The sequence below is a fragment of the Neobacillus rhizosphaerae genome (assembly GCF_937468385.1).
GTDB classification, from domain to species: Bacteria; Bacillota; Bacilli; order Bacillales; family Cytobacillaceae; genus Neobacillus; species Neobacillus rhizosphaerae.
Window position 1 is genome coordinate 57,672 of record NZ_CALBWS010000014.1, and the last position, 48,477, is coordinate 106,148.

The 48,477-nt window shown below is 38.5% G+C and carries 51 protein-coding genes, 1 pseudogene and 1 riboswitch (1 of these 53 cut by a window edge); of the genes and pseudogenes, 10 read left to right on the top strand and 42 right to left on the bottom strand.

The features are described 5' to 3' along the window. Window positions 1–109, top strand: partial view of a hypothetical protein gene (locus tag M5A78_RS11975; protein ID WP_248735505.1) — the 3' portion only. It extends 68 nt beyond the left edge of the window; the window shows 109 of its 177 coding nt (coding positions 69–177); the start codon falls outside the window, past its left edge; the stop codon is at window positions 107–109. A gap of 275 nt (window positions 110–384) precedes the next feature. Here the strand turns inward: M5A78_RS11975 and clpP are convergent, their stop codons facing one another. From clpP to M5A78_RS12000, 5 genes are all read right to left on the bottom strand, one after another. Beyond that, window positions 385–966 (bottom strand): ATP-dependent Clp endopeptidase proteolytic subunit ClpP, encoded by a 582-nt coding sequence (gene clpP / locus M5A78_RS11980; RefSeq protein ID WP_248735506.1) that lies wholly within the window; start codon window positions 964–966, stop codon window positions 385–387. Between the two features lie 30 nt (window positions 967–996). Then, window positions 997–1,704: a sigma-70 family RNA polymerase sigma factor gene (locus M5A78_RS11985; protein WP_248735507.1), complete on the bottom strand. Its 708-nt coding sequence runs from the start codon at window positions 1,702–1,704 to the stop codon at window positions 997–999. A gap of 917 nt (window positions 1,705–2,621) precedes the next feature. After that, a complete protein-coding gene (locus M5A78_RS11990) occupies window positions 2,622–3,992 on the bottom strand; it encodes an MATE family efflux transporter (RefSeq protein ID WP_248735508.1) in 1,371 nt (456 codons plus the stop codon). 231 nt (window positions 3,993–4,223) lie between these two features. Beyond that, window positions 4,224–5,063 (bottom strand): hypothetical protein, encoded by an 840-nt coding sequence (locus tag M5A78_RS11995; protein WP_248735509.1) that lies wholly within the window; start codon window positions 5,061–5,063, stop codon window positions 4,224–4,226. 196 nt (window positions 5,064–5,259) lie between these two features. After that, complete coding sequence (locus tag M5A78_RS12000; RefSeq protein ID WP_024027764.1) at window positions 5,260–5,460, bottom strand: cold-shock protein; 201 nt, start codon at window positions 5,458–5,460, stop codon at window positions 5,260–5,262. 531 nt (window positions 5,461–5,991) lie between these two features. Between M5A78_RS12000 and M5A78_RS12005 the strand changes: the two genes are divergently transcribed. From M5A78_RS12005 to M5A78_RS12015, 3 genes and pseudogenes are all read left to right on the top strand, one after another. After that, complete coding sequence (locus M5A78_RS12005; RefSeq protein WP_248735510.1) at window positions 5,992–7,209, top strand: MFS transporter; 1,218 nt, start codon at window positions 5,992–5,994, stop codon at window positions 7,207–7,209. 60 nt (window positions 7,210–7,269) lie between these two features. Beyond that, window positions 7,270–8,001, top strand: a complete 732-nt coding sequence (locus tag M5A78_RS12010; RefSeq protein ID WP_248735511.1) for a protein-glutamine gamma-glutamyltransferase — start codon at window positions 7,270–7,272, stop codon at window positions 7,999–8,001. Between the two features lie 905 nt (window positions 8,002–8,906). Further along, window positions 8,907–9,071, top strand: a pseudogene (locus M5A78_RS12015) (transposase); the annotation flags it as partial. A gap of 342 nt (window positions 9,072–9,413) precedes the next feature. On the opposite strand, the gene M5A78_RS12020 reads toward M5A78_RS12015, so the two are convergent. Genes M5A78_RS12020 through spoIIIAA form a run of 8 tightly spaced genes read right to left on the bottom strand, consistent with a single transcriptional unit; the run spans window position 9,414 to window position 14,555 of the window. Continuing rightward, window positions 9,414–9,965, bottom strand: a complete 552-nt coding sequence (locus M5A78_RS12020) for a SpoIIIAH-like family protein (protein WP_248735512.1) — start codon at window positions 9,963–9,965, stop codon at window positions 9,414–9,416. 16 nt (window positions 9,966–9,981) lie between these two features. Then, window positions 9,982–10,632, bottom strand: coding sequence for a stage III sporulation protein AG (gene spoIIIAG / locus M5A78_RS12025; RefSeq protein WP_248735513.1), 651 nt, complete (start codon window positions 10,630–10,632; stop codon window positions 9,982–9,984). After that, entirely contained in the window at window positions 10,625–11,254 is a 630-nt protein-coding gene (gene spoIIIAF / locus M5A78_RS12030) for a stage III sporulation protein AF (protein ID WP_248735514.1), read from the bottom strand. Before spoIIIAF ends, spoIIIAG begins: the two co-directional genes overlap by 8 nt. 14 nt (window positions 11,255–11,268) lie before the next feature. After that, on the bottom strand, window positions 11,269–12,468 hold the full coding sequence (gene spoIIIAE, locus M5A78_RS12035; protein WP_248735515.1) for a stage III sporulation protein AE: 1,200 nt from the start codon (window positions 12,466–12,468) through the stop codon (window positions 11,269–11,271). A gap of 26 nt (window positions 12,469–12,494) precedes the next feature. Next, on the bottom strand, window positions 12,495–12,944 hold the full coding sequence (gene spoIIIAD / locus M5A78_RS12040; protein WP_248735516.1) for a stage III sporulation protein AD: 450 nt from the start codon (window positions 12,942–12,944) through the stop codon (window positions 12,495–12,497). Next, a complete protein-coding gene (gene spoIIIAC, locus M5A78_RS12045; RefSeq protein WP_007084610.1) occupies window positions 12,901–13,104 on the bottom strand; it encodes a stage III sporulation protein AC in 204 nt (67 codons plus the stop codon). The genes spoIIIAD and spoIIIAC overlap by 44 nt, the downstream gene beginning before the upstream one ends. Window positions 13,105–13,115: 11 nt before the next feature. After that, window positions 13,116–13,631, bottom strand: a complete 516-nt coding sequence (gene spoIIIAB, locus M5A78_RS12050; RefSeq protein WP_248735517.1) for a stage III sporulation protein SpoIIIAB — start codon at window positions 13,629–13,631, stop codon at window positions 13,116–13,118. Further along, window positions 13,632–14,555, bottom strand: a complete 924-nt coding sequence (gene spoIIIAA / locus M5A78_RS12055) for a stage III sporulation protein AA (RefSeq protein WP_248735518.1) — start codon at window positions 14,553–14,555, stop codon at window positions 13,632–13,634. A gap of 223 nt (window positions 14,556–14,778) precedes the next feature. Here spoIIIAA and M5A78_RS12060 point away from each other — a divergent pair, with 223 nt between their 5' ends. Beyond that, window positions 14,779–15,453 (top strand): SIMPL domain-containing protein, encoded by a 675-nt coding sequence (locus tag M5A78_RS12060; protein ID WP_248735519.1) that lies wholly within the window; start codon window positions 14,779–14,781, stop codon window positions 15,451–15,453. 48 nt (window positions 15,454–15,501) lie between these two features. On the opposite strand, the gene M5A78_RS12065 is transcribed toward M5A78_RS12060, so the two are convergent. From M5A78_RS12065 to M5A78_RS12150, 18 genes are all read right to left on the bottom strand, one after another. After that, window positions 15,502–16,011, bottom strand: a complete 510-nt coding sequence (locus tag M5A78_RS12065; protein ID WP_248735520.1) for a TlpA family protein disulfide reductase — start codon at window positions 16,009–16,011, stop codon at window positions 15,502–15,504. Window positions 16,012–16,076: 65 nt separating this feature from the next. Further along, window positions 16,077–16,208 carry a CcmD family protein gene (locus M5A78_RS12070; RefSeq protein ID WP_248735521.1) on the bottom strand — a complete coding sequence of 44 codons (132 nt, stop codon included), beginning with the start codon at window positions 16,206–16,208 and terminating at the stop codon, window positions 16,077–16,079. Between the two features lie 13 nt (window positions 16,209–16,221). After that, complete coding sequence (locus M5A78_RS12075) at window positions 16,222–16,983, bottom strand: cytochrome c biogenesis protein (protein WP_248735522.1); 762 nt, start codon at window positions 16,981–16,983, stop codon at window positions 16,222–16,224. A 3-nt stretch (window positions 16,984–16,986) separates the two neighbouring features. Further along, complete coding sequence (locus M5A78_RS12080) at window positions 16,987–17,667, bottom strand: heme exporter protein CcmB (RefSeq protein WP_248735523.1); 681 nt, start codon at window positions 17,665–17,667, stop codon at window positions 16,987–16,989. Beyond that, the gene (locus M5A78_RS12085; RefSeq protein WP_248735524.1) at window positions 17,664–18,368 is read right to left on the bottom strand and encodes an ABC transporter ATP-binding protein; all 705 of its coding nucleotides are present in this window, start codon (window positions 18,366–18,368) and stop codon (window positions 17,664–17,666) included. Before M5A78_RS12085 ends, M5A78_RS12080 begins: the two co-directional genes overlap by 4 nt. A 20-nt stretch (window positions 18,369–18,388) precedes the next feature. Continuing rightward, a complete protein-coding gene (locus M5A78_RS12090; protein ID WP_248735525.1) occupies window positions 18,389–19,384 on the bottom strand; it encodes a hypothetical protein in 996 nt (331 codons plus the stop codon). After that, window positions 19,381–19,755 (bottom strand): hypothetical protein, encoded by a 375-nt coding sequence (locus tag M5A78_RS12095; RefSeq protein WP_248735526.1) that lies wholly within the window; start codon window positions 19,753–19,755, stop codon window positions 19,381–19,383. Before M5A78_RS12095 ends, M5A78_RS12090 begins: the two co-directional genes overlap by 4 nt. A 13-nt stretch (window positions 19,756–19,768) precedes the next feature. Continuing rightward, window positions 19,769–20,272 (bottom strand): cytochrome c-type biogenesis protein CcmH, encoded by a 504-nt coding sequence (locus M5A78_RS12100; RefSeq protein WP_248735527.1) that lies wholly within the window; start codon window positions 20,270–20,272, stop codon window positions 19,769–19,771. A 1-nt stretch (window position 20,273) separates the two neighbouring features. Beyond that, entirely contained in the window at window positions 20,274–22,256 is a 1,983-nt protein-coding gene (locus tag M5A78_RS12105) for a heme lyase CcmF/NrfE family subunit (protein ID WP_248735528.1), read from the bottom strand. Between the two features lie 25 nt (window positions 22,257–22,281). Further along, a complete protein-coding gene (locus tag M5A78_RS12110; protein ID WP_248735529.1) occupies window positions 22,282–22,734 on the bottom strand; it encodes a cytochrome c maturation protein CcmE in 453 nt (150 codons plus the stop codon). A gap of 13 nt (window positions 22,735–22,747) precedes the next feature. Further along, the gene (locus M5A78_RS12115) at window positions 22,748–23,806 is read right to left on the bottom strand and encodes a hypothetical protein (RefSeq protein WP_248735530.1); all 1,059 of its coding nucleotides are present in this window, start codon (window positions 23,804–23,806) and stop codon (window positions 22,748–22,750) included. A 289-nt stretch (window positions 23,807–24,095) separates the two neighbouring features. After that, a complete protein-coding gene (locus M5A78_RS12120; protein ID WP_248735531.1) occupies window positions 24,096–24,779 on the bottom strand; it encodes a c-type cytochrome in 684 nt (227 codons plus the stop codon). Between the two features lie 10 nt (window positions 24,780–24,789). Then, window positions 24,790–25,236, bottom strand: coding sequence for a PCYCGC motif-containing (lipo)protein (locus M5A78_RS12125; protein ID WP_319942284.1), 447 nt, complete (start codon window positions 25,234–25,236; stop codon window positions 24,790–24,792). Between the two features lie 207 nt (window positions 25,237–25,443). After that, window positions 25,444–25,893: a PCYCGC motif-containing (lipo)protein gene (locus M5A78_RS24730; protein ID WP_319942285.1), complete on the bottom strand. Its 450-nt coding sequence runs from the start codon at window positions 25,891–25,893 to the stop codon at window positions 25,444–25,446. 255 nt (window positions 25,894–26,148) lie between these two features. Next, window positions 26,149–26,646, bottom strand: a complete 498-nt coding sequence (locus tag M5A78_RS12135) for a DUF6803 family protein (RefSeq protein WP_248735532.1) — start codon at window positions 26,644–26,646, stop codon at window positions 26,149–26,151. 150 nt (window positions 26,647–26,796) lie between these two features. Continuing rightward, on the bottom strand, window positions 26,797–27,354 hold the full coding sequence (gene efp, locus M5A78_RS12140) for an elongation factor P (RefSeq protein WP_248735533.1): 558 nt from the start codon (window positions 27,352–27,354) through the stop codon (window positions 26,797–26,799). 20 nt (window positions 27,355–27,374) lie between these two features. Further along, window positions 27,375–28,436 carry a M24 family metallopeptidase gene (locus tag M5A78_RS12145; protein WP_248735534.1) on the bottom strand — a complete coding sequence of 354 codons (1,062 nt, stop codon included), beginning with the start codon at window positions 28,434–28,436 and terminating at the stop codon, window positions 27,375–27,377. 79 nt (window positions 28,437–28,515) lie between these two features. After that, window positions 28,516–29,013: a YqhR family membrane protein gene (locus tag M5A78_RS12150; protein ID WP_248735535.1), complete on the bottom strand. Its 498-nt coding sequence runs from the start codon at window positions 29,011–29,013 to the stop codon at window positions 28,516–28,518. Window positions 29,014–29,283: 270 nt separating this feature from the next. Here M5A78_RS12150 and M5A78_RS12155 point away from each other — a divergent pair, with 270 nt between their 5' ends. Together M5A78_RS12155 and M5A78_RS12160 are read left to right on the top strand one after the other, a co-directional pair. Continuing rightward, the gene (locus M5A78_RS12155) at window positions 29,284–30,228 is read left to right on the top strand and encodes a DUF1385 domain-containing protein (protein ID WP_248735536.1); all 945 of its coding nucleotides are present in this window, start codon (window positions 29,284–29,286) and stop codon (window positions 30,226–30,228) included. Window positions 30,229–30,285: 57 nt separating this feature from the next. Then, window positions 30,286–30,678, top strand: a complete 393-nt coding sequence (locus M5A78_RS12160; protein ID WP_319942286.1) for an SA1362 family protein — start codon at window positions 30,286–30,288, stop codon at window positions 30,676–30,678. A gap of 34 nt (window positions 30,679–30,712) precedes the next feature. On the opposite strand, the gene M5A78_RS12165 is transcribed toward M5A78_RS12160, so the two are convergent. The 8 genes from M5A78_RS12165 to M5A78_RS12200 all read right to left on the bottom strand — a co-directional run bounded on the left by M5A78_RS12165 (window position 30,713) and on the right by M5A78_RS12200 (window position 40,560). After that, window positions 30,713–31,597, bottom strand: a complete 885-nt coding sequence (locus M5A78_RS12165; protein ID WP_248735538.1) for a patatin-like phospholipase family protein — start codon at window positions 31,595–31,597, stop codon at window positions 30,713–30,715. Between the two features lie 140 nt (window positions 31,598–31,737). Further along, a complete protein-coding gene (locus tag M5A78_RS12170; RefSeq protein WP_248735539.1) occupies window positions 31,738–34,152 on the bottom strand; it encodes a heavy metal translocating P-type ATPase in 2,415 nt (804 codons plus the stop codon). Window positions 34,153–34,233: 81 nt separating this feature from the next. Continuing rightward, complete coding sequence (copZ, locus tag M5A78_RS12175; RefSeq protein WP_248735540.1) at window positions 34,234–34,440, bottom strand: copper chaperone CopZ; 207 nt, start codon at window positions 34,438–34,440, stop codon at window positions 34,234–34,236. A 295-nt stretch (window positions 34,441–34,735) separates the two neighbouring features. Continuing rightward, complete coding sequence (locus tag M5A78_RS12180) at window positions 34,736–34,936, bottom strand: hypothetical protein (RefSeq protein ID WP_248735541.1); 201 nt, start codon at window positions 34,934–34,936, stop codon at window positions 34,736–34,738. A 144-nt stretch (window positions 34,937–35,080) separates the two neighbouring features. Beyond that, window positions 35,081–35,815, bottom strand: a complete 735-nt coding sequence (locus tag M5A78_RS12185; RefSeq protein WP_248735542.1) for an urease accessory protein UreH domain-containing protein — start codon at window positions 35,813–35,815, stop codon at window positions 35,081–35,083. 177 nt (window positions 35,816–35,992) lie between these two features. After that, window positions 35,993–36,442 (bottom strand): C40 family peptidase, encoded by a 450-nt coding sequence (locus M5A78_RS12190; RefSeq protein ID WP_248735543.1) that lies wholly within the window; start codon window positions 36,440–36,442, stop codon window positions 35,993–35,995. Between the two features lie 392 nt (window positions 36,443–36,834). Then, entirely contained in the window at window positions 36,835–39,393 is a 2,559-nt protein-coding gene (locus M5A78_RS12195) for a vitamin B12-dependent ribonucleotide reductase (protein WP_248735544.1), read from the bottom strand. 330 nt (window positions 39,394–39,723) lie between these two features. Beyond that, window positions 39,724–40,560: a lipoate--protein ligase family protein gene (locus M5A78_RS12200; RefSeq protein WP_248735545.1), complete on the bottom strand. Its 837-nt coding sequence runs from the start codon at window positions 40,558–40,560 to the stop codon at window positions 39,724–39,726. Window positions 40,561–40,761: 201 nt separating this feature from the next. On the opposite strand from M5A78_RS12200, the gene M5A78_RS12205 reads away from it, so the two are divergent. Beyond that, window positions 40,762–41,145: a rhodanese-like domain-containing protein gene (locus tag M5A78_RS12205; protein ID WP_248735546.1), complete on the top strand. Its 384-nt coding sequence runs from the start codon at window positions 40,762–40,764 to the stop codon at window positions 41,143–41,145. A 265-nt stretch (window positions 41,146–41,410) separates the two neighbouring features. Here M5A78_RS12205 and gcvPB read toward each other — a convergent pair whose 3' ends face one another. Genes gcvPB through gcvT form a run of 3 tightly spaced genes read right to left on the bottom strand, consistent with a single transcriptional unit; the run spans window position 41,411 to window position 45,332 of the window. Beyond that, on the bottom strand, window positions 41,411–42,871 hold the full coding sequence (gene gcvPB, locus M5A78_RS12210; protein WP_248735547.1) for an aminomethyl-transferring glycine dehydrogenase subunit GcvPB: 1,461 nt from the start codon (window positions 42,869–42,871) through the stop codon (window positions 41,411–41,413). Next, a complete protein-coding gene (gcvPA, locus tag M5A78_RS12215; protein WP_248735548.1) occupies window positions 42,864–44,210 on the bottom strand; it encodes an aminomethyl-transferring glycine dehydrogenase subunit GcvPA in 1,347 nt (448 codons plus the stop codon). The genes gcvPB and gcvPA overlap by 8 nt, the downstream gene beginning before the upstream one ends. 18 nt (window positions 44,211–44,228) lie before the next feature. Next, on the bottom strand, window positions 44,229–45,332 hold the full coding sequence (gene gcvT / locus M5A78_RS12220; RefSeq protein WP_248735549.1) for a glycine cleavage system aminomethyltransferase GcvT: 1,104 nt from the start codon (window positions 45,330–45,332) through the stop codon (window positions 44,229–44,231). Window positions 45,333–45,603: 271 nt separating this feature from the next. Then, window positions 45,604–45,692: riboswitch (glycine riboswitch) on the bottom strand. A gap of 153 nt (window positions 45,693–45,845) precedes the next feature. Between gcvT and M5A78_RS12225 the strand changes: the two genes are divergently transcribed. Both M5A78_RS12225 and M5A78_RS12230 read left to right on the top strand, forming a co-directional pair. Next, window positions 45,846–47,516, top strand: a complete 1,671-nt coding sequence (locus M5A78_RS12225) for a DEAD/DEAH box helicase (RefSeq protein WP_248735554.1) — start codon at window positions 45,846–45,848, stop codon at window positions 47,514–47,516. A 121-nt stretch (window positions 47,517–47,637) separates the two neighbouring features. Beyond that, window positions 47,638–48,429: a YqhG family protein gene (locus tag M5A78_RS12230; protein ID WP_248735550.1), complete on the top strand. Its 792-nt coding sequence runs from the start codon at window positions 47,638–47,640 to the stop codon at window positions 48,427–48,429. Window positions 48,430–48,477 lie beyond the last annotated feature (48 nt).

Genomic DNA, 48,477 nt, shown 5'->3' on the forward strand with positions numbered 1-48,477 from the left:
ATTTTTCCCCATTGAAATTGAAATCGAAATTGAAAGAAGAAGACGGATTGAAATAGAGATAGAGCTAGAAAGAAGAAGACGATTTGAATTCGGAAGAAGACGCTTTTAGTATATAAATATCTATAGTTCTTCCTTTGGCCTCCAGGCCTTTTTTTTGAGCCATGAAACAACAATTTATCGTTTTTCCAGAAATATTACTTTCTCTTGTCCCTAGAGGAGCATGTCTTATTAAAATTCAATAAATATATTTTTTTTAAGAAAAAGCATGGCGAACAACAAAAGCAATACGTTTTAGGTTCAATCGTATTGCTTTTGTTGTTGATAGTGGAATGAGTTCGGCAGAATTCTGTATTCCTCACCTGATATAAAAACCCTTTATATTCCTCAATTTGGATAAAGAATCTCATCAATAATTCCGTACTCTTTCGCTTCCTCTGCACTCATGAAGTAATCCCGATCGGTATCCTTAGCCACCTTTTCCACCGGCTGTCCGGTCCGCTCGGAAATAATTTGATTGAGGTGCTCTTTTAGCTTTAAGATCCTTCGCGCCGATATTTCAATTTCTGTTGCCTGCCCTCTTGCTCCACCCAATGGTTGATGGATCATGATTTCACTATTTGGCAGGGCAAAACGTTTTCCCTTCGTCCCGGCTAGGAGTAACATGGCTCCAAATGAGGCTGCCATCCCAGTGCATATCGTTCTTATATCTGGCTTAATGTATTGCATTGTATCAAAAATGGCAAACCCCGATGAAGTTACTCCTCCTGGACTATTGATATAGAGGGATATTTCTTTATCCGGTGCGTCTGCTGCTAAAAATAATAATTGGGCTACAACACTATTAGCCGTGTTATCGTTTATTTCTTCACCAATGATAATAATTCTGTCTTTTAACAACCGTGAATAAATATCATAGGAACGCTCCCCACGATTGGATTGTTCGATCACATATGGGATAGTACTCATTAAAAACTCCTCCTTGAAGCGATTAATTGGCTATGCCGCCATACAGAGAGTGCTTGTAGGAGAAAAAGGTTGAAACGACCGTAATTTCCCTGAGGCGACCTTAATAGGAACGTCTCCAATGCTTGTTATGAAAGGAATGGATTGAATCAGGAAGGCTGGGTCTTGCTTTTTTAATACTTCATAAAAAATGTCCGAAAGCTGCTCTCTTTCTTCCTTGTTCCAAAATGCATCAAAGGAATACGGTTCTTCTTCTTCACTAGCTTTTTCTAAACGCTTTTTCGCACGATGAAGACTAGCCTTAACAGCCATTTCTGTCGTGTTTAACATATCCGCTATTTCCTTCAGCTGATATTGAAACGCCTCTTTTAACATGAAGATAACGGCTTGCTTTGGGGTAAAATGTTTCACCAGCAGGTCTACGGTATTCATCATTTCATCCAGTTGATTCGTTACAGCGTTTTTAACGCTGCTGATATCAGCCTCAATCGTTTCATTTTTTCTTTTTCGAAGAATATCAACCCAATGATGGTAGGCAATTTTGTTTAACAAAGCAGGGCTCATCTGTTGCTGTTGATATTTTAATGCCTTCAGATAAGTTTCTTGGACGATATCGTCTCCATCCCATGAGTTTTGTGCGAGAAAACGGCAATATTGCTGGAGTTTTGGATAATGTTTGATCCAACACCCTTCTTCCTGCTGTAAACTTTCTATGTTGTTAGGACAAAGCTTCTGTGACATGGTTTTCACTCCTTTTTGCACTCTCTACCCTATAAACGTTTCTCGGTGAATAAAAAGATATGGGGTCACAAACTATTTTTAAAAGATAAGAAAGAAATTTTCGACATTGAGAATTGTCCAGCTCCAGCGCCCTAGCGACTAGAGTGCTTCCCTCACCTCCCTACGATAAGTCAACATCGGTTCGCTAACGCTCACCGTGTTTCCTTTATCTCAGTCGGTTCAGTCCAGCCCTTACGTCGCTGACCAGGACGCTTGCGCTTTTCTTATAATATATGCTTTTTATAACAATTATCACATAAAAGCGAGGTAGGCAAATCAGATTCCCTTCATTTCTTAAAAATTTGCACTTCATTTTTTTGAACTTTGCAATTAATGCAGACTGAAGAGTGTAATCGCTTTCAATATTAATATAACTTCGATGATTCATTTAAGATTTTTTGAATAAAGAATTTTGGATGTTTTTGCTGAAAAAAAGTGATGGACTATTTTTTAAAGCCTGATATAATCCATATAGATACTAATCAATATTTTAAAGGTGGGCATTATGGGGAACACTTGTAGGTATGTTGTCAACGCTCTTGGAAAAGGTGGGGAAACATATTATACTCTTTGCAAAGATAAACAAGAATTAAAGAATTGGATTACCAACAATAGAGAGAAAATAATTATGGATGAGATAATGATTACGGATAAACATCAAAGTCTTTTTTCCAAATGGTTCAGCTCTAGAAAACTATATTAAAAATGAGACGCCACTCTGGTAGGAGTGGCGTCATTGTTTATTTATTCGTCTATTTCTCGTATTCTCATACGCAATTCTATCATTACGAATCTTGGATTTCAAAAATAACATATTTATGTTTTCCGAAGTCTTCTAATTCTAAGTGTACAAGTGGCGCCTTGTGTTCATAGGTTTTCTACACCACTTCTTTTATCTCCACGTCCACGAATTTCCGTTTCTGAATATAGATAAGTCTGATGGATAAGGCTATTCCAGCTGCCAACAATCCGACGGTTAAACCAATCCAGTAGCCTCTTGCTCCCAAGCTGGAAAAATTGGCGAGCAGATACCCAACAGGGAGACAAATCATCCAGTATGCGAAGAGGGTCATGATGAAGGAAAGATTCACGTCCTTATAGCCGCGTAATGCTGCCTGAGCTGTTGCCTGAACGGCGTCACAGATTTGAAAAAAGAGCGCAAAGATTAAAAAGTTTGCCGTTAAGTTGATGACGGCTGCTTCATTCGAATAAAAACCGGCAACCTGGTAGCGAAATAAAACTAGTAATATACCGGTAAAAAAAGCGATTAAGATAGCCAGATAAATGCCGAGCCAACTGTATTGTTTCGCATCCTTATAGCGCCGTGCTCCTACCTCATACCCGACAAGAACAGTTTGAGCCATAGAAATACTGATTGGAATCATGTATAGAAAGGATACGATGTTTAAGGCCGATTGATAGGCGGCAATTGTCGTGACGTTAAACTTACTTAACAAGATTGTCACTACGGCAAACATACTAGTCTCAAAAAATGTTGAAAGTCCCATTGGCACACCAATTTTTAAAATTTCTTTACATTTTTCCCACGAAATTCCCTTCATATTGGAGAAGACTTGGTAGGAACAAAATGGATCTTTGGTTTTCACGATGAATATTGTCATGCCCAATATGGCCCAATAGGTAATGGAAGTTGCATATCCCGCCCCTGCTCCACCAAGCTCAGGAAAGCCCCAATTCCCAAAAATCAGGACATAATTCAAGAAGAAATTGAGCGGCAACGCTAAAAGCAGGATAACCATTACGACTCTTGTTTTTCCTAATGCATAGATAAACGAGCGAAGCACGTTAAAAATAAACAAAGGAAGAAGTCCATAACATAAGCCAACCAAATAATCAAAAGCCGTTTCTTGGACACGAATAGGCAGTTTCATTTTATCTAAAATAGGATCTAAAAAGAAAAATCCTAGAATTATGACGACCGCAGCGATGATTACAGATAGGAATACTCCGTGCTTAACTACCGAGGAAACTTCATAGCTCTTCTTCTCCCCGAAGTGTTGCGCTGCAATTGGGGATACAGCAAGTAGGATTCCACTGATTCCCAAAAAAATTGGACTCCAAATCGAGGAGCCAATTGCCACTCCGGCGAGGTCGGATGAATTATATTTACCTGACATAATCGTATTGAAAAAAACCATCGAAAACATGCCAAGCTGTGTGATTAAAATTGGAATTAATAAGACAAAAATTTGCTTTGTCTTTTCTTTGATCGTAAAAGTCTGATTCATAAAAGTATACTCCTTAAGATATTAAAGCTAAAAATTACATTATACCCCATTCCCGAGGATAAATCTTCAAAAAAATTGAAATATCACCTGGTGTCAGGCACCAACTTGATTATTTTTCCAAATAAATCTTCCCTTTGGTGCTGTGATTTTCTAAATTAATCTAATTTTCGGAATGGAAAGGAGCGGTTGGAAATTTATTTTCCTTAAAAATAGGACCCCTATAAGGAAGCCCTATTTCTTTACGATTTTCGATGGATTGTTGATTTTATATAACACCGCAACGTCTACAACGAATTCTTCGGACACATCTTTACCCTTAGCTAATTTTTTGGCCGTTACTTTCCCATCAAATTCAAGTGAATCTCCCTGGGAAAGTTCAAATTTCTTAAGTGTTTTGCTATGACTGCACCAACCAAGCCCAATGTCGATAGGATTTTCCTGGACAATCTGAACATTTTCTAAAACAACCACTTCATCATTTTCTTCATTAAATGGATTGTAGGTTAGCGCAAACTGTTTGACACTGGCCGTAAAATGGACTTTCTCGGCAGGAAGTTCCAACTTTGGAGCTTTCTCTTTCTTCGCCTTCGGTTCCTTTGCTTTAGCGGGCTTAGGAGCTGCTTCCTTTCTCGGAGATTTCATGTCCTTGGTCGTTTCAGTTTCTTCGACCGCAGTTGATTTAGGTTCTAGTGCCGCTGGTTTTTCGCTTGCAGTTGTCAGAGGTTCTTTGTCCTCTACCGTCAACAGGCTTTCTTTTCCGAAACTTGATTGCTGCATTTCTTTCAAATAGGCTGGGTGGATGCAGCTTAAGTTTCCATCTTGGAATTCAATCACAAGCGTATTAATATCCCCTGCACCACCGTACGTTTCGAAACCTTTAATGGTCACATGACGCTGATTATTTCGATCCTTGTACCAGAATTCCTTCTTCGCTTCCTTGGCTGAGGATAGCCCCCATTCCTTCAGCTTTTCTTTATAATGATCCTCATCTCGAAAGGTTTCATAGTCCCCTTTTGGCGGAATATATTGCGTTTTTCCTGTCTGTTCTAGTAGAGCTCGCTGATTAACCATAACTGCACTTCCTTCCTCTATGTATGTGGTTTGATTATATCATTTCATAGAAAAAACATTAACCTTGATGGTTCTTTAAGGAAGGATTCGAATGCAATCTCGTGCCAACAGGAGAGGATGTCTTGTGTACAGCAAGGATTTTAAATACAAAAAAAAGACTCTGCATGAGAGTCTTTTTCATTTATGTTGGATTTAATTATGCTTTGCGAACGTTAGATGCTTGAGGTCCACGTTGACCTTGCTCAACATCAAAAGTAACTGCTTGGCCTTCGTCTAAAGATTTGAAGCCTTCTCCTTGGATTGCTGAGAAGTGTACGAATACATCGTCTCCAGCTTCGCGTTCGATGAATCCAAAACCTTTTTCTGCATTAAACCATTTTACTTTACCTTGTTCCATTTGTATATCCTCCTGCTGTGCGCATTGCACACAATGTATTACTATCCTTGCTCAAATCTTCAAGACAGAAAGCAATTACACTTTTTCTTCTTGGCGACAAACAAAAATAATTCTCCTTTACTATAACAGAAACTATATGATAAAGCAAACCAATAAAAATCGATTTGTAGTAAGTTTTTTTCGATATTGCTTTTTGCGAACTAGTTTAAAAAATATTGCTGCCCAAGAGCATATATTACAACTAAGAATGGAGTAAACTAGCTTAAAAATCCTTTGAAATATAAATTTCCGTTGTCAAAATATCAACATGATATTCAACGGTTATTTAGTTCTAATAAAAAAACGCCTGTCAGAAAATATGGGATAGTTTTTTAGCTATGTAGCAGTATTTTCGGAAAGATTTCTATCAACAGTTATTTACTCAAAATAAAGTTATTGTAAAATATATTTTTTTTGAAAAATTTTGTAGAAATTAATAAATTCGATTGTATAATAGACATTAGAATTTTAACGTGAAAATGGTGATAACACATGCGGGCATATAACGAAAAAATAAGTATCTATCATGGAATGGTATCGACCATCGCTGTGAATCTCGCAAGTAATTTTTTTCCAATTTTTGCGATATCAATTCTTGGGGCAACCAATTATGAAGTGGGGTTTATCAGTTCTCTTCCTCCATTGGTCGCATTGATTATGACGATTCCAGCTGCAATTCTATTAAATCGGTTAGAAGCGCAAAAGAAAACGGTCGCCATGTCAGTTTTAGGGGCGAGGGCGTTATTTTTACTACTAATTGGTGTTATATTTATCCCTTCTGCCTACCAAGCTTGGGCTTTTTTAATTATTATCGCTTTAATGAATGTACCTGGGACGATTTCTAACATTGGCTGGCAGACGCTTATTAGCGGGATGATTAAAGAGGACCGCAGAGGAGCTTTTTTCAGTGACCGAAATCGGCTGTTAACGATTGTTGGGATGATTACAACCTTAATAATCGGTATTGTAATGAAAAAACAAACAGATAATGCCACTGCCTACCAGGGATTATTTTTCCTCGCGTTTGTTTTTGGATTATTAGAAGTGTTTTTCTTAATGAAGCATAAGGAAACCGTACAACCGAAGTCGAAAAAAGAGCAAAAGAACGCGTTGATGGATTGGTCCATATTTAAGGATCAGGGGTACAAGTGGTTTCTGATTACGGCGTTATGCTTTAACTTCTCCTGGCAGATGGCTTGGGGCCTATTCAATATTTACAATGTGAGGTATGCACATGCTACGATTCTTTGGATTAGTATCTTCTCGGTTGCCAATCAGTTGGTGCAAATCTTCACCTTCCCATTATGGAAAAAATGGGCAGAACAAAAATCAAACACGTTAATGCTCGTTTGGGTAGCAGCCGGGATGGCAACTGCTCCATTTTTAACGGTCTTATCTACTAATCTAGTTTATCTTACCTTGGTGCAAATGCAATCGGGCTTTTTTGTGTCAGGGACCACTCTTCTTTTGTTCAACCTATTGTTGGAGCAGTCTCCAAAGGAAAAAAGGACGTACTGTATAACCACCTATAACGTTCTTTTATCCTTTGTCGCCTTTATTGCACCACAAATAGGAATATGGCTACTAGAAGTAACCGGCATCCAGAAAGCAATGGGAATAAGTTCAATATTAAGATTTATTAGTGCCCTAGTTTTCTTGCTCATGTATATCAGATTCATGAAAAACAAAATACAATTGGGAAAATTGTAAATATTACGATGAAACATATCATATTTTAGAAGAAGGTGATGATGGAAACAGGAGGTAAAAATGATTAAAATTAATAATCAGATTGTTCAACCTAATGTGCTCTTTCCTGAGATATCAAGTGCTGAACAGAAAACGATTATAAAAAAAATGGGAGCCTTAAATGAAGGCTATGAATACCATACTGTTAATCAATTAAAATTTGAACTTCTATTTAGAGAAAAAACGATGAAGGCAGCAGAAGAACTTAATAAAAGTGGCGCTAAGTTTACCACGTTTAGTTATGCATTTTGTAATAAAAAGTATTGGTATCGTTTAGGTAATGGCGGCTTCCTTCTTAAAGAAAATTTCAGCCCTTCAACTGCCATACTAGACATCTTAAAAAATGGATCTCTATATGCATTTGAATGCTCCACTGCCATCGCCATTGTATTATATATTGCTACTCTCTATTCAATTGGAAACTCAAGGTTTAATACACTTTTCGACCGACTGTATTTGATGGATTGGCAATTTGATGAGGACCTGCCGATTTTGCAAAAGTATGGGGATGATTATCTCCCTGGCGATGTCCTACACTTTAATAATCCCGATTTTGACCCGAAACAGCCGCATTGGCGCGCTGAAAATGTGATTTACTTCGGTGACGACAAATACTATGGTCATGGAATAGGTATCCGAAATGCTAGTACAATCATTACCTTTCTTAATAAAAAGAGAAAGGATGAACCAAAGAATTCAGCTTATCTCATGAATATGATTACTAGGCCTAAATATCAATCGTTTTCCTACTAAATGAACGTTTCAAGTTGGATGCCTTTGCAAATAAAAACTATCATGAGCCTCAACTCCCAACCCTACCATAGAAATAAATGTAGAGAACAATCCGTAGTCACCTAATAAAGGCGGTGAGAGCAGAGCTAGACTTCACATCTTTCGTCTAGTGAAATGGGTATTTCACTTTAACTGGTTAAAGTGATTCATTTTTGCGGCGCTCCGCCCCTTTTCCACAGAAAACGTAATTGGCGTTACACGCCACCATCTAGCATGGAAATACAATTTGTTCTAAAAACCAAGCTAACTTAATAAAGGCGGTGTGAGCAGAGCAGAACTTCACCTAATTCGAAGTGAAAAATGTATTTATTTCACTCGAATTGGATAAACTAATTCGCTTTTGCGGCGCTCCGCCCCTTTTCCATACAAAAAGGAAAGCACCGCTTCCCTTGGCCGTCGAAAAACTTTCGACAGCCTTTTATTTTATTCACATTCTTTAATAATCCACCGCGTTAATTTGTTATAATATTATTAATATATAGCCTTTCAACATGTCTGTTGATTTGCGCTCCAGGCGCTTCGCTTTCCGCGGGCGTGCCGGGGAGCATCCTCGTCACTTCGCTCCTGCGGGGTCTCCCCAGCCCCGTACTCCCGCAGGAGTCTTCGCGCCTTCCGCTCCAATCAACAGGTGCAAATTTAATAATGTCCACACACAACCAAAAAAATAAAAAAATAAGTGGTGAAATCTATGTTTAAACCAAGAGAATCTTCCCAAATTGAATATGAATTTGTGTCTATTGATGAATTAGTTCCTGATCCCAATTAAAGGTAAATGCAAATAAGCATAAATACACGAGTGAAGAAATTGAAGTAGAAACTCGTGAATACTTTGTTGAATTAAACAAGGCTATTGAAGAGGATAGAATAAATTTAGAAAGGAAAAAATTGAGCTAAGCTTCGCAGACTCAAAAGATTTGCATAGGCTTCGCTACTGCCGGTTACGGGGATTAAAGAATGCAAGTGAACAGGCACTCCTTACAGCAGCCTGCCAAAATATAAAAAAGATTGCAACACACTTAGCCAGCTTATAAAAAGTGTGTTGCAATTCTTTAGGTTGATTTGCCACCCTGTTGATTGGAGCGGAGGGCACTCGACTCCTGCGGGATATAGAGGTCACGGGAGACCCCGCAGGCGCCTATAGCGCCGAGGAGGCTCTCGGACCTCCCCGCGGAAAGCGAGTGCCAGGAGCGGAAATCAACAGGCCAGTTAGCAGGGCCAATCCATTATAAAAAATTGCCGAGAAATATACCCTTTCTCGACAATCTGAGGAAAGCTAGGCTTCCCTTATAAAATAATTCGTATAATCTTTGAACTTCGATAATTGTTTAGCCCCAGCGACTAGTGTACTTCGCTAAACGGGCGCTTCCGCTTTTCTATTTAGACGGTTGATATTCAACTGCTACATAATTTGTTTCATCAATTTCCTTTTTCACTTCCAGCATAATCTTGTTAGCCTCCGTTGCAGAAGGCTTCTTCTTGGCTTTAACCGTAACAATTACCTTTGCCCCATCTGCTCTTACTAGGACATCATCATAGCCCATCGTTTTAATAAATGTTTCAAGCAATTCTTCTTTTTGGGCCGTTTGATTCAATTTATCCATTTGATCTTTCACTTCACTTCGTTTATCTGCAGGAAGATCAGTTGAAGCCAGCTCATTTGTTAAATTTTGTTTTTGTTCACTGCGTGTGTCTTCAAGCTGCATTCGCAGTTCTTCAAACGCTGCATCCCCCGCAACCGAAGAAACTACGGATTTACCATTCTTGGATTCAGTTGTTGTTTTACCCTTATTTTGATCTTTAGCCTTTTGTTGAACTGCTGTAAGTTCATTCGACTTTTGCTCCGGAGAAGTAATATAATAAACCGATAGCACAACTACTAAACTTAACATAGTTAATAACCAAACTGTTTGTTTTTTCAAAAGCATGATAATAATCCCCCTTTTATTTTTTAGGCATGACAGCGACTCGGTGGCTAGGTACTCCTAATGCCCTCGTGACTGCTTCCCTAATCCATTTTTTCACCTCGATATTTTCAGCACCCTTGGCAACCACCAGTACACCGCGAATCTCTGGCTTTTTTGTTTCTACCACAATTGGAACCTCTTTTTCTCCTTCGCGAATAATAACCAATTGTTCATCTGTTGAGGAATCAACAACCTTACGCTGCCCGCCATCGCGGTCTATTTCATCCGTTGTTTGCGATTTCACTGCTCTATTTTTCTCAAGAATTTTCTTATCTGTCGAATCAATATTTACAACGACAGTAACATCATCTTCACCGAGCATATCCTGTAGTGCCTTCTTAAGTTGATTCTCATACTTTTCTTCATACTCGGTTATCGCTTTATTTCCTGAGCCCTTTTTTAGACCAAATGCTGCTACATCTTCAGAACCTGCTTTCTGGCCAGTTGTTACAGGTACCACAGCAGGATTTGTGTCATTTTTAAAAACAATATTTCCCACAAGCATAAACGCTGCACCTATGCAGAGGACAAGGAGCATATACTGATATTTACTAGGTTTCTTTTCGCCCTTTTCATCCAGTTTTAGTATTTTTTTGAGCCATGATAATGGTCCTTGGTTGTTATCCATTTTTCTTTTTGATCCCCCCTTCAATCGAAACTTCAACTGCTTTTTCAGTTACATTCCATTTTTGCGATAGAAATGAGGCTATTTTTTCTGCTTCTTCTGTTGTGGCTTTAGATGGAAGAGGTTTTTCAGTATTTATTTCGATTTGTTTTATTGCTTCGACTGTCTTTACGCTAAGGTCTGGTTGTTTTAGAAGAACCATAACCTTTTGGAGATTTTCAGGGAATGCTTGGTCACTTTTTTCATTTAGGACAAAATCAATTTTTGTTATCTCCAATCCGTATTGTTCCATCAACTCCTCCTTAACGTCCTTTTTCAGCTTGACAGCCAATTCATCTAAAATATATGCATGTTGCGAGGCTTGTATTTCTTTTTTCTTTAAATCTATTAAATTTTTCATATTTTTTTCTCCTGGGGCTTGGTGCGTTGAGATGGAAGCTAATGCTGATTCAAAGTCCTTTGAGATTAATTTAAAGATGGGGGTAAGAATGATGGCAATTAGGAGCAGCCCAGTGACCATCTTGGTATATTTTTGTAGCCCTGAATTCGGTAGGAGCATATCAATAACCGTAGCTAGTAGGATAAAAAGTATTATATTCGTTACCCATTCTTTCAAAAAATCCATTTTTGAGGACCCTCCTATCTCATCATCATCGTCAAATTTCCAGCAGCCACAATAACAGTGATACTTAAAAAGAACATGAGCGACACAATTCCTAGTGCTGCAAAGACATAGATAACACTTTTGCTGATAATATCAAGACATTTTATGACAGGACCACCGCCTAATGGCTGTAGGATAGCAGCAGCCATTTTATAAATAAAAGCAATCATTAAAATTTTTATAGCCGGGAAGGCAACAATAATTAACAGGATGGCTACCCCCGCAATGCCAACTGTATTTTTTAACAGCACGGATGCACTAACAACAGTATCAGTGGCATCGGTAAACATTCTGCCGATGACGGGAATAAAGTTCCCTGTAACGAATTTCGCTGTTCTGATGGTTACTCCATCAGTTACAGCAGCTGATGCCCCCTGGACAGAGATAACCCCTAAAAATACCGTCAAAAACAGGCCCATTAACCCGATACTCCAGTTTCTTAAAAGAGCGGCTAGTTGTGACACTTTATATTGTTCAGACATGGTACTGACAATACTGAGCAAGGTAGCTAAAAAGAGGAGTGGAAGGATAACATATTGCATGAACATTCCGCTCATATTCATTAAAAATAATATAACTGGATGGAAGAAAGCCGCTGATACAAGCCCTCCGGAAGCTGCTATTAATGCAAGCAGCAGGGGAACAAGGGCAAGCACAAAGGAGATCATCGTCCCGATTGCTTCATTTGTGTAGCTGATGGCGATATGAAAACTATTAAGAGCCAGAATGACTAATACCATATAGATAATCGAATAGGCAATTTTACTTATTGCGCTTTTCTCAAAGGCATTTTGCATGGATTGAAGAAACATACTAAAAATGGTTAACATAATCAATGAACCAAGTAATTTTCCATTCGCTACAAACTCTTGAAAGGCATATTTTATGACTCCTTGTCCCCATTGTTTAATAGAGAATTTTTTATCACCTTTAACAAAATCATAAAGGCTTCCTTTTTGGCTTTCTGGGAGGAAACCGCCATATTTATTGGTAATATCTTCCCAAAATTGTTTTATTTCTGTTATATCCAAGGTTTTTAGCTGATTATCTACCAATTCCTGCGGAGATAGCGGGTTAGAGGTGTCTTTGGATTCTTCCGCAGCTTGGACAGTTGGAATAGAGAATAAAAAGAATAAAAGAATCATAATAGGAATCATCTGCAGCCTCTGCTTCATTTTTACACCTCTTCTTTAAGGCCTCATTAGCTCGGAATTAGTTTGATAATAGTTTCAATTAATACGGTTAGAATTGGGATCGCCATGGCTAAAATAATAATTTTTCCTGCTAATTCAATTTTCGAGGCGAGTGCTCCTTGACCAGCATCTTTGGTAATTTGCGCCGCAAATTCGGCAATATAAGCAATTCCAATGATTTTTAAAATGGTTTCTACATAAACCATATTAACTTTTGCATTCACTGCTAACTTTTCTAGCATATGGATAATTTCAAAAATCTTATCCACTAAAAAGAGAAAAATAACACAGCCGACAAAAACGACTAAAAGGAAGGCGAAATTAGGTTTTTGCTCTTTAATGATTAAAGCAAGAAAAGTTGCGATGAGAGCTACACCGACTATTTTGATGATTTCAATAGTAGAGCCCCCCTTTCTATTGAAACAAAAAGACTGATTTAATTTTCTGGAAAAGGTCATCCACTATTGACGCTACCTGAAATAAAATATAGATAAACCCGAAGAGAGTAACCCATTGGGCGTATTCCTTTTTTCCTACTTGGTCAAGAACGGTATGCAGAAAGGCAACGACAATTCCTACACCGGCAATCTTAAAAATAATATCTACTTCTAAACCCATTGCTTTTCCCCCTAAAATAATAAAATTATCAGTAATAATCCCGATAAGAAGCCCAGACTCTTTACCATTTTTTCATATTTTGCCTGCCGGTCGATGGCGTCTGCTTCTTCTCTTTCTAGATGAGAAAGAGTTAGCATAATATGTTTTTGCTGGGAAAAGCGATCATGGCGGCCAAGAGTTTCCCCAAATTGCTTCATAATTTCAAATTCTCCCTGTTTTAAAGCTGTTTTCTTCCACACCTCTTTTAAACTAGTTTCCCAGGCTTCCTTTACCGTTGTCTCTGTATCTGTTAGCTTCTTCCCAAATGCTTCAAAAAATGTTGAAAGTGGCTTTGAGAGCTGAACAGCTAATCTCCGAGCTGCTTCATGCAATGGCGTGTGGCTATACATTATCTCAGCCTCAAGGGATTGCAGGGCCGATCTTAACGCTCTTAGCTGCTTGGGGCGTTCACTAAAATTTCGCGCTGCCTCAAACCCCGTCCAAGTCGTCGCAACAATAATGATGATCGCACCAATTAACTTAATCATTTATGTCACTCTCACTTTTTGCTTCAATTCATGTCCATTTGCATCGAGAATATAGGTTATGGTTCCTGGCCCAGATGCCCTGCTTAGAATCACAAACCGCTCAAAAATTCTTTGGTCAATAATATCTCTTAGGGATGGCCGGTTTCTTATTTCTTCCATGCTCGTCCCATGTGTGGTCATGATTAGTTTTATTCCTGCATGTACAGCCTCTTGGATGGCCTCTGCATCTTCCTTGCGGCCAATTTCGTCGACAATCAAGACATCCGGGCTCATTGAGCGAATCATCATCATCATTCCTTCAGCCTTTGGACAGGCATCCAACACATCCAGCCGATGGCCAAAGGTCAATTGCGGAACCCCATTGACACATCCTGCAATTTCACTCCGTTCGTCAACAATTCCTACTTTCCTTGCCTGAATGCCTTTAACTCGATCCCCGGATGATATGATTCTCGCTATATCACGTAACAGCGTTGTTTTCCCTGTTTGTGGCGGTCCAATAACCATCGTATGCATCCAGTTTTTATGGAAAATATAAGGAATTATTGGTTCGGCAATTCCTACCTTTTCCCTAGCAATCCTTATGTTAAAAGAGGAAATATCCCTAATCGCCTTGACCTTTCCCTCTTCAAGTATGACCTTACCAGCCAGCCCAATACGATGTCCGCCAGAAACGGTAATATATCCGCGTTTGAGCTCTTCCTCAAGCGTATAAATGGAGAAATGGCTTATTTTATTCATTAAATGAAAAGCATCTTCGGGCTGAATAAGATAAGACAAAAATCTTGGTGCTCCTTTTAGCGTCATTTCAATCGGCCGGTTAATGCGGATTCGGATTTCCTCTAATTCTTCTTTTTCGTTAGGAGGGATTTGGCTAATTAGGTCAGTAATTTTTTTGGGTAAAAAGTTAAGAATCGTTTCCACGAGAGCTTCCTCCTTGTTTTTTGCCTTTCTCATTATTTAAAATGTATGCCTGCTTGGACACAATATGACTTTCAAATCTGTTAATTCTTTTAAAAAATATCCTTTCATTCTATTTTTTTGCACTTTTTTACTAGACTACCTAAAAGAATTTTGAAAATGGAACATTTACAGAGGTCTCGCCGTATTTTATAGTGAGCTTGAAGGTTAAGGAGGAAGAAAGAAGATGTATTATAATCAGCCGCCACCTCATAATGGGCTTCAAGGCCAGGATTCCTATTTGATAAAAGTAACCGGGGACGGAGAACTGGCAGTACAACCTGACTCGGCTTCCGTCAACTTAGGGATCATTACTGAAAATAAGGAACTGATAGTGGCTCAGCAGCGAAATTCACAAGAAGCAAAAAAAGTCATCCACTCCCTTTTATCACTTGGGATTCCTCAAAACCATATCCAAACATTCGATTACCGAATTGAATCAGATTACGATTATGAGCAGGGAAAACAAATTTTTCGCGGCTATAAAATAACTCATATTTTACAGATACAATTAGAGGATTTAACTTTGATAGGAAAGGTAGTCGACACTGGGGTTCAAAACGGAGTAAACTATGTATCAAACGTACAATTTAAAGCAAAAAATAAAGACTCCTATTACCGGAAGGCCCTTACTTTAGCAATAAATAATGCGATTGAAAAAGCGAAAACGATTGCGGGTACATTAAATGTGACCTTATTTCCCATTCCTAGTTTAGTCATCGAAGGGGGAGGCGTCGTCCAGCCTTTTTATCATCACCCGGAAACACTTGTAAAGGGGATTAGTTCCACGCAATTTGAACCAGGACAAATACTGGTGAAGGCCAATATTACAGCTGAATTTCATTATAAACCGAAATATTAGAAAAAGGATTGAACCGTAGCTTGATGGTTCAATCCTTTTTGCGGAAAATTATTTATCATATTTCTTTGCCCAATTATAAAGTGTCATTTCAGTGACCGGTCCATTATAGTGTTCTCTAATGATTCCTTGTTTATCAATCACAAAGGTTTCAGGCTGCCCAGTAACATTATACAATTTCGATACCTTGGCATTATAATCGAATAAATAGTTCATTCCTGCCTTATTGTTCTCAGTGACTTTATTAATTTTATCCTTCGTTTCACCGCGATTAATCATTAGGAGAGGATATTTATCACCATATTCCTTTTGAAAGGCTTCCAACTCTGGAAGCTCATCCTTACAAGGGGCACACCATGATGCAAAATAATTCAAAATAACAACCTCTCCCTTATAATCTGAGAGTTTGGTGTTACTTCCAGTTAAATTTGGTAGGTCAAAATTATAAGCCTTATCACCTACATCTGTATGCTTGCCTTTTGATACTAGACTATATCCAAAAAAGCCAAACATTCCTATAATAAGAATCAATACGAGTAATTTGATGACTCGCTGGTTCATCGTATTTCCCCCTGACACCCGTAAGGTTTTCTGCAGAAGGCCTGTTTAATCAACAGGCCAATTTTTCATTTATCAAGCTGCTTTAAAAACTCAATTTCTTTTTTAAGCTTGTTGTGCTTTTTACCGATAATAAACATATAGCCAAAAATAACCACCCATGCCACAGAATAAGCTGCAAACATATATTCATAATTCATGATATGAATCCTCCTATTTCTCTAATTCTTCTCTTAATTTTTCTTTATAGCGGTCCACTTTAATTTTCATATTCTCAAAAGAAACGCCCTTATTAAGAAGGTAAGCATAAAGAATGGTGAAAGCTGTAATCGTGACTAGCAATGCGACAAGCATACTACTTTCAATCCCGCCACCTTGTTGAGATGGTCCGTCACCAAAAACAATTGGGTGAAACTTTGTTTGCCACCAACGAATCGCAAAGAACACAATTGGAACGTCAGCAAACCCGATGATTCCAAAAACAGAAGACAGGCGAGCCTTTTTATCCCAAACTCCATCCATTTGGCGAATCATAATATAGGCAATGTAGATGAAGAAAAGGATTAATGTTGTGATTAGCCGTGGTTCCCACACCCACCAAGTATTCCATGCTGATTTTGCCCAAATCGGACCTGTTGTTAATACAATGATCGTAAACACAATCCCGATTTCTGCTGATACATAAGCATAAGTGTCAAAAATTCGCTTGCGCTTGATTAAAAACAAAATACTGAATACAAAGGTGACAAAAAACGCCATGAAAGCTAGCCAAGCTGAACTTACATGAAAATAGAAGATTTTTTGTGCGGCATGCATCGTTGTTTCTTCCGCAGCAAAGATAAAGATAAAATAAAGAGAAATGAGCATGGAAATGACTGTAGCACCAAACAAAATTTTTGATAAATTTGTTGATTTTACTTCAGACAACTGTGTTCCAGTAAGCACCGCTTTCTCTCGTTCGAGATTCATACTCATCACTTAAACCTCCAGCACATAATCAATTAATAAGAAACAAACAACAAAGAAGATAACATCATAAGCTGTGACCAATTGGATCCAGGCAATTGCACTTGAAAGCTTTTCCATATTCGTTAAAATAATTTTGGTAGCCTGAACCACACCGATTAATATTGGAGTTGTAATCGGGAAAAGCAAAAGCGGCAGCAGCATTTCACTGCTTTTCGAATTTGCAGCTAAAGCCGCTAAGAAGGTTCCGATAGCGATAAATCCAAAGCTTCCCAGGAATATAACTAAAACAAAATATCCAAGGCTGCCGTTAAATTTAAAATCAAATAATAAGAATAAAAACGGAATTGAAACGATTTCAACGACAAGCATCATCGCAAAATTGGCTAAGAATTTCCCTAAATAAATGCTTGAAGACTCCATTGGTGCTACTAGTAAACCTTGCATCGTGTCATTTCGTTGCTCCGAAATGAACGATCGATTCAGACCTAAAATACCAGCAAACACGATAATCACCCAAATGACTCCTGGAATGACAGCCTTTGTTGTATTATTGGCAGGGTCAAAGGCGAAGCTGAAAACAACAATAACAAGTCCAGCGAAGATGATTTGTGTGGTAAGTATTTGTTTCGTTTTTAGCTCCGAATATAAATCCTTTTTGGCTAGAAGAAGGGCTGTTCTGAATAGATTCATGATACTCCCTCCATTTGCAGCCCATATTTTTCGGAAACAAAACCTAAGTTTCGATTTTCTATTTTAAAGTCATCGACAATCCTGCCATTTTTCACAATAATAATTCGGTCACAGATTTCTGCTGCTTGTTTGAAATCGTGGGTAACCATTAACGTTGTCGCACCTTTTTCTTTCATGGAAAGAATTACATTGTTTAAAATTGAAATTGCCCCTTGATCCAAGCCGGTATGTGGTTCGTCTAGTAGCAGAATTTCCGGATCATGGATAATCGCTCGGGCGATGGCAATCCTCTGAATCATACCACGTGAAAAATTCTTAACCGGTTCATTTAAAAAGAATGATAATCCTACTTCCTTTACAAGCTTGCTCGCTTTTTGTTCAACATTATTTACTCCATAAATATTCCCAAAGAATACTAGATTTTCTAATGGTGAATAATGATCGTACAGCAAGCTGGAATGAGGTAAATAACCTAATAATTTTTTTATTTCGATATGATCTTTTTTCAAATCTAAGCCATTTATCTTTATTAATCCTGATGTGGGCTTAATTAATGTTGCCAGCACCTTTAGAAGTGTACTTTTCCCAGCACCGTTTGGACCCAAGATGGCTACCGTTTCGCCTTTTTTTATTGAGAGGTCCACACCACGCAAGATTAGCTTATTATCAGCTTGCTTCGTTAGCTTTTTTATTTCAATCATAAGAGTACCTCCACAAGCAATTACTCAACAAAATTACGTAAATTTAATTTCACCTGGACTAGATGTTGTTTATAAGCTTCAAGCTTTGCATGGTATTCTGCTTCTGTAAGCTTTCCATCACCAAAGGTATCTTCTAATTCTATTATTTTATCCATAATCGCTTTTTGCTTTGCCATTAAGAGCTTGAAGGCTTTCTCTTCCTTATCAGATCCGAGTCTTTCCTCTTCCAACCTTGCTTTTCTTCTAAAATAGACAAAATAGACAATTCCCGCGATGATTATTACCCCAATAATAATCAAAAAAACGTGTGGGTTAAAGCGATGTAAGGGTGACTGTGCCCACATCCTTAGGTGACCTGCATTATGGAAGGCTGGTGCTGTGTGTGTAACGGAATTATTTTTTCCGTTTTCACTAGTAGTTTGTGACTGTTTTGTTTCACTTGGAGCTGGCTGCACGTCTTTGTTATAAACAAGTGTGAACGTCTGATTTGCTTTAATATTTTCGATACTGTATCCAAAGTAATTTTGATCATCAAATTTGAAGAGGCCTTGACTTGTTGCTACTAAGCCTTTCACTTCGATGCTCCCTCTACCTTCGGGAACAAGAATTTGCATCATTTGAACCGGATAATCTACTGTTAGATTAATTTCCGTGCCCTTGGCCATTCGATAGCTGTACGGTAGGACAACCGTTTGATTTGCTGGGACTGGTGTTGTTGTGATAAAGCCTTTGTCAACCTGTTTAAAGGCAATTTTGTTATCTAAAAAATTAAGATCCTTTGCACCCTCTGGAAGGGCAACCTTTAAGACTGCCTCATCCTTGCCATCACCCTTAAATTCCTCAGTTGAGGTATTGGAATAGTTCACCATATTCATCATATTGGTTGAACCATCTTCAGCGGGGCTCAAAACGATGTAGTGCATATCAACTGTAATCTTTGAATCTGATGCCGCTAAACCGTGAAACGGGATTAACAGCATCAGTCCAAGGAAGAAGACGGTGATTTTCTTGATCACTTTCCTTCCCCCTTTTTCGTCTTGTAGCTTTTCATTTGAGCTTCGATTTCTTTCTCCACTTCTGCCATTAAATCTTGGTCAACTTGAGAATCAGTCATTTGTTCTTCTTCCTTCATTATCTTGGCAACTTCTGATTCATATTGTCGCTTTAAATTTTTATAATCAGCATGGGAGATTTTATCCATTTTATATTCAAACTCTATTTCATTAAGTGTTGTCAAGAGAGCTTCTTTCGATGTTGCTAAATCCTGACCATTTGCACTTACCTGTAAATAATTATCCCACTTAAATAGGGGTGATATTATAAGAAATAGACAAGTGAGCGCCAAGGCTGCTGTAAAAATCATCGATATGATTGAGATATCATGCATTTTGTTTCACATCCTAAAGATACTTTTTGCGTTCTTCATCGATCATGGAAGAGAGGATTTCCCCTTCTACTTCATCTTCGGTGTTTTGATATTCAATGACAGGTTCTTCTGTTCTTTTTTTCTTGACCCATTTACGGATAATGATAAACAATGCAAGTGCAGCTGCTCCTAAAACAACAAAGGGAAGAACCCAAGCAGTTAAGCTAAAACCGCTTTTTTCTGGGGAAGTCAAGATTTCCTCACCATAAATATTGACATAGTATTTACGGATTTTATCCTTATCCCACCCTTTATTCATCATATCAACTAAATCTGCTTTAAACTCAGTCGTTAAATTGCATGTATTTGGGTCGCATTCATAGTGATCTTGACCACAACCGCAGGTACAGGCGAACTGCGAGGCAACTGCTTTAAATTCAGGTGATTTATAGTCGAACTGTTTTGCTTCCACACGTAAGAACGAACCTTGAAAGATAAATGCAATGATAAGGAGCCCTAGACAAAATTTACTTTTCATATTAAGACACCTCTTTGCGTACTCCAGTGTATCTTGGAGTAACATTTCCATATTTCCCGTTCCAGACCGCGAACAGAGCACCGATAACAATCATAAAAGAACCAAACCATAACCAGTTCATCATTGGATTAATTTTTACAACAAAGGTTGCTTTACCGTCATCTTCCCAAGCACTAAGGACAATGTAGAGGTCTTCCTTAACCGAGGAAATGATGGCAACCTCGGATGATGGCTGGTCCCAGTTACCATAAAAGACCTTTTCCGGCTGGAAGGTACCTAGTCTTTTACCATTCTTAAAAACTGTTATGTCTGCATATACAATATCGTTGATTCCTTCTTTTTTCTGGTCAAGACGCTCGTAATTGAGACGATAATCTTTTAATTCAATGGATTGTCCTAATGCTACCGTTTTCATTGTTTCTACATCATAGTTTTGTGAACCAATAATCCCCATAGTGATAAAGGCAATTCCAAGATGAACAATATATCCGCCGTATCTGCGGCGATTTCGAATCATTAATCGGTAAAGGGCAACTAGAGGTTTTTCGTTTGTCATCTTTCTTCTTGCTTTGACTCCTCGATAAAACTCTAAGTAGTGTGTGATCAATAATAGAATGATAACCCCGTAACCGATGACTGCCCATGCTTTTTGAATGCCTAAAACGACCATTAGGATCATGCCGACGACAGCTAGAATTGCCGGAATCATGAAGTTTTTCCTGAGATTTTTTACTGTTGACCTTTGCCAGGCCAGCATCGGACAAACGGCCATAACAAACATCATCGATAATAGAATCGGTGCTTCTACTTTATTAAAGAATGGGAGCCCAACCGTTACTTTCGTCCCGCGAACCGCTTCAGATACCAACGGGAAAATCGTTCCCCAGAATACCGCAAATGCAGCGCCTACAAGTAATAGGTTGTTAACTAAGAAACTGCTTTCTTTTGAAACAAAGGATTGGAATTCCCCTGCACTCCGTTTTAGTAGATTATAACGGCTCATTAACACGTATAATGCAAGGATTACTGCAACGCCCATGAAGATCAAGAAATATAATCCTAGATTTGAATTTGCGAAGGCATGAACAGATGTCAGAACGCCGCTTCGTACTAGGAAAGTACCGAATAATGTTAGTGCATAAGAAACGATAATTAAACTGATATTCCATATTTTCAGCATGTTTTTCCGTTCTTGAATCATAACGGAATGCAAGAAAGCGGTTGCTGTTAACCAAGGCATAAATGATGCATTTTCAACTGGATCCCATGCCCAGTAGCCGCCCCAGCCAAGCTCAACATAGGCCCATTGTCCGCCAAAGATATTTCCAAGGCTCAAGAAAAGCCAAGCAATAATCGTCCAGCGTCTTGTCATTTTAATCCAGAAATCATCGACATTTTTCAAGATTAATGCTGCCATTGCAAAGGCAAATGGGATGGCAAGGCCGACATACCCAAGGTAAAGTGTCACTGGATGAATGATCATTCCGGGGTTTTGGAGCATTGGATTTAAGCCTTTACCTTCTAGTGGAACGGTATCTAATAGAAGGAATGGTTTTGCCACAAAACCAAGGATGAAAAAGAAGAAAACCGCGTTAGCTAGTAGGATGGCTGAAATATACGGAACCATCGGGTTTCCTTTCATCTTTCTTGAAAAAGCAATCATAATTGTGTAAAGGGTTAAGAAGAAAGTCCACAATAACAATGAACCCGCATTACCAGCCCATAGGGCGGTAAGTTTATAAATGATTGGAAGCTCACTACTTGTATAATCACTTACGTATTGATATTGGAATTGCGATGTTCCTAAAAGGTAGAACAAGGAAATCATCGCAAGGGCCGCACAAACAAATAATGCGATTAATCCCCCTTTACCACTGTTAATAAGCTTTTGATTTTTTGTGCTAATCCCCAAAGTGGTAATTAGAAGTGCATAAATCGCAATGGCTAATCCTATATAAATGGTTGCGTTAGCAAATAAAAACATTTCATCACCTTCTTATGTGTGCCTGTTATTTTTCTTTCGGTGGTTGATTTAACTTATCTTTATGTGTTTCAGGGTCATATTCTTTGATGTCTTTTCCTTCATACTTAGATGGACATCTTGTTTTTACTGACTCGGCTTCAAAAGTATCCTTTTTTGTTGGAGATCCTTGAAGTATAGTAATAACACCTTCAGAGAAGTTATCTGGTTTTGGACCGTTATGAATCACATGCATGACATGACCTTCGTTATCTTTTACATCAAATTTCAACTCAATTTTGTCAGGATTCCATTTAATAGAGTCTTCAATTAATAATCCTTCTACGGTAACGAAATCGTCTTTATGCTGATCTTGGGTAGCCATCAGTTGTTTTAGCGTCAATTCCACTCCACTTGACCCTGGAGTTGCTGCCATAAGTAGGAAAACAATAGCTCCAGCAATAATAAAACCACCAAGCATGACAATCGTATTCTTTTTCATTTTTCTCACCCCATTAAAGTAATTTTTTCATTTCTTCTTCATACATTTCTTGGTCTATCTTTCCGGTTAAAAGTTTCTTGCGCAATTCCTTTTTTTCTTCAGCATTTGAAACCTTATTGTCTTTTTTGGCAGTTGACTTCTTTGGCTGATTTTTATTATGTTTTGTTCCCTTTGCTGTTGTATGAGAGGATTGAGCGTTCCCTTTCAATCCTAAGTAAACGAAAAGACCTGCAATGATAAGAGCGATCCCGATAATTGATGCCCCGCCAACTCCGATAATTGGACTTGAAGAGCTACCTTTCCCACCTTTTACAACCTGATCAGTTGCCGTACCATTATTTACTCCTGTATGGTTTTCATCCTTTGGCGGCTGTGCCTTGTTTATGACCTCCATTGTTGATTCAGTGCCATCTTTCTTATAGGAGAAGGAATACTTCAAGTTTTCTCCAGCTTTTACCTTGTTGTATTGGTAGTAATAGAGTTCTTCCCCATATTCATTTTTGGAATTGTTTGAAGCTTTAGGCTCTATCTTAATCTCCTTAGCATTCATAGGGGCATAAAAGATAACATCAAGTAGTTCTATATCACTATTATTAATGAGTTCATATGTAAAGCTCTTTTTATCTTTAACATCAATATTTTTCGTGTAGTATTCGATAACAAATTTGTATGTCTCGTTATTTTTTATCGGTTTTGCTGGTTTCCAGCTAATCATTCCCTTTTCTTTATCTACATCATATGGACGCTGTACTTCCGGTTTATTTTCTTCAGGAAATTCTGCAACTAATGCAGCCTCAAAGCCTTTTTCATTTGAAGGAACTGAAATTTCTACTTTCCCGTTATAATCCTGACCACTTTTGTTGGTAATTGTTCCATATTGTCCCACTAGAAGTGAAGGGATATCTCTTGACCAGCCCTCTGGATAATCGAATTCTGGCATGACTTGAACCTGCATTTCCTTAATCGGAAATTTCTCTGCCTGAAAGGCTGTTTCAGCATTAGCCTTCGGTATGATAAAACTAGATAAAAATGATGCAATCACGAAAAATGCCAACCACTTTTTCTTAAGCATATTAATCCTCCTTGACTTGGAAAACTCATCACTAGGAAGAACTATTTTCCACTATAGTCCTCTTTGAAATAAATATAATCGTTATCTACCACTATTTGGTGATTAACTCTTGAACATTTTGTTAAAGGATTAAAAACGTTCCTGTTTCGTCAATAAACCACCACAAAATGTTCACAATTCAAAAAGCTCCAGCCCATTTAGCGGCGAATGGACTGGAGCTAGTCGGTTATCAAAGTTCAAAGTATAGAAATTTTGAAAGCAAAAAAAAACCCGAACCCAATCGGTAGGTTCAAGGTGTAAGATAATCATTTATTTTTTCATTTTTGGGCTTTACTGTGCGAAGATAGCTAATGATGTCGGTTATATCCTTTTTACTTAACTGACGAGCACCTTCAAGGCCTTTTAATGACGGACCCATGCGAGTCTCTTCACGTCCATAAGCAATGCCAATCCACATCTGCTTATCAGTTGTATACTGCAAGTACTGGGGATTAGAGAGAACTGTTCCCATTTTTAATTTGCCTGCACCTGCTTCACCATGACAGTTAAGACAATACAAATTGTACTTCTTTAAACCACGCTCAGGATCACCGGAAATCGTTTTTGGAACATCAAAATCTATCTCTTTTGTTTGCCAATTTCTCATAAACGCTGTAAGATTATTCAAATCTTTTTCCTGTAATCTTGGTCCATAAGCAGGCATAGCAGTACCTTCTCTGCCATATTTCACGTAATTATATAAATCTTTGTCAGATACAGCGCTTAAAAAATGCTGATTATTAATGGCTGTCCCAGAGTTTGACCCTTCTCCTTTACCGGTTTCACCGTGACAGACTAGACAATTATTGATATAGACCTTTTCCCCAGCAGCAATAGCTTTTTCATTCTTGCTGTCAAAAATACCACTTTTTCCGATTCCGAAAATAACGACAATAATAATCAAAATATAGCTTCCGATTAATATTTTTTTCATGGGTTACTCCTTAATTGGGCTCAGGTGTTGGAGTCGGCTCCCCAAAATTTTTATATTTTCCAGTAATTAGTTGATAAATTTTCTTAGGACTTTTACCATCAAGATGCATTTCTATCGCCTCCCGGGCGATATCGATACAGACGTCTCACGATATACTCATCGAATCCCATTCTTCTACAGCATTATTAGGACCCATTTTATTAATATAGCAATCAAGATTACTTTTATGACCATCCTGGGCGAAGCATCCGCAATAGCAAGGAACTTGTGCTATTACTTCTGGATATGTTGATGCTAGGATATAAGTCTCTTGAATTTTTTCAGAAGAATTCAAAACATAATCAGGCAGTGGTTTATGCTTTTTATCAAGGGTCACATCTTTAATTTTTGAGCTGCATCCTGCAGCCACAATAGCAATTAATATACCAAGGAACAAGAGAGATGTGATTCGTTTCATATTTTGTGTCACCCCTTTCCTTTATTTATATACTAGTTCATCTTAACAAAAAGGTCTTAACCATATGGCTGCAAATTCTTACTAATTAGTGAAGTTTTTTAGATAATGAAATTATTAATAATATTTTTTCTTTAAGCTTTTGCCTTTTGCAAAAATGAAAAACCACTGGAAATTTAATTAAAATCCCAATGGCTCTTTTTACATATCCTACTTAGGTTCAGGCGTTGGAGTTGGATCCCCAAGATTTTTATATTTTCCCGTAATTAAGTGATAAATTTCCTTGGAATCTTTACCGCTAAGATGCATATCTATCGCCTCCCGGGCGATATTGATACATGTATCTCACGCTATACCATGTGAATCCCATTCCTCAACTGCATTATTTGGTCCCATATTATGAATAAAGCAATCAAGGTTGCTCTTATGGCCATCAGCCTTACAACCACAATAGCAAGGAACTTGAGCGATAACCTCTGGATATGTAGATGCCATAATATATGTTTCTTGAATTTTATTGGAAGTATTTAAAACATAATCAGGTAATGGCTGGTGTTTTTTATCAAGCTTCCAACTCTCGTCATCGAGTTTGGAGCCGCATCCTGCAGCCACTATAGCGATTAACGTCAACAGGAATAAAAGAGATGTGATTCGTTTCATACTCTGCTTCACCCCTTTCTATTTTATTTTTACTAGTTCATTTATGTTCCTAATAATAATGCTTAAATGTGCAGAATCTATCGAGGAAAAAGTAATAATTTATGACTATAGAAAACTATAATAATTTCCCAAGATTTAAAGGCCAATAACACATGCATCGGTGAACGATCCTACGTTTATTGGAAATGGCGTTATACAATTTTATTAAACAAAAAAAATGCAGGAGATTCTCCATCGAACCTCCTGCATTTTCAATTACATATTCATCATGTCATGACCGCTTGATGCACCTGAACCTAACGTTGGATCAACCATTCCAAAAATCATTGCCACGTGTGCAACCACTAAGAAAATACTTACAAAGATGGCGTGAATTTTCAGTTTTTCTTCGACTGTCTTTTTCCTAAAAATAATTCCTAAATCAAGCAAAGCCATGCCAAGAAATGGAACAATTCCAAGCAGATAGAAAGTAACCGCTACAACATCAATCCAGCCTTTCCATTCTCCGTTTACTGTTAGTGGTATGTATGCTGTTTTCATTAAGTAAATAAAAATTCCAGTAAAATATAACCCTGCAAATATACCGACTACTTTATTCACTTTTCTTAAGGTACCGTCTAGATTTCTCGTAAATAATATTGCAAACTCCGAAATCGCCAGAGTTTCAGCACAAATCACTGGAATCGCCATAAAAATAATTAAGTTCCATGGTTGATTGTCAGCAAGCAGTCCCATATAATGCGTCATATTCATGTTCATCTTCTCCTTTATTATTATTGCACATTTAATATAATGAAAAAGTGTGCAGAAACTTAGGAGAAACTATGGATAAATTATGTTAAGTGAAGGGTACAAAAAAAGCCTTAGTTCCGTTAATAACGGCCTAAGGCTTTTAATTGAAAATTATGCTCTTGATACGTAAGATGAATCAGTTGTATTGATAATTAACTTATCCCCTTGATTAATGAAGAAAGGAACCTGAACAGAAAGACCAGTTTCAAGGGTAGCAGACTTGGTTCCACCTGAAGAAGTATCACCCTTAATTCCCGGTTCCGTTTCGGCAACTTCTAAAACAACATTGTTTGGCAATTCCACGCCAAGGGTTTCATAATTAAACATCATAATATGTACTTCCATGTTTTCTTTTAAAAACTTTAATTCATATTCAATGTTTGTAGCAGGAAGTTCCACCTGTTCGTAGGATTCCATATCCATAAATACATGAGCATCACCACTAGCATACAAATATTGCATTTTTCGGTTATCGATTTGTGCTTTTTCTACTTTCTCACCAGCACGGAAGGTTTTTTCTTGAATTGCTCCATTACGAAGGTTACGTAGCTTAGAACGAACAAAAGCTGCTCCCTTACCTGGCTTTACGTGCTGGAAATCCAAAACACGCCATAGACCGCCATCCACTTCAATTGTTAATCCTGTTTTAAAATCGTTAACAGAAATCATCTTTAAATCCTCCTATGGTCTTACAATATAATTAGTTCTTTTGTTGAATGAGTAAGTGCCTCATTACCATCTTTGGTTATATGAGTGTCATCTTCAATCCGAACGCCGCCAAGTCCTGGGATGTAGATACCTGGTTCACATGTTACCACCATTCCAGGTTCTAAAATGATATCGGACTTCATGGATAAACTAGGACCTTCGTGAACCTCAAGGCCAATTCCGTGCCCAGTTGAATGTCCAAAGTATTCCCCATAACCTTTTTCTGTGATGTAGTCTCTCGTTAAAGCATCTGCTTCCCTGCCTGTCATCCCTGGTTTGAAACCGTCCATCCCTCGCAATTGTGCGTCCAGAACAATATCGTAAATTTCTTTCAACTTCGCATCAGGCTCGCCAACAGCAACCGTCCGAGTAATATCAGAGACATATCCATTATAGTAGGCACCATAATCCATTGTGACAATATCTCCAGCTTCGATCACTTTGTCACTGGCAACACCGTGCGGAAGTGCAGAACGGTGCCCAGAAGCAACAATCGTAGCAAAGGAAGAAGATGTAGCACCGGCTCTTCTCATAAAGAACTCTAATTCATTCGATACCTCTAATTCCGTTTTCCCAGGACGAATAAAATCTAAGATATGTTTAAATGCAGCATCAGCAATATCTGCCGCTACCTTTAATATCTTAATCTCTGCTTCCGTCTTAATCAAGCGTAACTTTTCAATTACACCCGAAATAGGAACAAGTTCAGCTTCAACTTCTTTGTCATACAATTTAAAGGAAGAGTAGCTTAAATAATCCTCTTCAAATCCAAGCTTTTGAATTCCTAATTTTTTTACTTGCTCCGCAACTTCTTCGGGAATGGAATTAGAAAATTTTATAATTTCGAAATCTTGACATTGCTTTCTTGCTTGTTCAATATAGCGGAAATCGGTAATAAACTGAGCCTTTTCAGCACTAATTAATACAACTCCTGCAGAGCCTGTAAAGTTAGAGATGTAGCGGCGGTTAAATGGGCTAGTTATCAGAATCCCATCAATTCCTTGTTCCGAAAAATCCGATCTCAATTTATCTATTTTTTCCATTAGTCTCCACTCTCCATTTCTAATTCACTTAAGGACAAAAATATTTTATCACAACCTGACAATTCCGACTAATCCGAACTTAGGTTGAAGACTCTTTCACTTGTACATTATTAATTTGATACTCATAATTAATGGAATAACCAATGAAAATTCCATATACGATATATAAACAAATCGAAGTAATAATCGTATCCCTGTTTAAATCAGTCAACGGTTTTATTCCGGAAAACAGAGGATTGAGAATAAAAAACACCAATAAGAATAGGATGATTCCAAATCCTAATCCAAACCAAAAACCTTTGAATTTTCTAAAAACCGCATAATAAACAAACGCAACGATGATAGATAACACACCAATTAATATAATTGATAGAACGATTCCCGGCCACCCTTTTTTCCAATCACCCAGCTGCCATGGTTCTAGTATGACATTAGGGCGAATTTCTGTAAAATTAAAATAGTAGGCCAAAAAGCCAAGAATTCCCCAAAAAACCCCTCCAAATAAACCTGTCCAAAAAACCATAACAGAAAAAGACATGGGCTTCGGATAATTTGTTGGTTTCTGTTCGTATGACATATAAACAACCTCCGTATTCTCTATTTGTACTTATCATATCCCTGGCTTTTTCATTCTTTTCATCTAAAAAGGAAATCACTATAGCAAATTCCATCCTATTATGCCCTTAGAAGTTCAATTCTTACATATAAAAAAAAATTATTATTTAAATGGAATTATTATGTCATTCCTAGAGGTTTTTTCATTTTTCTAGTAGAATACATGTAAGTACAAACAGATTTTATCATTTTCTGCTATTGTGCAACTTTTGATTAGGCTGGTGTAAAAAATATGTCCAATTCTCAAAAACCCGTTTATGGTGGCCAAGCGGTCGTTGAAGGAGTTATGTTTGGTGGCAAACATCATTATGTGACTGCGGTTCGTAGAAAAGATCGCTCTGTTGAATACTTTCATCTGCCCCGTAAGACTAATCCTTATTTTACTATCTTGAAAAAAATTCCGTTTATTCGCGGAATTATTGCGATTATTGAAGCAAGTGCAAATGGGTCCAAACATTTAAATTTTTCCACAGAAAGATTTGATGTTGATCCAAAAGATGATGAAACGATAAAAGAAAAAGAAGTCTCCAAGTTGACCATGTACTTAGGAGTAGCTGTGATTGGGGTAATTTCCTTCTTATTTGGAAAATTTGCGTTCACGTTAATTCCAGTTTTCTTAGCAGTGCTAACAAAACCAATTTTCCCATCGGATTTTGCTCAGGTTTTAGTGGAAGGCTTCTTTAAACTTCTGCTTCTCCTATGTTATATCTACTTTGTCTCACTTACCCCGCTTATAAAGAAAGTGTTTCAATATCACGGTGCTGAGCATAAAGTAATAAATACCTTTGAAGCTGGAGTTGAATTGACCGTTGAAAATGTTCAAGCCCATTCCCGCCTGCATTATCGCTGTGGAAGTAGTTTCATCCTATTTACAGTCATCGTTGGTGTTTTTGTCTATTTTCTAGTACCAACAACTCCCCTTTGGTTAAGGGTCGTAGATCGTCTTCTATTAATACCGGTTGTGTTAGGAATTGCTTTTGAAGTCCTGCAAATTACGAATAAGCTCAGAGATATTCCCGTGTTAAAGTATTTTGGGCTTCCTGGACTTTGGCTGCAGCTATTAACGACGAAAGAGCCTAATAACGACCAAGTAGAAGTGGCTATTCTTTCCTTTAATGAATTGTTAAAAAGGGAAAAACAAACGGAGTACGGAATGGATAATGAAGAAATTGTTTAAATCTTTGTTTGTCAGTGTTTAAAAGATAATAAAAATGCTTAAGATGCTCTTAGGGAGGTGGCTTTCTTGAAAAATCGGACATCCGTTTTTGTTGTCTGGGGACTTATTATTCTAGCCCTTATTGGCCTTTTTAGTCAATTTACAGATAATCCTGCCGGTTTCATTCAGAAATTAGCAGTCATCGCAATAATCGGCTTCGCCATTTATTTCCTTGTTCGGAAGTTTTTATATTCCAGCCCTCAAAGAAAAGAGCAACGGGCATTTCTTAAAGCAGCAAAAAAGTCAAAAAAACGATTGCAGCAAAAGAGTGGAGATACTACTGTTAAAAGCTCCTCTCTTGGGACGTTAACAACATTAAAGAAAAGCAGCAAGACAAAAAAGAAATCTCCCGCTCACTTAAAAGTAATTGACGGCAAAAAGGGCAAAAAGAAAAATCGAGCGTCCTTTTAGACTCTCGATTTTTTTATGTTTTTTTCCTTTTTCATTAATAACTCCAGTTCTGCAAAAACTTTTTCGCTTGAGCTCTGCCTACCTCAAAAAGTTTTTTCTTCTTTTCTTCTGTTAAATGAAATTCGGTTGTTAGCACACCTTCCGCAGGGATAAAGATGATGTTCTTTACATGCCTTTTGGATATATACCTTGAGTCATGGGCATCCTTCATCGTCTCAAACAAGGCAGCAAATAATTGAATAGCATTTTTTATTTTATGTTTTTCATGTTCATACTCACTTGAGCTTAATTTGATGCCAAGTACGGGTCTTTCCTTTTGAACATTTTCCGTATCAAAAAGCCACATCGGGAAATTACTTAGAACCCCGCCGTCCACTATGATGTTCAATCCATCCATTGATCGGATTTTAACTGGTTCAAAAAAATAAGGTATACTGCAACTCATCCTGATTGCCTTTGCAATCGGAAAGGAACCAGGTGAGATTCCATATTTTCGTAAATCATCAGGTAGAACGATCATTTGTCCATTAGAAAGGTCTGAAGCAATCACTCGTAGTGTTTGGGGAGGCAAATCTGAGAAGGTTCTTAAGCCCTTTGCTTCGAGCTTCTCCTTAATCCATTTTTCAAGTTCATTTCCTTTATATAGTCCCAGCTTCCAATAAACAAACAGCCATTTGGCAATCGGAAAAGGAATGACTGTTTTACGGGCATCAAGCAATTTTGAAAGATCAAGCTCATCGACCAGTTGAAAAATTTCTCTACTCGTGTAACCAGCAGCAATTAACGCGGCAACGATTGAACCTGCACTTGTTCCAGCGACCCTTACAAACTGTAACCCCCTGCTTTCAATTTCTTCGTAGGCTCCGATTAGGGCAATGCCCTTTACTCCTCCTCCAGAAAAAACGCCGTCTATTTTCATGGCAGACTCTCCTTAAGATGAACTCATTGTTACATCTTTAAGCAGCTTATTGCGAAAATAGTACGGCGGACAGGAATTAAATTTTTAATTAGATTGATTGCTTAGGAGAAGGAAATTTCCAATCCTCGTTGTTAACCAAATTACAATTTTACTTTTTGTAGTCGCAATGCATTAAGGACAACAGATACAGAACTGAACGCCATTGCAGCACCGGCAAGCCATGGGGCAAGTAATCCGAGGGCTGCGACTGGAATACCAAGCGAATTATACGCTAGAGCCCAGAAAAGATTCTGCTTAATATTTGTAATCGTTCTTTTACTCATGAAAATAGCATCGGCAATACTATTCAAGTCCCCACGAATAAGCGTTATATCGGCTGCTTCCATTGCAACATCGGTTCCAGTACCAATCGCCATTCCAATATCTGCCACAGCAAGTGCTGGGGCATCGTTAATTCCATCACCGACCATAGCAACTTTTTTTCCTTCAGCTTGCAGTTTTCTGATTTCATCGGCCTTTCCTTCAGGAAGAACCTCCGCTATTACTTGTTCAATCCCTGCTTGTACTGCAATGGCCTTCGCCGTTTGTTGATTATCCCCTGTGATCATTATGACATCTAATCCCATTTTTTTCAGACGTCTTATCGCCATTTTTGACGTTCCTTTAATGGTATCGGCAACTGCTACCGTACCAGCGTACTGACCATTTATTGCAGCAAGCATAGCTGTTTTTCCTACCGTTTCTAATTCAACCATTTTTTGCAGGGCAGTCGCAACACCCACGTTATACATGTTCATTAATTTTTTGGTACCGACTAAAACTTCATTTTCATCAATAACTGCTTTTATTCCGTAGCCAGGTATGGCTTCAAATTCTGAAACATCCTTCATTGGAATCCCTTTTTCTTTAATGCCTTTAACAATTGCCTCTGCAAGCGGGTGTTCCGATTGCTTTTCGGCAGAACCTACTAATGCTAAAAATTCTTCCTCTGACCATGAGTTGGCTGGGAAAATATCTGTTAAAACAGGTGTTCCGTTGGTAACCGTACCTGTTTTATCGAGTACAATTGTGGTGATTCGGTGGGTCATCTCCAAATGCTCTCCACCTTTAAACAAGATTCCATATTCGGCTGCACGACCGGAACCGGCCATAATGGAAGTTGGCGTCGCTAAACCTAAGGCACACGGACAGGCAATGACAAGGACAGCAATCATTTTTTCTAGTGCCCCTGCGAAATTTCCAGGAGCTGCCCAAACATACCAAATGATAAAAACAATAACAGCAAGAGCTACCACGATTGGGACAAATACACCAGAAATTTTATCAGCAAGACGTTGAATAGGAGCCTTGGAGCCTTGTGCTTCTTCTACTACTTTAATGATCTGTGCTAAAGCAGTATCCCTGCCGACTTTTGTTGCTTGGACTTTTAGGAAACCATTTTTATTAAGGGTTGCACCGATCACGTCATCCGCAATTTTTTTATCTACTGGGACACTTTCACCGGTTAACATGGATTCATCAATAGCTGATTGGCCTTCAATAATTATTCCGTCAACTGGAATCTTTTCACCAGGTTTAATATGAAGGATATCGCCAACGACTACTTCCTCAAGTGGAATTTCCTGTTCTATACCTCCACGTTCCACCGTTGCAGTCTTAGCTTGTAGACCCATCAATTTTTTGATTGCTTCTGAAGAACGCCCTTTTGCTTTCGCTTCAAAAAGCTTTCCTAAAATAATCAAGGTAATAAGAACAGCACTTGTCTCATAGTAGAGATCAACTTTTGGAGCACTTTCACTTAGGGTCATCATGGATAAATATAGGCTGTAAAAATAGGCTGCTGAGGTACCTAAAGCTACGAGTACATCCATATTGGCACTCTTATTTTTAAGTGCTTTATAGGCACCAATATAAAACTGGCCGCCAATTATAACCTGAACGGGAGTAGCCAAAAGTAACTGAAACCAAGGATTCATAAATATTTCAGGGACCCAAATAAAAGAGGTAAACGAAAAATGGCCAACCATCGCCCATAGCAGGGGAAAGGACAGAATCGCCGAAAAAATAAACTTTTTCGTTTGTTTGGCAATTTCTTTTTGCCGATGGTCGCTCGTATCTTTCGAATCTTCTTTAATTCGTGCACCATAACCAAGGCCTTCTACTTTTTTAATAACTTCAGAAGTCGTGAGCATGGAGCCGTTAAACTCGACTGTTGCTTTTTCAAGTGCCAAATTCACATTTGCCTTGACTACGCCATCTAACTTATTTAGTCCTTTTTCAATTCTTGCTGAACAGGCAGCACAAGTCATTCCGGTAATATCAAACTCTGCCTTTTCTGTGACAACATCATATCCTAAATCCTTGATTTTTTGTTCGATTTCCTCCGCATTTATTTTTTCCGAATCGTACTTGATTGCGGATTTTTCCAATGCAAGATTTACCGTTGCTGACTCTACACCTGTAAGTTTATTAAGACCTTTTTCAATTCTTGTCGCACATGCTGCGCAAGTCATTCCAGATATTTGCAAATTCGTCTCTTTTAAGCTTTGACTCATAAAAGCCAACTCCTTATACCCCATATAGGTATATATTATTGTAAAAAGAACGTGCTAGCAATTAGCACGTCTTTTACCTATTTATTTCACGTCGAAACCTTGGTCATCTATCGTTTCTTTTATTTTTTCCAATGAAACCTGTTGAGGATTAAATTCGACATCAACAGTAGCAGCTTTTAGATTTACTTTAACAGTATGAATACCGGTTAGTCCACCTACACTTCCTTCTACCGCATTCACACAATGATTGCAAGACATTCCTTGTACGTTTAGCGTTACCTTTTCCATAAATAAACACCCTTTCAACATAAAATTTGATTCTATTGTAATAGTGGTATGCTTTTTCATATTTATTTTACTATACCCCCCTACCCTATGTAAAGAGGTCATTTTTATTATTTACAATTATTTTTTCCGTTTTCCAATTTTGTTCACAAGTTAACCTTAAATAGGTACAACGTTTGCATCCGATTCCAATGCCAAAGGCAAAGAAAGCACTGATAAGTCAGTACTTTCTTTACTATATTTCAGTAGTTTTATTTTTGTGATAAGGAATATCCTATTCCTTTTTTGTTGGCATTTGTCAGCCGCCTTCTACACAAGTAGCAGTGGAACTACCAACAATGGTATTTAATTCTTTAAGCAGCGTTGCAAGGAGATCAGCTTCAACTAATGTTTCTAATATTCCTTCCGTAAGTGGCACTTTATGCTTATTAAAAATATCTACTGTGTTTTCCCAAACTTCAACTATAGCTTTTGGCGACATATTGGATTGAATGACCATATTAACCCCCCCTTCATTTATTTGATTGGTGCAATCCACATCATTAAAATGCCAACTAAGCAATTTCAAGGTCTTAAATACTATGATCTCTTATCCCTTCATGAAGAGATAGGCATGTATGGAGTATGAGTTGTACATATTCAATCATAGAGACCAATATGTTAATGTGTCAAATATTCCTAAGAGTAGCATAAAAATACCAGCTATCCGTTGAACAAAAGTACCAAATTTTCTCCCCTTTTTCATTAACACACCACTCCCACCAAGATACCAAATAATAAAAATGATAATTAAAAGTGGTAAGGCCGTTCCAAGAGCAAATATAGATGGGAGTATAAATCCATAGGGGCTTGACAACACGACCGGCATTAATGTGACAAAAAATAGGATAAACATTGTCGGACAAAAAGCTAGAGAAAAACTAAGTCCAAGCATAAAGGAACCAAATCGATTTTCCTGCTTGTAATCCTTGGACCACTTAAATAAATTGACAGTCCCTTTCAATTTTATTAAGCCTAACATATACAATCCCACAAGGATTAAGATGGGACCCATAATCTTCCGCATCCAGGGAAAATATTGCGTTAGATTCTGTTCAATCCCTTTGCCCAATAACAATACTAATCCACCTAATAAAGAGAAGGCAACTACTTTCCCCAACGTGAAACAGAAAACATCCTTCCACACAATTTTCGTTTGAATGGAACTGTTGCCATACAACGTAACTGCGCTGATATTGCCTGTAAGCTGACATGGTGCAAGTGCTCCCACAAGTCCTAATAGTAACGCAAAAATAATAGGCCAGGATTCTAAATTATTGGCCAGATTAAAAAACGGTTTACTTAGGATAGAACTTATTTCACTTAGTAAGCTATACATATAATCACCCAAAACTTTTTATTAATAGAATGACAATAGCATAATAAAATGCAGAAAGTGTGAAGAAATGGGATTGTTCAAATAATAGTCGTTAATTTCCAAAGAACTAGGTCCCATTTTTTGGGGTACAAAAAAAGAGCATCAGCAGGTACTGATACTCTAACGTTAGATTACTTTTTAAATACGTTTTGCGCCAATATATTTTGGCTTCCAGTAGCTGTTAGAAGTGTAGGTAACGATAACACCTTTTGACGATGATGCCATAATCATCTTGCCGGCTCCAATATACATGGCAACATGCGTGGGTTTACTTGCTTTATTTGGTGCAAAGAACATTAAGTCTCCAGCCTGTAATGAATCTACACGATACCCTTTTGTGTAGAACATGTCGGCTGCCGTACGTGGCAATACCTTCCCAGCTTTACCGAATGAATATTTAACAAGACCTGAGCAGTCAAAGCCACTCGGTGTTATTCCGCCCCATCGATATGGAACACCGAGATTTGCTTTTGCTACTGAAATTGCTTTTGTATGATAGTACGCCGCTTCTGCTTTTTCACCCGTAGTGGCAAACACTGAGCTAAGTCCAATTGTGATTGCAAGTGCAAAGATGAATTTTTTTAGCATAATGTTATTCCCCCTTGAAGTGATTTACTTGGATACCCATACTATACAAGGAAAGAATAACAAGGACGTCACAGTAAGATTACAGTTCGATTAAAAAAACTATTTCGATATAGTTCACAGAAGTTGTGACCCATTCTACTTGTCTTTTTTTAAAATGGCTATGTTAAACTTGTCTGTTGATTTCCGCTCCAGGCACTCGCTTTCCGCGGGCGGTCGGGAGCCTCCTCGGCGCTATTCGCGCCTGCGGGGTCTCCCTTGACCTGCTTTTCCCGCAGGAGTCTCGCGCCTTCCGCTCTAATCAACATATTGGCAAAATCAACAATGAACATTAACATAGCCTTTAAAATAGAAAAGAGGATGGAAAAATGAATCTCCATCCCCGTTTATTTCATCTATAAACCACATCTTAATTGGGCACCACAATTTGTACATGTATTACAACCGCCAATTTCTTTTACTTTTCCTTTGCGGCAGACAGGACATGTATTCCCAATCTCAGAGCCAATTGTTACATCGGTTGAACGTAGGTCGCTGATAGTGTCAACTAGGACAACATGTTGCTTTGGTTTTTCCTCAAATATTGATAATTGTTCGTTTGTGTTTTCCTCAGCTTTAAGTGTTAAAACCTGAGTATCACGAGATCCATCTACATAAACAGTACCGCCTTTAGCATTGCCTCGGTATAGACGCTCGTAAACTTTTTCTACCTGTTCGACACTATATCCTTTTGGTGCATTGACGGTTTTACTGATTGAACTGTCAATCCAACGCTGAATCACACATTGAACGTCTGCATGTGCTTCTGGTGCCAGTTCCATTGCTGCAACAAACCAGTTAGGTAGATTGTCTGGATCCGCTTCAGGATGCTGGTCTAAATATTCTTGAACAATATCGGCTTTTACCTCGATAAATTTTCCAAGACGTCCACTACGGAAATAAGAGAATGAGAAATAAGGCTCTAGTCCAGTGGAAACCCCAACCATCGTCCCAGTGGATCCAGTTGGAGCAACAGTTAGCAAATGTGAATTTCTTATTCCATTTTCTAAAATCGCTTGTCGGACATCATCAGGCATTTTTTTCATAAATCCTGTGTCAATGAAAGCTTGTCGCAATCGATTGGTGTCTTCCTGTGATTCTCCAGTTAAGAATGGAAAGCTACCCTTTTCTTTAGCTAATTCGACAGATGTTCTATATGCTGTGGTAGCAATTGTTTCAAATACTTGATCAATTAATTTGTTTCCTTCTGGTGAGCCGTACTCTGTTTCACAATAGATAAGTAAATCGTGAAGACCCATAACTCCGAGCCCCACGCGCCGCTCACCTAGTGCTTGCTTTTTGTTTTCTTCAAGGAAGTATGGTGTAGCGTTGATTACATTATCTTGCATCCTTACTCCTATAGTGACAGTTTGTTTGAGTTTTTCAAAATCAACCGTTTTTGTTTCCTTATCAGCCATCTCCGCGAGATTAACCGCAGCAAGGTTGCACACAGAAAAAGGTGCAAGAGGTTGTTCACCACAAGGGTTTGTCGCAACTACTTGTTGCCCATAAGCTTTGGCATTTGTCATGTCATTGGCGTTATCGATGAAGAATATTCCTGGCTCAGCTGAGTAGGTAGAGCAAATATTGATTAAGTTCCAAAGCTCTTTCGCCTGGAATTTCTTATAAACACGCACTTTGTGACCGCGTTTTTCCCATTCACGGACATCACCGACCTGCTGCCATTCTTCATTATAAATTTTCATTTCCTCTTCATTGTAATGTTCAACATATGGAAACCGAAGTTCATATTCACTATCATTTTCGACAGCTTCCATAAATTCCTTTGTTAAACATACGGAAATGTTTGCGCCAGTGAGGAATTCTGGATTTTGAACAGTGTAGCTACCGCCGGTTAATAATTTTTCTTCAGCATCAGCAATGATAAATTCATCAAATCCACCAAAGCCGGGAATATTTTTGTAATTCACAATTCCCTGGTACATGGCTGTTTCCTGTAAGGATAGCGGTGTGAATTTTAGTTTTTCTTTCGCATGTTTTTTAATCGTTTCATCATTTGTATTTTCAATCAAGAATCGTAAAATTCTAGGATTTTGCATCTTAGAAATAATAAATTCAATAATGTCCGGATGCCAGTCCGCTAACATAATCATTTGAGCCCCACGGCGGGATCCACCTTGCTCAACCAAATGCGTCAATTTTGCGATATCATCCAGCCATGAAACCGAACCAGATGATTTTCCGTTTACGCCTCTTGCTAATGTATTTCGCGGTCTTAATGTCGAACCATTGGTTCCAACACCGCCGCCGCGGCTCATAATCTCCATAACCTGCTTCCGATGATCAGAGATTCCTTCGCGTGAGTCTGGAACAAAAGGCATAACGTAACAATTAAAAAATGTCACATCGGTATTTGCCCCTGCCCCATAAAGAACACGGCCAGCAGGAATAAAATTCAGGGTTACAAGCTCTTGATAAAACTTTTCAAACCACTCGATTCGCTTCTCTTCCGTTTTTTCCACCGATGCAAGACCAGTTGCATTCCGCTTCGCAATTTGCTCGTAGAAAAGCTCTAACGGCTTTTCAATGACATCAAGTGACCGCCAAATATAGCCAGTTCTTGCTTCTTCTGGGTCATCGAGCACAGTTCTAAATTCCTCATCAACCAAAACCTTTGCGTTTTTCTTCTCCCAGTCAATTTCCATGATGGTACCGAGGCCGCGTGCTGGAAATTTTGGATCCTCTTTAATTGTTAAAACAACAAAGTCGCCATTTGTCAGGGTAATTTTTGCCGTATCTTTAAAGGTGTAGCGGTCCAACATAACCAAACGCGAAACACCCTTGTGAGTTATTTTCATATCTGGGGTTACCGGGTGTACCTGGGGGAATAAGTGGATATCCTCATTCAACCTTTCAAAATCAATATTCATTTTTTGTCTAAAAACTACAGACATGAGAACAACTCCTTCAAAAAATAAAATCTCAAGCTTGTGTTTGATCCTAGTAAGTTTTGCTACAACAAGCTGTCTTAATAAACATAAGTTATCATAGATGAACAGGAAAAATCAATATATAGTGTTAGTATTTTTTTCGACACTACTACATATTGTGGTTGAGCAAAAAATATAAGTTTTGTCAAAACTAAAAAAATCTATATTTTGGAGAGAATGATAGCTTTTATACGTTTTTGGCTAAAATATAAGATATTTTAACAAATTTCGCAGGTTGCCTCTTTTTTTAAAAAGTTGTAAAAGCAAAAAAGCGGCAATCACCGCTTTTCCAATTTATCTTTTAAAATTCCACTCATCACTTTCATATCGCTCTTTTGCTAACTTTTGAACGTATTCCAATTCTTCATCTGCTAATTGATAGGGTTCAAGCTCAATATTCAGCCCTTCAGCAAAACCTTTATTGAAAGCCACTTTTGCTTCCTCGAGCGTGATCCGCTTCGTACTAATTGCATTAATGGCGACCGCCTTGTCCTTAAAAGCCTTCTGCATCCGCTCCTTGACCCGCTCATTTGAATATTTGAATAAACTAAACAGCTTGTCTTCATCTAAATCCAATAGAATCGACCCATGCTGGAGAATAACACCTTTTTGTCTCGTCTGAGCACTTCCTGCCACCTTCCGGCCTTCAACCACAAGTTCATACCAGCTCGGAGCATCAAAGCAAACAGCGGAGCGAGGATTTTTCAACGCATCACGTTCTTCTGCAGTTTTTGGTACCGCAAAATACGCCTCAAGTCCTAAATGGTGAAACCCTTTTAGAATCCCTTCAGAAATAACTCTGTAAGCTTCTGTAACTGACTTTGGCATTTCTGGATGCTCTTCCGAAACTATCACACTATAGGTAAGTTCGTGTTCATGGAGGACGCCACGTCCGCCTGTAGGTCTTCTAACAAAGCCAAGTCCGTGAGCCTTAACGGCATCCATATCAATTTCCTTTTCAACCTTTTGGAAATAGCCAACAGATAAAGTAGCTGGATTCCATCCATAAAAGCGAATCACTGGAGGAAACTTTCCCTCACTATGCCAATCAAGTAACGCTTCATCTAACGCCATATTAAAAGATGGTGAACTGTTTCCTGTGTCAATAAAACGCCAAACTTCTTTGTTCATGCAATAACCTCATTCTGATGTAGTTTAATACGATTTTTAGTCTACCAAAATCTAATAGGAATTCAAAACTTGACGTTTCTGGTATAATTTTATTATGCCAAAGATAAAAGATTTTTTGCATTCATCTTTATCTTTATCTTTATGGAAATGGCTTATATAATAAAAACTAGTGCAAGAAAGCTTGAAGGGAGCAAAAAGAAGTTGAGTTCACTTTATTTCTTATTAATTATTATCGCAGCAATTATCATCTACTCCGTTTTCACCTTTTTCTATCAGAAAAGGATTGTTAAAACGGTAGCAGAAGAAGAGTTCCGGGCGGGATACAGAAAGGCACAGCTAATAGATGTTCGAGAAGCGAATGAGTTCGATGGCGGCCATATTTTAGGAGCACGTAATATCCCCATGTCACAAATGAAAATGCGCATGAAGGAAATTCGCAACGATATGCCTGTTTATTTGTATTGCCAAAGCGGGATGCGGAGCGCACGTGCGGCACAATTTTTACACAAAAAAGGCTATAAAGACCTTACCCAGTTGCAAGGCGGTTTCAAGAAGTGGTCAGGTAAAGTAAAAGCAAAGAAATAATAGATAAATTTAAGGTTCCGGGTGCGTTTCGGAGCCTTTTATTGTTGCGAAAAATTCATTTGGCTCAGTTTTCACCTTTAATGGCTCAGTTTTATCGATTTTTGGCTCAGTTTTCGAATGGTTTGGCTCAAAATTTATCATTATTGGCTCATTTTTTTGCAGCATTGGCTTTTTAAACATTTTTTACCAATTATCCAAAAAAACCAAACCACTTCCACAATAGAAAAAGTCAGATTCACACTTCGAATCTGACCTTTTCCATTAATTAAGCCTTTTGATATTTCAAAATTGGTTTCCTTGCTGCAGTTGTTTCATCCAAGCGACCGACAACCGTCGTGTGTGGTGCCTCTTGAACGACCTCAGGATTTTCTTCTGCTTCTTTGGCAATTTGAATCATAATATCGACGAAAGAATCAAGCGTCTCTTTGGATTCTGTTTCTGTCGGCTCAATCATGATGCATTCTTCCACATTTAGTGGGAAGTAAATGGTTGGCGGATGATAGCCGAAGTCAAGCAGACGTTTCGCGATATCCAATGTGCGGACACCTAATTTTTTCTGGCGTTTTCCACTGAGAACAAATTCGTGCTTACAATGTTTATCAAATGGTAAATCGTAATGTTCAGCCAATCTTCTCATCATATAGTTTGCATTTAATACCGCATACTCCGTTACTGCCTTTAGACCATCAGGGCCCATGGAACGGATGTACGTGTAAGCACGGACGTTGATACCAAAGTTTCCATAAAACGGCTTCACACGACCGATTGATTGTGGACGATCATAATCAAGCACAAACTCATCGCCACGCTTCGAAATAATCGGTTTCGGCAGAAAAGGAATAAGGTCAGCCTTAACCCCAACAGGACCTGAACCAGGGCCACCGCCGCCATGAGGGCCAGTAAAGGTTTTATGAAGATTTAAGTGGACCACGTCAAAGCCCATATCACCTGGTCGGGCTTTTGAGAGAACAGCATTTAAGTTCGCTCCATCATAATATATTTTACCACCTGCATCGTGGACTATTTCGGCAATTTCAAGAATATGTTCTTCAAATAATCCAAGTGTATTTGGGTTGGTTAGCATTAGCGCAGCTGTATCCTCACCCACAACTCTTCTTAAATCCTCAAGGTCAACAAGACCTTGGTCTGTTGATTTTACTGTAATTGTATCAAAACCTGCGATCGTAGCAGAGGCAGGGTTTGTTCCGTGGGCAGAATCAGGAACGATGACCTTCGTGCGGTTCAAATCACCGTTTGCCTCATGGAAGGCACGGATTAGCATCAATCCTGTCCATTCCCCGTGTGCGCCTGCTGCTGGCTGTAATGTCACTTCATCCATTCCAGTAATCTCAATTAAATGCTGCTGTAGATCGTATAAAAGCTCAAGAGCGCCTTGAACAGAGCTTTCGTCCTGTAGCGGATGTAAATGGGCAAAGCCATTAAACCGGGCGACATTTTCATTTATTTTCGGATTGTATTTCATCGTACAAGAGCCTAATGGATAAAAACCTGAGTCTAGACCATGGTTTCTTTTAGAAAGAGCAGTATAATGACGCATAATATCAAGTTCAGAAACCTCTGGAAGATTGGCTTCTTCTTCTCGTAAATACCCTTCTGGAAGAAGGCTATGCAAATCTAATTCTTGAACATCCATTTCAGGGAGACTGTATCCAATTCGGTCAGGTGTGCTAGATTCAAAAATGAGTGCTTGGTCTTGATTATGCATGCAAATCCCCCAATTCTTTCACTAAAGTATCGATTTCTTCCTTCGTCCTTTGTTCTGTTACAGCAATCAGCATATGGTTTGACAGTTCTGTATAGTCCCGTCCTAAATCATAGCCCCCGATGATACCTTTTTGTAACAGCTTTTGATTGACTTCTTTCACTGGTTTGTTTAATTTGACAACAAATTCATTGAAAGAATGGCCATCATAAACGACTTCAAAACCGGCTTCTTTAAAAGCAATTTTTGCATAGTGAGCCTTTTGTAAATTGGCGGCAGCCATTTCGCGGACACCTTTTTTACCAAGAGCTGTCATGGCAACGGAAGCTGCAAGGGCATTTAGGGCTTGGTTCGAACAAATGTTTGACGTCGCTTTTTCACGGCGAATATGCTGCTCACGTGCTTGGAGAGTCAAAACAAAACCACGACGTCCTTGATCATCAACAGTCTGGCCGACAAGACGCCCTGGCACCTTCCTCATTAATTTGTTGGTTACTGCAAAATATCCACAGTGAGGACCACCAAATGCAGTCGCAATGCCGAACGGTTGTGCATCCCCAATGACAATATCTGCACCAAATTTTCCTGGAGGTGTTAATAACCCAAGGGATAAAGGATTGCTGCTAACAACAAACATCCCTTTATTGGCATGGATGATTTCCTCAACCTCTCTTAACGGCTCAATTCTTCCGAAGAAGTTTGGATATTGGACAATAACTGCTGCAACATCCTCATTTACTAATCCCTTTAAAACTTCTACATCGGTAATTCCATCTTTTACAGGTACTTCTACTACCTCTAGATATTGTCCTTTTGCATATGTTTTAAGGACATCACGATACTCAGGATGAACAGCACTTGAAACAAGGATTGTTTTCCGTTTTGTATGACCTGCACTTAGCATAGCTGCCTCTGCAAGAGCCGTTCCGCCATCATACATCGATGAGTTAGCAACATCCATTCCTGTTAATTCACAAATCATCGTTTGGAATTCAAAAATCGCTTGTAGCTCACCCTGGGAAATCTCCGGCTGGTACGGCGTGTAGGCTGTATAAAATTCAGAACGTGATATCACATGATCAACGATTACTGGCATGTAATGGTCATAAACACCAGCACCTAGAAAAGATACATTTCTTTTAAGATCGGCATTACGGTCCGCTAATATAAAAAGTTCTTTCATTAACGCCGTTTCGGACTTTGCCGCTTTAATGTTGTAATCACCCTTAAATCTTACTTTCTCAGGGATATCGCTAAACAGTTCATCAATTGAAGAAACACCAATGGTTTCAAGCATAGCCTTCTTATCTTGTTCAGTCATAGGTAAATAGCGATGTTTCATAAACCTAACTCCCTTCTGTTATTTCTTTTCTCTTTTATAAAAAGGTGTTGGAACTATTGCAGCTCTTAAGCGTTTACCACGAATTTCAACTTCCAGCACTGACTCAAGACCAGCGAATTCTGTCTTAACCAGCGCAAGACCGATATTCTTCTTTAAGGTTGGTGACTGTGTTCCGGTGGTAACTTCACCAATAAGTTCTTCACCTTTATAAACTGGGTATCCATGACGAGGGATGCCTCGGTCAATCATTTCAATTCCAACCAATTTCCTTGGCAGCCCGTTTTCTTTTTGCTGTACTAGAGCTTCTTTCCCAATAAAATCAGCTTCCTTATTTAATTTCACCGCAAAACCAATACCTGCTTCAAGTGGTGAAATCTCCGCAGACAATTCCTGACCGTAAAGGGCTAAATTAGCTTCAAAACGAAGGGTGTCGCGTGCCCCTAAGCCAACTGGCACAATGCCTTCTTCTTCTCCTGCCGTTAAAATAGCTTTCCAAAGTTCAACAACATCATTGGTTGCACAATAAACTTCAAAGCCATCTTCACCTGTATATCCCGTTCTAGATACGAGTGTCTTTTTACCATTAATATTTACATCTTGTTGGAATTTGAAAAAGCCGATTCCGCTTAAATCTGTATCTGTAAGCTTTTGTAGAACTTTTTCAGCAAGAGGTCCCTGAATTGCCAGCTGAGCTGTTTTCTCAGATAGGTTTTCGATACTGACGTCACCCGCTAAGTGTTCTTCCAGCCATTTATAATCCTTGTCAATATTAGATGCGTTTACAACCAGCAGATAATGATTATCCTCGATCTTATAAACAAGGAGGTCATCGACTGTCCCACCATTTCCATAGCACATCGCTGTGTACTGGGCACCGCCATTTTTTATTTTGGAAATGTCATTGGTCATCATTTTTTGCAAGTAGATTAAGCTGTCAGTGCCCTTTACTTCTACTTCTCCCATATGGGAAACATCAAACAATCCAGCCTTTGTACGGACAGCTTCATGTTCTTCCTTGATGCTTGAGAATTGGACAGGCAGCTCCCAGCCTCCGAAATCAATCGTTTTTCCACCGTATTCCTTATACACTTCAAAAAGCGGAGTACGTTTTAATTCAGTCACCCTAAATCCCCCTTTAATCATTCACATCTTCATTATTTTTTAAAAAAAGACTCTTTAAAAGAGATTGAACCCATTCATTGATTAGGGAAATTGTTATCCTAATGTTCTTTTTAGAAAAACATTTAGATACTTGATAACAAGGCAAACAAGCATAAAAAAGGACAGAAACCTCCCTTATAACATAAGAAGGTCTCTGTCCTTGCACCTGAAAGTTTACCTAAACGGCTTTCCCCTTTGGTGGCTCAAAGTTTCTGAGCACTCTCCAGAGCTGCGTCAAACAAGAGTTCTTTTGCCTGAGAGATTCACATCATCTGCTTGCTCCTTCGGCGCTACCAAGGTAGTCTCTCCCCTTGTTGTCATTCGCATTCATAAAATTATCAAATTTGGCCATACTAATTATACTTCTAAAATAAATTACCTTATTAAAATATTTAAAACTTTCAAAGCTATTATCATCCTACCATTAAAACAATATATTGAGCAATAGCTTTTATGAGAAAAGGAGCTGAAATGATGTCGGTTCAAATCGAATTTGATTCCTCGTGGCAGGATGATTTTTTACATAAAATTGAGAATGATGGTCCATGGGGAAATTGGGAGCTTTTTAAACTAGCAATCGGCGTCGAAAAACACCTTGTCGTCCCTGAATTTGAGGGCTTACAGGCGCCGAATCATTTATCTAATTTAACTCCACTTCCCCACCAACTTGAAACGGCGAAACAAGTAATTGAAAATATGAACGGCAAGGCTATTCTTGCCGACGAAGTTGGACTAGGTAAAACAATCGAGGCAGGCTTAATTCTTAAAGAATACATGATTCGCGGACTAGTGAAAAAAGTATTAATCCTCGTCCCGGCTTCCTTGGTCACACAATGGGCCATCGAGCTGAATAGCAAATTTTTTATCCCAGCGATTACACAGAGGAAAAGCTATGTATGGGAACAGTGTGATGTTGTTGTTTCCTCCATCGACACGGCCAAACGTAATCCTCACAGGGACATTATTTACAAGCAAGATTATGATCTTATTATTATCGATGAAGCCCATAAGCTGAAAAACAATAAAACGAAAAACTACGAATTTGTCCAAAACCTGAAAAAGAAATTTTGTTTATTGCTTACTGCAACACCGATTCAAAATCGAATCGAGGAAATTTTCAACCTTGTCTCCCTGTTAAAGCCAGGACATTTAGGCAGTGAGACGGCCTTTTATGAAAAATACCAACGGGATGCCCGTTCCTTAAATGATGATGAGCATTTAAAGGAATTAGTGAACAAGGTCATGATTCGAAACCGCCGGGCTGATACGGGAATTGAATGGACTAAAAGACATGTAGAAACAATCCCCATCGAATTTACAGCACAAGAGAAAGATCTCTACGAGTCGATTACTCAGTTAAAAAGTGAGGGTGACTGGGTCCAGGCGAGTGCTTTCTCTGTGATGACGCTGCAGCGTGAGGCGTGCAGCAGCCGAGAGGCCGTTTATTATACCCTAAAAAACATGTTGCAAAAGAAAGAAAACCCAACAAAAGCCTTCGATGAACAAATCCAATTTTTGCTTAAAAAAGTAGAAGCCGTCGGGTCAAATTCTAAAGCAGAAAAAGCGCTTGAATTAATTCAAAATGTAAATGACAAAGTTATTATTTTTACAGAATATCGAGCAACACAAATGTATCTACAATGGTTTTTAAAGCAGCACGGCATCTCTTCTGTCCCTTTCCGCGGTGGGTTTAAGCGCGGAAAGAAAGATTGGATGCGAGAATTATTCCAAAAGCATGCCCAGGTTCTAATTGCGACTGAAGCAGGCGGCGAGGGAATTAACCTGCAGTTTTGCAACCAAATTATTAACTTTGACTTGCCATGGAATCCGATGCGACTTGAACAGCGAATCGGACGTATTCATCGTCTTGGCCAGGAAAAGGATGTGATGATCTATAATTTTGCGATAAAAAATACAATCGAAGAACATATCTTAAAGCTATTATACGAAAAAATACATTTATTTGAAAAAGTGATTGGCGAGCTTGATGATATCTTAACAAAGTTAGACTTTGGCAATATTGAGGATCATTTACTTGATATATTTGGACAATCCGCATCAGAAGGTGAAATGCGAATTAAAATGGAAAATTTATCGTCAATGATTGAATTTGCAGAAGGTATTAGAAAAGCGGAAGCGCCTTGACCAGGGGCGACAAGCATAAGACGAGCCGGCGGGAAGGTTGTTCTTTAACCTTCTCGACGGATTGGCTTATGACCTCGAGCCCCTAGGCGCTGTAGCTAGAAAATGAAGAAAGGAGATTCACATGCAGCAACAGGAAATTCATAAATTTCTTTTGAGCTATTTTCAGGCCAATGAATGCCCCATCCTTGAAAACCATTCTGAATATTTAACGGTTCAGTTAACGATTGAACTTGATAAAGAGTTGATGAACCGCCCTTTTTACTGGCATTATTTAGAGAAAACCGGCGGGAATCCCAACCCGATGAGACTTACCTTCATTACCAATAAAGAGGCAGCTCCCGAGAAACTAAAGGGTGAAATCATTCATTTTGGCTCACCAAGGCTACATCAAATTTTTGCTTCGACAAAAAACTTATCTCGGTTCATTCGTCTGTATGAAAATCATCAGCAGCACAACAAACAAACTCCGTTGCTCCCTTGGCTGTGTATGAATGTTAAAATTTCGTATCAATGTGACCGTAAACGTGATATTTTTAAATCCATTGGCTTACAGCTGATTAATGGTCAAATGGTTGAGAATTTTCATGACCACCTCCAGCAAATAACGCTGACGCCTAAAATACCGGATTATTCCTTTACATTATCCCCGCTAGTAAAGCCCAAAAGCGGGATGTCAAGAATTGAAAACTATCTTAAATCGGTAATTGAAGAGGAAGACCATTTATGGGCTGAAGATGCGAGAAAGCGCTGGGATAAGGATTTACAACTTTTAGATCGATTTTATGAAGAAGTTGAAGAAGAAAATGAGAGCTACGAGACAGAAAAGAAGGCTCTCAAGGAACAATATGAGCCCAAAATTATCATTTCATTTATTAACGGCGGACTCTTTTATTTAACGGAAAAGGCCATTTAAACAATAAGGGTGTCAGGCACCATGTGAAATTTTCACATGGTGCCTGAC

What these genes read in the sequence shown, in the direction of transcription:
- clpP (WP_248735506.1), bottom strand. Translation starts at nt 966, where the DNA reads ATGAGTACTATCCCATATGTGATCGAACAATCCAATCGTGGGGAGCGT.
- M5A78_RS11985 (WP_248735507.1), bottom strand. Translation starts at nt 1,704, where the DNA reads ATGTCACAGAAGCTTTGTCCTAACAACATAGAAAGTTTACAGCAGGAA.
- M5A78_RS11990 (WP_248735508.1), bottom strand. Translation starts at nt 3,992, where the DNA reads ATGAATCAGACTTTTACGATCAAAGAAAAGACAAAGCAAATTTTTGTC.
- M5A78_RS11995 (WP_248735509.1), bottom strand. Translation starts at nt 5,063, where the DNA reads ATGGTTAATCAGCGAGCTCTACTAGAACAGACAGGAAAAACGCAATAT.
- M5A78_RS12000 (WP_024027764.1), bottom strand. Translation starts at nt 5,460, where the DNA reads ATGGAACAAGGTAAAGTAAAATGGTTTAATGCAGAAAAAGGTTTTGGA.
- M5A78_RS12005 (WP_248735510.1), top strand. Translation starts at nt 5,992, where the DNA reads ATGCGGGCATATAACGAAAAAATAAGTATCTATCATGGAATGGTATCG.
- M5A78_RS12010 (WP_248735511.1), top strand. Translation starts at nt 7,270, where the DNA reads ATGATTAAAATTAATAATCAGATTGTTCAACCTAATGTGCTCTTTCCT.
- M5A78_RS12020 (WP_248735512.1), bottom strand. Translation starts at nt 9,965, where the DNA reads ATGCTTTTGAAAAAACAAACAGTTTGGTTATTAACTATGTTAAGTTTA.
- spoIIIAG (WP_248735513.1), bottom strand. Translation starts at nt 10,632, where the DNA reads ATGGATAACAACCAAGGACCATTATCATGGCTCAAAAAAATACTAAAA.
- spoIIIAF (WP_248735514.1), bottom strand. Translation starts at nt 11,254, where the DNA reads ATGGATTTTTTGAAAGAATGGGTAACGAATATAATACTTTTTATCCTA.
- spoIIIAE (WP_248735515.1), bottom strand. Translation starts at nt 12,468, where the DNA reads ATGAAGCAGAGGCTGCAGATGATTCCTATTATGATTCTTTTATTCTTT.
- spoIIIAD (WP_248735516.1), bottom strand. Translation starts at nt 12,944, where the DNA reads ATGACCTTTTCCAGAAAATTAAATCAGTCTTTTTGTTTCAATAGAAAG.
- spoIIIAC (WP_007084610.1), bottom strand. Translation starts at nt 13,104, where the DNA reads ATGGGTTTAGAAGTAGATATTATTTTTAAGATTGCCGGTGTAGGAATT.
- spoIIIAB (WP_248735517.1), bottom strand. Translation starts at nt 13,631, where the DNA reads ATGATTAAGTTAATTGGTGCGATCATCATTATTGTTGCGACGACTTGG.
- M5A78_RS12060 (WP_248735519.1), top strand. Translation starts at nt 14,779, where the DNA reads ATGTATTATAATCAGCCGCCACCTCATAATGGGCTTCAAGGCCAGGAT.
- M5A78_RS12065 (WP_248735520.1), bottom strand. Translation starts at nt 16,011, where the DNA reads ATGAACCAGCGAGTCATCAAATTACTCGTATTGATTCTTATTATAGGA.
- M5A78_RS12070 (WP_248735521.1), bottom strand. Translation starts at nt 16,208, where the DNA reads ATGAATTATGAATATATGTTTGCAGCTTATTCTGTGGCATGGGTGGTT.
- M5A78_RS12075 (WP_248735522.1), bottom strand. Translation starts at nt 16,983, where the DNA reads ATGAGTATGAATCTCGAACGAGAGAAAGCGGTGCTTACTGGAACACAG.
- M5A78_RS12080 (WP_248735523.1), bottom strand. Translation starts at nt 17,667, where the DNA reads ATGAATCTATTCAGAACAGCCCTTCTTCTAGCCAAAAAGGATTTATAT.
- M5A78_RS12085 (WP_248735524.1), bottom strand. Translation starts at nt 18,368, where the DNA reads ATGATTGAAATAAAAAAGCTAACGAAGCAAGCTGATAATAAGCTAATC.
- M5A78_RS12095 (WP_248735526.1), bottom strand. Translation starts at nt 19,755, where the DNA reads ATGCATGATATCTCAATCATATCGATGATTTTTACAGCAGCCTTGGCG.
- M5A78_RS12100 (WP_248735527.1), bottom strand. Translation starts at nt 20,272, where the DNA reads ATGAAAAGTAAATTTTGTCTAGGGCTCCTTATCATTGCATTTATCTTT.
- M5A78_RS12105 (WP_248735528.1), bottom strand. Translation starts at nt 22,256, where the DNA reads ATGTTTTTATTTGCTAACGCAACCATTTATATAGGATTAGCCATTGCG.
- M5A78_RS12110 (WP_248735529.1), bottom strand. Translation starts at nt 22,734, where the DNA reads ATGAAAAAGAATACGATTGTCATGCTTGGTGGTTTTATTATTGCTGGA.
- M5A78_RS12115 (WP_248735530.1), bottom strand. Translation starts at nt 23,806, where the DNA reads ATGCTTAAGAAAAAGTGGTTGGCATTTTTCGTGATTGCATCATTTTTA.
- M5A78_RS12120 (WP_248735531.1), bottom strand. Translation starts at nt 24,779, where the DNA reads ATGAAAAAAATATTAATCGGAAGCTATATTTTGATTATTATTGTCGTT.
- M5A78_RS12135 (WP_248735532.1), bottom strand. Translation starts at nt 26,646, where the DNA reads ATGAATATGACGCATTATATGGGACTGCTTGCTGACAATCAACCATGG.
- efp (WP_248735533.1), bottom strand. Translation starts at nt 27,354, where the DNA reads ATGATTTCTGTTAACGATTTTAAAACAGGATTAACAATTGAAGTGGAT.
- M5A78_RS12145 (WP_248735534.1), bottom strand. Translation starts at nt 28,436, where the DNA reads ATGGAAAAAATAGATAAATTGAGATCGGATTTTTCGGAACAAGGAATT.
- M5A78_RS12150 (WP_248735535.1), bottom strand. Translation starts at nt 29,013, where the DNA reads ATGTCATACGAACAGAAACCAACAAATTATCCGAAGCCCATGTCTTTT.
- M5A78_RS12155 (WP_248735536.1), top strand. Translation starts at nt 29,284, where the DNA reads ATGTCCAATTCTCAAAAACCCGTTTATGGTGGCCAAGCGGTCGTTGAA.
- M5A78_RS12165 (WP_248735538.1), bottom strand. Translation starts at nt 31,597, where the DNA reads ATGAAAATAGACGGCGTTTTTTCTGGAGGAGGAGTAAAGGGCATTGCC.
- M5A78_RS12170 (WP_248735539.1), bottom strand. Translation starts at nt 34,152, where the DNA reads ATGAGTCAAAGCTTAAAAGAGACGAATTTGCAAATATCTGGAATGACT.
- copZ (WP_248735540.1), bottom strand. Translation starts at nt 34,440, where the DNA reads ATGGAAAAGGTAACGCTAAACGTACAAGGAATGTCTTGCAATCATTGT.
- M5A78_RS12180 (WP_248735541.1), bottom strand. Translation starts at nt 34,936, where the DNA reads ATGGTCATTCAATCCAATATGTCGCCAAAAGCTATAGTTGAAGTTTGG.
- M5A78_RS12185 (WP_248735542.1), bottom strand. Translation starts at nt 35,815, where the DNA reads ATGTATAGCTTACTAAGTGAAATAAGTTCTATCCTAAGTAAACCGTTT.
- M5A78_RS12190 (WP_248735543.1), bottom strand. Translation starts at nt 36,442, where the DNA reads ATGCTAAAAAAATTCATCTTTGCACTTGCAATCACAATTGGACTTAGC.
- M5A78_RS12195 (WP_248735544.1), bottom strand. Translation starts at nt 39,393, where the DNA reads ATGTCTGTAGTTTTTAGACAAAAAATGAATATTGATTTTGAAAGGTTG.
- M5A78_RS12200 (WP_248735545.1), bottom strand. Translation starts at nt 40,560, where the DNA reads ATGAACAAAGAAGTTTGGCGTTTTATTGACACAGGAAACAGTTCACCA.
- gcvPB (WP_248735547.1), bottom strand. Translation starts at nt 42,871, where the DNA reads ATGCATAATCAAGACCAAGCACTCATTTTTGAATCTAGCACACCTGAC.
- gcvPA (WP_248735548.1), bottom strand. Translation starts at nt 44,210, where the DNA reads ATGAAACATCGCTATTTACCTATGACTGAACAAGATAAGAAGGCTATG.
- M5A78_RS12225 (WP_248735554.1), top strand. Translation starts at nt 45,846, where the DNA reads ATGTCGGTTCAAATCGAATTTGATTCCTCGTGGCAGGATGATTTTTTA.
- M5A78_RS12230 (WP_248735550.1), top strand. Translation starts at nt 47,638, where the DNA reads ATGCAGCAACAGGAAATTCATAAATTTCTTTTGAGCTATTTTCAGGCC.